The sequence below is a fragment of the Flavitalea sp. genome (genome assembly GCF_035489435.1).
Taxonomy (GTDB): domain Bacteria; phylum Bacteroidota; class Bacteroidia; order Chitinophagales; family Chitinophagaceae; genus DATHKG01.
This window is the reverse complement of the sequence record NZ_DATHKG010000013.1, coordinates 1-43,659: the sequence shown is the minus strand read 5'-3', so window position 1 is coordinate 43,659 and position 43,659 is coordinate 1. Positions and strand designations below refer to the sequence as shown.

At 42.3% G+C, this 43,659-nt stretch carries 29 protein-coding genes; 14 read left to right on the top strand and 15 right to left on the bottom strand.

Annotation, left to right across the window (positions count from 1 at the left end):
- From VK664_RS01305 to VK664_RS01280, 6 genes are all read right to left on the bottom strand, one after another.
- A partial coding sequence (locus VK664_RS01305) for a cation:proton antiporter domain-containing protein (RefSeq protein WP_461396787.1) occupies positions 1-671 on the bottom strand: 671 nt, incomplete at its 3' end.
- Between the two features lie 172 nt (positions 672-843).
- On the bottom strand, positions 844-1,239 hold the full coding sequence (locus VK664_RS01300; RefSeq protein ID WP_461396786.1) for a hypothetical protein: 396 nt from the start codon (positions 1,237-1,239) through the stop codon (positions 844-846).
- Between the two features lie 108 nt (positions 1,240-1,347).
- Positions 1,348-2,553, bottom strand: coding sequence for a carboxypeptidase-like regulatory domain-containing protein (locus VK664_RS01295; protein WP_461396785.1), 1,206 nt, complete (start codon positions 2,551-2,553; stop codon positions 1,348-1,350).
- A gap of 96 nt (positions 2,554-2,649) precedes the next feature.
- Positions 2,650-3,972: an aspartate kinase gene (locus VK664_RS01290; protein WP_461396784.1), complete on the bottom strand. Its 1,323-nt coding sequence runs from the start codon at positions 3,970-3,972 to the stop codon at positions 2,650-2,652.
- A gap of 117 nt (positions 3,973-4,089) precedes the next feature.
- The gene (locus VK664_RS01285) at positions 4,090-5,172 is read right to left on the bottom strand and encodes an Ldh family oxidoreductase (protein WP_461396783.1); all 1,083 of its coding nucleotides are present in this window, start codon (positions 5,170-5,172) and stop codon (positions 4,090-4,092) included.
- 136 nt (positions 5,173-5,308) lie between these two features.
- Entirely contained in the window at positions 5,309-6,232 is a 924-nt protein-coding gene (locus tag VK664_RS01280) for a sugar phosphate isomerase/epimerase family protein (RefSeq protein ID WP_461396782.1), read from the bottom strand.
- Positions 6,233-6,375: 143 nt separating this feature from the next.
- On the opposite strand from VK664_RS01280, the gene VK664_RS01275 reads away from it, so the two are divergent.
- The gene (locus VK664_RS01275) at positions 6,376-7,695 is read left to right on the top strand and encodes a hypothetical protein (RefSeq protein WP_461396781.1); all 1,320 of its coding nucleotides are present in this window, start codon (positions 6,376-6,378) and stop codon (positions 7,693-7,695) included.
- Between the two features lie 87 nt (positions 7,696-7,782).
- Here VK664_RS01275 and VK664_RS01270 read toward each other — a convergent pair whose 3' ends face one another.
- Complete coding sequence (locus VK664_RS01270; protein WP_461396780.1) at positions 7,783-8,214, bottom strand: single-stranded DNA-binding protein; 432 nt, start codon at positions 8,212-8,214, stop codon at positions 7,783-7,785.
- A 553-nt stretch (positions 8,215-8,767) separates the two neighbouring features.
- Between VK664_RS01270 and mnmA the strand changes: the two genes are divergently transcribed.
- The 3 genes from mnmA to VK664_RS01255 all read left to right on the top strand — a co-directional run bounded on the left by mnmA (position 8,768) and on the right by VK664_RS01255 (position 13,286).
- A complete protein-coding gene (gene mnmA / locus VK664_RS01265) occupies positions 8,768-9,865 on the top strand; it encodes a tRNA 2-thiouridine(34) synthase MnmA (protein ID WP_461396779.1) in 1,098 nt (365 codons plus the stop codon).
- Positions 9,866-10,065: 200 nt separating this feature from the next.
- Positions 10,066-10,950: a hypothetical protein gene (locus tag VK664_RS01260; protein WP_461396778.1), complete on the top strand. Its 885-nt coding sequence runs from the start codon at positions 10,066-10,068 to the stop codon at positions 10,948-10,950.
- A gap of 53 nt (positions 10,951-11,003) precedes the next feature.
- A complete protein-coding gene (locus VK664_RS01255) occupies positions 11,004-13,286 on the top strand; it encodes a S8 family peptidase (RefSeq protein ID WP_461396777.1) in 2,283 nt (760 codons plus the stop codon).
- Between the two features lie 120 nt (positions 13,287-13,406).
- Here VK664_RS01255 and VK664_RS01250 read toward each other — a convergent pair whose 3' ends face one another.
- From VK664_RS01250 to VK664_RS01240, 3 genes are all read right to left on the bottom strand, one after another.
- Positions 13,407-14,606: an RsmB/NOP family class I SAM-dependent RNA methyltransferase gene (locus VK664_RS01250; RefSeq protein ID WP_461396776.1), complete on the bottom strand. Its 1,200-nt coding sequence runs from the start codon at positions 14,604-14,606 to the stop codon at positions 13,407-13,409.
- Positions 14,607-14,614: 8 nt separating this feature from the next.
- Positions 14,615-15,880, bottom strand: a complete 1,266-nt coding sequence (gene odhB / locus VK664_RS01245; protein ID WP_461396775.1) for a 2-oxoglutarate dehydrogenase complex dihydrolipoyllysine-residue succinyltransferase — start codon at positions 15,878-15,880, stop codon at positions 14,615-14,617.
- Positions 15,881-15,965: 85 nt separating this feature from the next.
- Positions 15,966-18,794 (bottom strand): 2-oxoglutarate dehydrogenase E1 component, encoded by a 2,829-nt coding sequence (locus VK664_RS01240; RefSeq protein ID WP_461396774.1) that lies wholly within the window; start codon positions 18,792-18,794, stop codon positions 15,966-15,968.
- A 399-nt stretch (positions 18,795-19,193) separates the two neighbouring features.
- Between VK664_RS01240 and rpsT the strand changes: the two genes are divergently transcribed.
- Complete coding sequence (rpsT, locus tag VK664_RS01235; protein ID WP_461396773.1) at positions 19,194-19,469, top strand: 30S ribosomal protein S20; 276 nt, start codon at positions 19,194-19,196, stop codon at positions 19,467-19,469.
- A gap of 313 nt (positions 19,470-19,782) precedes the next feature.
- On the opposite strand, the gene VK664_RS01230 is transcribed toward rpsT, so the two are convergent.
- Positions 19,783-20,220, bottom strand: a complete 438-nt coding sequence (locus tag VK664_RS01230) for a BP74-related protein (RefSeq protein ID WP_461396772.1) — start codon at positions 20,218-20,220, stop codon at positions 19,783-19,785.
- 243 nt (positions 20,221-20,463) lie between these two features.
- Here VK664_RS01230 and VK664_RS01225 point away from each other — a divergent pair, with 243 nt between their 5' ends.
- From VK664_RS01225 to VK664_RS01215, 3 genes are all read left to right on the top strand, one after another.
- On the top strand, positions 20,464-22,176 hold the full coding sequence (locus tag VK664_RS01225) for a M14 family metallopeptidase (protein ID WP_461396771.1): 1,713 nt from the start codon (positions 20,464-20,466) through the stop codon (positions 22,174-22,176).
- 79 nt (positions 22,177-22,255) lie between these two features.
- Positions 22,256-23,317, top strand: a complete 1,062-nt coding sequence (locus VK664_RS01220; RefSeq protein WP_461396770.1) for an energy transducer TonB — start codon at positions 22,256-22,258, stop codon at positions 23,315-23,317.
- Between the two features lie 237 nt (positions 23,318-23,554).
- Positions 23,555-24,535, top strand: a complete 981-nt coding sequence (locus VK664_RS01215; RefSeq protein ID WP_461396769.1) for a toxin-antitoxin system YwqK family antitoxin — start codon at positions 23,555-23,557, stop codon at positions 24,533-24,535.
- Here the strand turns inward: VK664_RS01215 and VK664_RS01210 are convergent.
- Positions 24,524-25,732, bottom strand: a complete 1,209-nt coding sequence (locus tag VK664_RS01210; RefSeq protein WP_461396768.1) for an MFS transporter — start codon at positions 25,730-25,732, stop codon at positions 24,524-24,526. The genes VK664_RS01215 and VK664_RS01210 overlap by 12 nt on opposite strands.
- A 120-nt stretch (positions 25,733-25,852) precedes the next feature.
- Positions 25,853-31,252, bottom strand: a complete 5,400-nt coding sequence (locus VK664_RS01205; RefSeq protein WP_461396767.1) for an alpha-2-macroglobulin family protein — start codon at positions 31,250-31,252, stop codon at positions 25,853-25,855.
- A 240-nt stretch (positions 31,253-31,492) separates the two neighbouring features.
- Between VK664_RS01205 and pbpC the strand changes: the two genes are divergently transcribed.
- Together pbpC and VK664_RS01195 are read left to right on the top strand one after the other, a co-directional pair.
- Complete coding sequence (gene pbpC / locus VK664_RS01200) at positions 31,493-33,808, top strand: penicillin-binding protein 1C (RefSeq protein WP_461396766.1); 2,316 nt, start codon at positions 31,493-31,495, stop codon at positions 33,806-33,808.
- Positions 33,809-34,063: 255 nt separating this feature from the next.
- Positions 34,064-35,362 (top strand): aminotransferase class V-fold PLP-dependent enzyme, encoded by a 1,299-nt coding sequence (locus VK664_RS01195; protein WP_461396765.1) that lies wholly within the window; start codon positions 34,064-34,066, stop codon positions 35,360-35,362.
- A gap of 708 nt (positions 35,363-36,070) precedes the next feature.
- Here VK664_RS01195 and VK664_RS01190 read toward each other — a convergent pair.
- Positions 36,071-36,793 (bottom strand): head GIN domain-containing protein, encoded by a 723-nt coding sequence (locus VK664_RS01190; protein ID WP_461396764.1) that lies wholly within the window; start codon positions 36,791-36,793, stop codon positions 36,071-36,073.
- A 168-nt stretch (positions 36,794-36,961) separates the two neighbouring features.
- Here VK664_RS01190 and guaA point away from each other — a divergent pair, with 168 nt between their 5' ends.
- On the top strand, positions 36,962-38,515 hold the full coding sequence (guaA, locus tag VK664_RS01185; protein WP_461396763.1) for a glutamine-hydrolyzing GMP synthase: 1,554 nt from the start codon (positions 36,962-36,964) through the stop codon (positions 38,513-38,515).
- Between the two features lie 45 nt (positions 38,516-38,560).
- Positions 38,561-39,745 (top strand): type 1 periplasmic-binding domain-containing protein, encoded by a 1,185-nt coding sequence (locus tag VK664_RS01180; RefSeq protein ID WP_461396762.1) that lies wholly within the window; start codon positions 38,561-38,563, stop codon positions 39,743-39,745.
- On the opposite strand, the gene VK664_RS01175 is transcribed toward VK664_RS01180, so the two are convergent.
- On the bottom strand, positions 39,729-40,031 hold the full coding sequence (locus VK664_RS01175; protein WP_461396761.1) for a hypothetical protein: 303 nt from the start codon (positions 40,029-40,031) through the stop codon (positions 39,729-39,731). The genes VK664_RS01180 and VK664_RS01175 overlap by 17 nt on opposite strands.
- A gap of 259 nt (positions 40,032-40,290) precedes the next feature.
- On the opposite strand from VK664_RS01175, the gene VK664_RS01170 reads away from it, so the two are divergent.
- Positions 40,291-41,583, top strand: a complete 1,293-nt coding sequence (locus VK664_RS01170) for a ligase-associated DNA damage response exonuclease (RefSeq protein WP_461396760.1) — start codon at positions 40,291-40,293, stop codon at positions 41,581-41,583.
- Positions 41,584-41,585: 2 nt separating this feature from the next.
- A complete protein-coding gene (locus VK664_RS01165; protein ID WP_461396759.1) occupies positions 41,586-43,181 on the top strand; it encodes an ATP-dependent DNA ligase in 1,596 nt (531 codons plus the stop codon).
- Positions 43,182-43,659 lie beyond the last annotated feature (478 nt).

Sequence of the window (43,659 nt, the reverse complement as noted above, 5' to 3'; positions counted from 1 at the left end):
ACAAGGAGTGTTTCATCATTCAAATACTTTTTCACCATTTTCAGGAATGAAGGCAGGAAAAAGATTCCGGCTACAAACCAAAGAACAAGATAGAAGATGAGTTTCGCTATTGATGTTAGCATTTCCTGCCCTGCAAAATGACGGGTCACGCCAAACGTCGACAATAAAACGAGCAGTACCACAGCTACAATGTCTTCCACAACCAGGATACCGAAAACAAGATTGGAAAACTTCTGCCCCTTCACACCCAATTCCTCAAAAGCACGGATAATAATAGTAGTTGATGAAATGGAAAGAATTCCCCCAAGAAAAATACTATCCATACTACTCCATCCAAGCAGCATCCCTACCAGGTATCCAAGAAGTAGCATAAACAGTACCTTGATGATCGCAGTAACAGATGCAGCAGCGCCAACTTTTAGCAACTTCTTAAAACTGAATTCGAGCCCAAGACTGAACAACAGGAATATTACCCCAATCTCAGCAAGTACTTCAATATCTTTCTGATCGGTGATGGTTGGGAACAGGGAAAAGTTCGGTCCAACCAGTACACCCGCCAGCAGGTATCCCAGGATCACCGGTTGTTTTAATTTTTTAAAAATAAGCGTCATGAGGGCGCCCGCTCCAAGTATAAGTCCGAGGTCAACAATCAGAGGTGACAAATGAGGCATAGAAAACAGTGTCTGGTAAAATAATTCTTGTCAGGAGAAATAATTCTTGTCGGGAAAAAAGTCCAGGATCATGCTGGCATAAGCTGGCCTAAATTGAAATATGCAGGAATTTATAAGCCTCAGCAAATCCTGATTCGGTAGTATGCTGTAACAACTCCTGCCATAATTTTATCTACCAGAAGTGATGATGTGGAAAAACGATATGATAGTGATGCAATGGATGATTAAAAGCAGCCTGCATCCGGCCGTTATGACCTGATGACAGGTCGTTTAACTGGCAAATGATCGGCGCAAATGGCTGTCCGGCGTAAATCCTGGACCCGGTAACCATATACGGACGGGCCGGGATGGTTATTATTTCTGCCAGGCAGGCAAAATTCGTGTGGCATGTTGCATTTTCAATTTGCCTTGGACGGTTGAACGAAGTAGCGGCTGATATAAAAGACGTTGAAATTGAAGGCAGATTGATATCACTTACCCTGCTGCCATCACCTGACTGCCTGGCCATTGCCGGATTAAAGCAATAAAGTAATGTAAAAACGAATATGATCGCGGAGGCACCTTTCACCCTGCAAATATATCCATTTGCACGATAGTGAATACAAATCACACATCAACATGCCTCTGTATTCCCACTCATAACTCATAACTCATAACTCAACTCATAACTCATGACTTACCTGCCCCTGGCATCATCATACTCAATCGGAAGAAGATGTGAAATCTTTTCACTCCATGCCCAGTAGCCTGAAGAAAAAAATTCTGTAGCCGGATAACAGCTGCCATTTTTATCAATGGCAACGGGATTTCCATTCAATAAAGAAACAAGCGATCGTGGATGATAAGCTTTTCGGTTCTGACCTGTTGATAATAGAAACCCTTTTTCCTCAAAGCCAGCCCGGTACATCACTTGTATGTAGTTGTCGAAATACATGATGCGCTGTTTGTCGCCTGTAATTGAAACCAGGCTATCGGCGTTGAGATTATGTTTCGAATAAATATCTTCATAGTCTTCCTGCCTGAGGATCTTATTATAATATTCACTTGAATCAGCATTATCTCCCGGACCAAATTTACCGCGGATAATTGCTCTTACCCTGTCCTTCTCATCGTTGTGAATTCTTTTGACCCGTTTTACTTCAAACTCATTTTCCACCAGGTTATTATTATAGAGTGAGCGGATAAAATGGACAATTGAACCTTTATAAGCAGCATGACGTTCACGCAAAAATCTTTTGGGGATATTTAGTGTGTCTTTGGCCATGTCTTCAAAAAGCGTATAGCCAAGATAAAACAAGGTATTTTGCTTGAAGTCATAATTGAAGTCTTCCAGTTGATAACTAATCCGGTAACCCAGCTCCCGGTTCTCAATAATTAAGGGTTCATCTGCAACTGCGGTAAGTATATTTTTCTTTTTTGAATGGCGGAAGCGCAGTGTTTTATAATTCCTGATTTTACATAGTTTGGCGGCTTCTGTAGTACCGATAAAATTTTCAATAAAGAATTTACCCCATTTCTCCCAGCCATCTTTTTCATATGGTTCCACAATCACGGTTTCAAGTTCTGTTGCCTTTGGCTCAAGATAAATCTTCAGTTGCAAGGGCAGCTTATCAGACGAGAAAGAATAAACCTGGGTACCGTAACCTACTGAAGATATTATAAGATCATATTTGCCGGCAGGAATACCGCCAAGTCGAAAGGTACCGTTCGCTAAAGTGACGGTACCTTTTGAGGTATTTGTGATAAAGACGCTGGCATTGGGGATCGGGGCCTCCGTTTCACCATTGATTACCCTGCCGGCAATGAAATTTTTTTCTTGTGCGGTTGCTCCAAAACAGAAAAACGATAACAGCACCAATCCCGGTACTACGGCCTTTAGCATAATCAGGATTTGTCCCCGGTTTAAAATATTGAATGAAAACTAATTGTTATTAAAATCATTTATCCTATTCAATTACTCTGCCACGGTTTGCACTGATTAATCCAGATTAAATAGCCCTTTATTCAACAGCTGCAGCGTTTGCACTTTATAAGATGAAGGAACAAGGAGGGACACATTGTGCTTACTTCCGCCATAACTCACCATTTGCACCGGGACCGTAGCTAGTGATTCAAACAATTTGCTGAGCACACCAGGAGTCTGTGCTATTTCATTTCCAACTACAGACACTATTGTAAGGTTTTGCTCCACAGTTATCTTACCGAAAGGATCAAGTTCTTTTAATATGTCTTTTAAGTTTGTTATACTGTCGATAGTTACGGAAACCGCAACCTCAGAAGTAGTGATCATGTCAATGGAAGTCCTGTATTTTTCGAACACCTCGAAAATCTTCCTCAGGAATCCATAAGCAAGCAACATACGACTGCTTTTTATATTGATGGAAATGATTCCGTCTTTAGCCGCAACTGCTTTCACGCCAACTGATCCTGCTTCTTCAGTGATCAATGTACCTTTTGCATCCGGTTGCATGGTATTAAGCAATTTCACCGGTACTTTATAATGTTGTGCGGGCCAGATAGAAGCCGGGTGCAGGATCTTTGCTCCGAAATATGCAAGCTCCGCCGCTTCTTCAAAACTCATTTGCTCAATAGGCATCGTTTTCTTAACTACACGCGGATCGTTGTTATGCATACCATCAATATCAGTCCAGATCTCGCAAACACGTGCACTTGCCGCTGCGGCAATCAATGATGCACTGTAATCGCTGCCGCCCCTCTTAAGATTATCAACTTCACCCCTTGCATTCCGGCTGATATAACCCTGCGTGATAAACAATTTTTTATCGGAATGTTGTTTGAGAAGCGCTTCCAGTTTGGTCCTGATGCTACTTACCTGTGGTTCATCGTAGCTATCAATAGACATAAATTCCAGGGCTGGCAACAGAGCGTGCGACTGACCGATCTCTTCCAGGTATACTGAAAATAATTTGGTTGAAAGAAGTTCTCCCTGTGCAAGAATATCTTTGCTAAGCGCCTCACTGAAAGATATTTTCAGAATAATATTGAGGAACTCGAAATGCTCAGTTACGATACCGGCAGCCTTTTCAAGTGCTTTATCGCTCTTGACCAGGTCTTTTATGAAATTATTATAATGGGCCTGGAGATTATCAATATGTTGCTTTGCTGCATCCTTATTACCCGCGGCCATAGCTTCCCCGATAGAAACAAGGGCATTGGTAGTTCCGCTCAGGGCGCTTAATACCACAATGGTTGGTTCGTTCTCTTTGGTAATTAATTCCGCTACCTGGTGCATTCTTTCTGGTTTGCCGACCGAGGTTCCACCAAACTTCATGATTTTCATGTGCAATAAAAATTTTGGAACGCGAAGATAACGATAGCTAAATAAATTTCATTTCAAGTTTCCCCGGATGCAGGTAATTAAATGAATTTCATTTCAAGTTTCACGGCATGTTGATAGCTAAATAAATTGCATTTCAAGTTTCCTGGCGAGAAATTCAAGATCATCCGCTACGGAATGCAATAAGGGAATACCGTTGAGGCGCCGGTCAGATTCCATTTCTCTTTCAGGATCGCCGGGTATCAAAACCTGTTCTTCACCTTCCACGGTTTTGGCCGAACGGAAGCGCCTGATCCAATTGTCCATATTGCTCTTAAAATCAGCAGCAGGACGAAAAGCGTCTATCCGCATAGCTCCGAAAAAATGACCGATTCCTTTGCCGGGCATTTGCTCAGGCATTGGCACATAGGCCGGGAAAGGCGGGACCCAGGGACCGTAATTTGCCCCACTGAGTATGGCAGAAAATATATCAACTACAGCTCCTAATGCATAGCCTTTATGGCTACCATGTTCACGATCGCCTCCGAGTGGCAACAAGGCACCGCCAGATTTCAGTTCATGGGGATTATTACTCGGGTTACCGTATTTGTCCTGGATCCATCCATCAGGCGCCGTTTTATTTTTACGCTGGAGAATTTCAAGTTTCCCGTTTGCGGCAGTAGTAGTGGCTAGATCGGCCACAAACGGTGGTTCTTCCCCACCCGGGATAACCACGCAAATCGGATTTGTACCCAATAACCTCTCAATTGAATAAGTCGGCGCTACCAGCGGACTGGCGTTTGTCATAGCAATCCCAATCATATCATGCTCAAGGGCCATCATCGCATGATATCCGGCAATGCCAAAATGGTTGCTGTTTTGAACGCTGACCCATCCTGTTCCCACGTTTTTGGCTTTATCTATTGCGATCTGCATCGAATATGGAGCAACAACAAGTCCAAGCCCCCCGTCTCCATCCACCACAGCTGTTGAGGGAGTTTCATGAATGATCTTCAATATAGGGCTCGTATTCGCCCGTTTTGCTTCCCATAATCTCACATAACCCGAAAGCCTCGCAACACCATGTGAGTCTACACCACGCAGATCGGCTGATAATAAAACAAGGGCGGAAATAGCAGCATCTGCTTCAGAGCAACCTATCCTGATAAACACAGATTTTGTAAATTCAAATAAATCGTTATACGCAAATAATTTTTCAGGCATCGCCAAAAATAAAAACTTCGTATCCATTTATAGAAAGAAAAAAGAATAGCCGGTCATTTTTAATAACCGGCTATTTAATTTCAAGCAGATAAAAGATGTAAAAAAGCTATTGCATTTTTTACATGACCATCTGAATTTATTTCGAAGCTTTCATCAGTCCGGTCACATATTCCGCGGTTTGTTTCACATCAGGCATATTGTTTTGCCAGTTTCCCTCGCGTTCAACTGACATCAAACCTTTGAAATTCTGACGTTTTAACTCAGCAAGTATTTCAGGATATTTCAGAACACCGGTGCCCACTACCACGTCTTCAGCCTTTGTATTGTTAAACTCTTTAATGTCTTTAAGATGTACACCGATTATGCGTCCATCAAGTTTTTTCAGACATTCGACTACGTCAAGTCCGCTACGGCCCCAATGTCCAAGATCAGCACAGGCATAGATGTTTGGATGACCTTTCATGGCAGCAACAACTGAATCGGGATGCCAGTATGGATTATTTTTTGGATGTTCATGAATGGCAAGCTTAACGCCATAAACACCTGAAAGACTATCTATCAGGCCCCAATGGGATTTGTTAGGCTCTGAATTGATATATTCAATGCCCATTTCCTTCGCGAACGAAAAAAGTTTATTCCATTCAGCAGCATCTTTGGCACCTGTAACACCAAACGCAACAACACGCATACCCTTAGATGACAACAATTCCTGGATGCCTTTTTTACTTTCGGCAGACATGTTAATATTGAAAGAGTCTTTGAAGTTGCCGCCCAGAGCCTGGCCCGGGAAAGCCTCGATGAATTTTATGCCGGCGCTATCTGCTTTTTCTATAGCAGTAACAAATGGAAACTCTCTGAATGTCCAGAACTGAACACCAATCTTCCAATCTTCTGCCGGTGCTTCTGTAACTGTTGCTGTGGCAGAGGTTGAATCAGCGCTTGCTGAGGCTTCGGTAGAATTATCTGTGCATTGAGTAAAGACAGCTAATGATGCAAAAGCCAATAAACTTTTTGATATTACTCTTCCTGAGAACAATCCTTTTGAAAACAATTTTTTCATTTGACAGCTATTTAGTGATTGATTTGTTAAAGCGGCCTGAAGTTAGGGATTAACTTTCGAAAAATCGTTTGCTTTAAGCCGTATCGGGGCTTAAAATATTATCTTTAATTCCAGGAACTTAATTGTTTGATGTATAAAAATTGATGTATAAAAATTCTTTTCGCATTTTCTTTATGCCCGCCCGCTTTTCGGTATTGATGCTTCTTTTTTTTGTATTCAATACGCGCTCGCTTTTTTCACAGGGCACAAGCCAGGACATTTATTCCGACTATGTACTTTACCAAAAACGTGCAAGACTCGATAAAGACCTTCGTGAAAATATTGTTGCCAAAACTTTTAATGAAAAACTTGATAGCAACAACGAGCACAAATTTGAATCGGCTTGTCTTGCCATTTCACAATTTCTTTTTGATGGCTCCGTGATAAAGTCTGGATTCAACCAGTTGTTTACCGGTTATGAATGGTTGCAGCCGGAAACGAGAAGATCATTCCTGGAAGCAGTGTATGCCGTTTATCCCGATGAATATTACAAAAATATCAAATCAATATTTTTGAATGAATCAGAGCCGATCCTGTTTGCAATGGCAGCAGCATATTTATTGCGTAAGGACACGGTTACAGATAACCGGAACGATTTAAAAATTGCGATGGTTGAAAAGTTTCCTGAATACGATTCTATAGATGTACTGGTTGAATTGGAGCGTTATATCAACAGTTATAGTCCCGGCAATCGTAAAAAGTCACCTGATATTACAAGGCTGTTTGAACATCAGCAAATGGTTGGCAGAAAAGTTATTTATTCATTGCAGCGATGGAACCGCGACTATCCGGGCCTCGCAGTTATACAACATGCAAATGGGCGGTTTGCCAGGGATGCAAACGGCCGTTTACTTGTATTTCAACAGTTGGCAAGATCAGCTTCAGATCTTCCTTATTTCATAACGAACGGAAGTACACCGCAGGGTGTTTTTAGTTTACAGGGTACGGCTGTATCAAGAATCAACTGGATAGGACCAACTCCAAATCTGCAGATGACCATGCCTTTTGAAGATTCATGGGATAGATATTTTCACCAGCCATTGGTACCGGGGCAGGATTCCATGCTTCAGTACAGACAACTACTGCCCAATTCCTGGAGAAGCTACGCTCCTATGATGGAGGCCTGGTATGCCGGCAAAACAGGAAGATCCGAGATCATTGCTCATGGCACTACTATAGACCCGGAATATTATGCAGGAAAACCTTTTTACCCATTAACACCAACCATGGGTTGTCTTTGTGCGCGTGAACAGTGGAACGTTACTACAGGCAGACTATTGATGAGTGAGCAATATGGACTTGTTTCAACTTACAGTGCTTCTCCTGGCAAAAATGGATATCTCTATGTTATCAATGTAGATGACCAACAAAAAGCAGTGACCCGTGAAGAAGTCGAGAAATGGGTCAAAGCTTTCGAAAGATAAATATATGTTGTTCGAATAACGGAACGCTGTTCGAAAGTAATTGCAGGGTTCACCAGTTCAGATGAAACCCCGCATGCATAAATCAAATTAAAACGGCAAATCGTCAACAGGTTCTGACATTTCCTGGGCAACATTCTGTTCACGGCTGCCGCTATAGGAATTACCTTGTTGTTGAGCAGGAGAACCAGAACCGGCGTTTTCTGATTTTCCTCCTAACAGCTGAATGTTAAACACCTTCATGGTGAGAGAAGCACCTGTTGTGCCATCATTTTTGGGATATGTTCTCACTTCAGGAATCCCTTCTACATAAACCTGTGTCCCTTTACGGAGATATTGTGATATAGCTGTACGGTCGGTCCAATATGCGCAGTCTACCCAGGTTGTCTTCTCAACAAGATTCCCTTGCGCGTCCTTATATTTCTCCGTGTGAGCCACAGAAAAATTTATTACGTTTTTTCCATTAACGGTATTGGTTATACAATCTTTCCCCAGATGTCCAATAGCTTGTAACTTTATCATATGCCTGAATTTTTGTTTGAATTAATACAGCAAATTACTTCAATTGCCGGGTGCCACCCAAAGTAGAAACACTACAGAATGCCCAATTTTTCCCCAAAAAACCCAGGTTTACCTCTTTATTATTTCAATGCAACAGGTTATATCCCATAAATTCTTTCATATCCTCGACAAACCATAGCCCAAATGCCCGACACGCTGAAGCTACACCGCCTAACGCAAAGCGTCCGCATATTAAAGGACATCTACAGTTGATCCTATGCGAAAGATAAGAAAGTCAGCCCTTGGCAGGTTGGTTTACACATTCCGATTTTCTTCACCTATCATTTAATGCACAACCTCGACCCACGACTTAAAGCAAGCCGCAGTATTAATCTTTTTGTTAATTGAGCTCAGGTGGTTGAATCTGAATGAACGGCAACAAAGAAATGAGTCAGTATCAATGGGAAAAATAGCTGAACATTCAGGCCCCGGCAGGTGTTAGAGAGATCTGCAAAAGCCAAATACTGGCATGCAGAAAGATTTTTTGTAATTTTGCAACCTAATTAGCAGGAAAATGAGCCGGAAAGGAAAAGTATTGGTAGCTATGAGCGGAGGTATTGACAGTACCATAACCGCCCTGATGCTCCATGATGAGGGTTACGAAGTGGTGGGTATCACCATGAAAACATGGGATTATGCTGCCAGCGGCGGAAGCAAAAAAGAAACCGGCTGCTGCAATATCGACTCATTTAACGATGCGAGGATGGCCGCAGTTCAACACGGGTTTCCCCATTTTATACTTGATATAAGAGACGAATTCGGAGGTTTTGTAATTGAAAACTTTGTTGAAGAATATCTTGCCGGTCATACTCCCAACCCCTGCGTAATGTGCAACACTCACATAAAATGGCGGGCGTTGCTAAAACGGGCCGATGCCCTCGACTGCGAATTCATCGCTACCGGGCACTATGGAAAGATCAGCCAGCATACCAATGGCAGATTTATGGTGAGCAAAGGGGTAGACGAACTCAAAGATCAGAGTTATGTGCTCTGGGGACTCCAACAGGACCTGCTTAAGCGTACTTTATTACCGCTTGGGCCATACCGTAAGCCAGAAATCAGGCAAATGGCCCTGGATTATGGTTACCCCGAACTTGCTAAAAAAAGCGAAAGCTACGAAATCTGTTTTGTGCCGGATAACGACTACCGTGGTTTCCTGAAAAGGCGGGTGGAGGGACTTGAAGAGCGTGTTGCCGGAGGAAACTTCGTCGATCAGAACGGCCATATCCTGGGCAAACACAAAGGATATCCTTTTTATACCATCGGCCAAAGGAAAGGGCTGGATATTGCGTTCGGTAAGCCAGTATATGTCACCAACATTATCCCGGAATCCAATACGGTAGTGCTCGGTGATGAGGTAGACCTCAACCGCCCGGAAGCTATTGTTGGAAAAATCAACTGGCTCAAATACGACGGGATCACAGATGGTATGGAAGCGAGTACCAAAATCCGTTATAAAGACAAGGGCAGCCTCTCAAATCTGTATAATCATGAAAAAGGAATCAATGTGAGGTTTTATGAGGATGCAAAGGGAATCGCACCCGGACAAAGCGCAGTGTTCTATGAGGGTGATGATGTAATTGGTGGCGGTATCATACAAAGGGACCGATAATCTCTCATCCTGTCCTCACCTGATTCTGCCCTCAAAGGTCAGTTTTTAATAATTGATATCCCGGCCAGGACCCTGATTCGCGGCCAAAAGGACAATAATAAGCACGATATGCCGTTCAACAAATGCTGAAATCAGCACGGGTAATCTGCAAACATTGCCCTGTAAATGTTGAATTACGAACCATAACCAACTGGCATTTCATGAAAAGGCTGGCATACTGCATCACTGTCCTGACTCTCGTTATCATTGTATTTATTTCCTGCGAAAAAAAATCAGAGACTTATGCCTCCGACGAAATTGATGAATACTATTCTGTGCAAGTCGGAAAATTTATCCGCTACCGGCTTGACTCCATGAAATTTACTGCTTTCGGGGCCAGTGACACGACCATTTATTACGAAGCTAAAGATGTAGTGGAAGCTGCGATTACAGACAACTCAGGCCGGCCCGGATGGAGAGTGGTGCGTTACCTGCGCGACACCCTGGGCACGAAACCCTGGACCACAAATATCACCTATCTCGTTACCCCAACACGGGAAGTCCTGGAGGTAGTAGAAGAAAATTTCCGGTATGAAAAAATGAGGTTGCCTATTAAGGATGGTTTCACCTGGAAAGGAAACAGATACATTAATCTTAATTCACCTGACCCGAACTGGAACTACGACTTCCTGTTCGATTGGGATTATACTTATGAAAATACCGGAATGCCTTTCCCGGTGTTCAATGGTCAGATGATTCAAAATACTGTAACTGTTAACCAGATAGATGAAACACTTGGCAACCCTGACGATGATAAATCCTACAGCGAGCGAACCTTCGGAAAAGAAGTTTACGCAAAAGAAGTGGGCCTGATCTACCGCGAATTTATGCATTATACCTACCAGGTTTTTTATACTACTGCAAACTGTTACTACACAAGGTGCGTAAATAATGTTTGTGACACCATCAATTGCAATACGGCTCCGGCAAAATGCGATTCAGTCAGTACTTTGTCGGGATGGAACAAAAAGTGCAAAGATTCTGTCATCACTAATTCTTATTATGAAGGTGGTGGTATAAAACTAAGGATGATGGATCATAACTGATTCGTTGATTACTGACTCGTTGATCCAATAAATCTGACCCAGAACCTGATCTTATGAAGCACCTATTTTTGTTAGCCTGTTTTTGCCTGTGCATAATAACCTCCTATGGGCAATATTCAAAACACATAATACAGCTGACTGATAAAAAGGGAACTCCACATAGCTTTTCGAACCCTTCCACTTATCTTTCTGCAAAATCTATCGCGCGAAGAACAACGCAAAATCTTACTATCGATAGCACAGATCTGCCATTGGCTCCTGCTTACCTGGATAGTATTGCTGCAGTTCCGAATGTGGTGATATTTAATAAATCAAAATGGTTAAACCAGGTATTAATTCGAACCAATGATCCCGCTGCATTGGCTAAGATCAACAGTTTTCCTTTTGTAAAATCAATAAAAAAAGTCGCCAACAATTCAGTTCCACCGGTGCCGGTAAATAAATTTAATGAACCTGTAATAAGCCTGGATAAGCCGGAAATGCTTGGTGTAAAATCTATCCAGGATAAGCTTGGTATTTTACAATCATTGAACTATGGAAACTCGTTTGGGCAAATTCATCTTCATGAAGGTGAATTTCTTCATAACCGGGGATATACAGGCAAAGGCGTTGAAATGGCAGTAATGGATGCCGGATTCTGGTCTTATAAAAGCAACCCGGCTTTTGACAGTGTACGTTTGCAGAGGCGAATATTAGGCACCTGGGATTTTGTAGCCAACGAAGAAAGCGTGAATGAAGATCATGATCATGGTGCCGCGTGTTTTTCTATCATTGCATCTAACCGCCCCGGTTTTATAGTTGGTTCAGCACCGCATGCAGGGTTCTGGTTGTTCAGAACAGAAGATGCGTATTCTGAAATGCCGGTTGAAGAACAGAACTGGATTGCAGCTGCGGAATTTGCAGACAGTGCCGGTGTAAAAATTTTCAGTACATCGCTTGGATATTATAATTATGATGATCCTTCCCTGAGCTATAGCCATGCTCAACGTGATGGTAATACAGCTATGATTACCCGTGGGGCAGACCTCGCAGCAAAAAAGGGTATACTGGTCATGAATAGTGCGGGCAATTCGGGACTGGAAGCGGGTGAAAACAAATATGTTGTGGTACCAGCTGACGGTGATAGTGTCGTGGCAGTCGGTGCAGTTGATGTAAACGGCAACCTTGGTAGTTTCAGCAGCCAGGGGCCAAATGGTGCAGGAAAGATAAAACCGAATATAGTTTCTGTTGGGGTCGGGACGGTATTTGCACCAGCAAGTGGTAACCCATCCGCCGGAAGCGGAACATCCTTTTCCAATCCAAACATGGCCGGTTTGATAGCTTGTCTATGGCAGGCATTCCCCGAAAGAAGTAATATGGACATCATTGATGTGGTCCAGAAAAGTTCACATAAATACCATTCGCCTGATAATTTTTTCGGCTATGGTATCCCAAATTTCAGAAAAGCATATGAGCTTTTAATGGCTCAATCTTTTAAACCATCATTTTCATTTTCCAATGCTGCATTAGCATTAAACTGGACTATGAATGCTGATAGTTCTGTTGCATATATCATTGAAAGAAAAATACCAGGCAGCAGTCAGTTTTCAATAATAGACAGTATAAAAACTACTCATCCGGCACTAGCCCTTGATTCTTATGGAAGGCATGACACATTGAGAACCACTATTGCAGGGCAGTTCATTTACCGGGTTAGGGTTGTTATTGGTAAGGACACCAGTTTCCTGAGTCCTGAATATGCTTTTACCAATAACTGGTCTTCTGTTGTGGCAGATTCATTGAAATTAGGTACGAGCTTTACAAATTGTATCACTGACCTAAGTTGGTCCATGAGAGATGATTCATCCGTTGTGTATCATCTTGAAAGAATGCTCCCGGGTACTAACGCATATGCACCGATGAAAACGTTTAAAGGAACAGGAAACTATAATGCCGGCGGTCCTAAAACTTATACTTATAAAGATCCGATATCTTCGCAACTCACGGGAACGTTCAGCTACCGGCTGCAGGTAAGTCTTGGCCAGGATACTCTTTTCTATAGCAAGCCATCTTCTTTCACAACACTGACCCCCTGTTATGACCGGGATGGTTATTTCTTTACTCCGAGTCCTTTTGAAAATTATGTGCTGGCCATGATGAATACTACAGCTGCGGCATCTAAACTAAACGTGGTTATTCACGATGTTAATGGTCGCGTCATGTATCGTTATAATGGATCCAAACCAGGTGGGTATTATCATGTGCGCATTCCTACATACAACCTCGCCCGCGGAGTATATATCGCCAGTATTCAAATCGACAATAAATCAGTTTATCAGCAGAAAATCGTTAAATGAGTGGTGAGTGATAATGCATTTTGTATTCCAAAACTTTCACTCAAACACAGAATTCATAACTCATCACTATAACTCATCACTATAACTCACCACTATAACTCACCACTCACCACTCACCCCTTACCACTTTCTTCTTAACAATGCTGCAAACATCGTATCTGCTTTTAACCTAAATCCTGAAATGAGTTTTTGTTCCAGCAACTCCATATTTAAGGTTGATGTTAGGAATTCAACGTTGTCTTCATTTTCCTTTTGGAAAACTGAACAGGTTATATATAGAAGAAAGCCCCCTGGCTTTATCATAGGGACTATACGCTGAACTATCTTTCGCTGGAGATCCTGGTAGTAGTCAATAGCTGAAGGATCAAAATAAGTGAGTTGCTCCGGTGTACGGCTCCAGGTACCAGAGCCGCTGCAGGGAACATCCGCAATAACCAGGTCCTGTTGCTGATCAAATGGCAATGGTGAATCACCGGCTAAGTCAACAATATAAGCGTGATAATTTTTTATTCCTGCCTGATGGAATCGTTTTTCGAGATTGAATATAATTGAACTGCGTATATCCGAAACGGTAAGACGGATATTTTTAAACAAGTCACAAACCATTAAAGATTTTCCACCACTGGCCGCACACGCATCCCATACGAATTTTATTTCTGTGGGCAGGTTGCTAAGCAATGACCCGGTCAGTTGTGAACTATAATCTTGAATCACTATCTCTTTATCTGTTTCCAGCAATTCGTCGAGCCTGGTGCTGATAGGTAAACGGATTGCGGAAGGAGGCAATGATTCAAAGGGAAGGTTGTTCAATGTAAGTTTTTCCAAAACAGTTTTTTCATTACCCGGCCTGATTCTCAAAAACAAATCCGGCTGTTGAAAAAAAGAATAATGGAATTCATCAGCATCCATGTTTTTGCTGAATTCAGGTGCGGTGACCGGGAATATGGAAGCAATGTTCCTGGCCTGGTTACGTTCAATTTCGAATTCACTTTGATATGATCCTGAAATTATCCGCCATTTTTCAATTTTATCCGCTGCAATTATTTCATTATAGTCACCGATTAATTGTTCCGTAACCTGGTCCGGGACGTCTGTACATAAAAACAAACCTGCTCTTATCTTATTTTCAGTTGACCATTTTGGAAAGGCCTTGCCGGTTCTCAGTGCTGCATAACAAAGTCTTGAAATATTCCTGCGATCCTTAGATCCATATTTCTTGTCGAGTTTGAGAAACTCTTTAATAAAATAATGGAAAGGAATTTTCCCATCATATAAACTCAGGATCTCGACAGCAGTATTAAGATGGGAAAAATATTTCATTGTTTAGGTCACAGTTCCAGTAAGGTCTTTACAGGATCCTTACCAAAGAGCAGCAGTTCCGGATTTTCGAGCAGTTCTTTTACTTTCACCAGGAAACTAACCGATTCGCGCCCATCGATTATCCGGTGATCGTAGCTCACAGCCAGGTACATCATTGGTCTGACCACCACCTGACCATTGACAACTACAGGCCTTTCCTGGATCTTATGCATGCCCAGGATTGCGCTCTGAGGGATATTTATTATCGGAGTACTCATCAGCGAGCCAAATACTCCACCATTGGTAATGGTAAATGTACCTCCCTGCATTTCCTCCATTGATAGTTTATTATCTTTTGCTTTGCCCGCCAGTTCAACTACCTTTTTTTCAATCTCTGCCATGCTCAGGCTTTCAGCACTGCGAATAACCGGCACTACCAGTCCTTTAGGTGCAGATACTGCTATTGAGATATCACAAAAGTCATGATAGACGATTGAGTCTCCGTCTATATAAGCATTAACGGCAGGCCATTCCTGCAAAGCAAAACAAACAGCCTTTGTGAAGAAGCTCATAAATCCAAGTCCCACACCATGCTTTTCCTTAAACTTGTCTTTGTATTGGGTGCGCAGAGCCATGATCTTTGTCATATCCACCTCGTTAAAGGTAGTAAGCATTGCGGTGGTATTTTTCGCCTCCACCAGCCTGCGTGAAATAGTCTTACGCAGGTTACTCATTTTTTCACGACGCTCTTCGCGGGCAAACATTGTTTTCCCGGGAGTTCTGCCAGGATTATTCAAAGCAAAAAGCACATCATTCTTAAGAATTCTGCCATTGCTTCCGGTGGCAGCAATGGAGGATGGGTCAATTTTTTTATCTGCTATTATCGCAGAAGCTACTGGTGATGCTTTCACATCGTTTGATACCGCTGTTACAGGTGCGTCTTTGGTTGATGGTTTTGCCTCGCCGCCAGAAGGCGGTTGTACTGCGGCATTTTGGGAAGGTGCAGCTTCCGCTTTTTTCTCTGCGGGTTTTTCTTCTTTAGCAGCGCCTTCTGGTTTAGCAGCTGTTTCATCGATGGAAGCCAGCGTATCTCCTATTTTTAATGTATCACCTTCATTGGCGGTGAACTTCAATATTCCTGCCTTTTCAGCATTTACTTCAAATGTTGCTTTTTCACTTTCCAGTTCTGCAATAACTTCATCACGTTCCACATAATCACCGTCCTTTTTGGTCCATTTCAATAAAGTGACTTCGCTTATTGACTCTCCTACTGTTGGAACTTTTATTTCGATCATAACAATTTTTTCTATTCTTTATTTTTGATTCCGGGCCCTTTCCCGGTTCACTATTGATTCGTTGGTTATCTTTTCATGTTTATTGTCAGAATGAAAATGCAGTGTCAATAATTTCGGCCTGTTCCTGAGCATGCACTTTCGCATAACCGGTAGCTGTAGCTGCTGAAGGCTGGCGACTGATCACACCGTAATTGATACTTTTCAGATTCATCTGCAGAAATGAAGCTGCCCCCATGTTTAATGGTTCTTCCTGCACCCAGAACCAGGTGGACTTACTATACTTGTTATAAAGTGCCTCCAGCTGTTCAACTGGCAATGGATATAGCTGTTCGAGCCTGATGATCGCGATATCCTTACGGTTGTCTTTCAACTGGCGTTCTGCCAGGTCATAATAAATTTTACCGCTGCAGAAAAGTACGGTTTTAACTTCTTCTGCATTGGTCACAAAAATATCATCGATCACTTCGCGGAAACCACCCGAAGTAAATGCTTCTTTTTTTGAATAAGTTCCGGGGTGCCTGAGGTTTGCTTTCGGTGAAAAGATGACCAGCGGCTTACGGAATGGCCAGTTTATCTGCCTCCTCAATCCGTGGAACAGGTTAGCTGCCGTTGTGATGTTAACGCAAACAATATTCAATTCTGCACACATCTGGAGAAATCGCTCCATCCTTGCACTCGAATGTTCGGGTCCCTGTCCCTCATATCCATGTGGAAGCAGCATCGTTACACCGTTCATCCGGTTCCATTTCTGTTCGCCGGCGGTAATAAACTGATCTATGGTTATTTGCGCACTGTTTGCGAAATCACCGAACTGTGCTTCCCAGATAACCAATGCTTCCGGGTTTGCCATAGCATAACCATATTCAAATCCAAGCACGCCATATTCACTCAGGAAAGAATTAAATATTCTTAATTGTCCTTTCCCGCCGGGAATATTACTTAAACGATTATAATCTTTATCGGTTTCCTCATCTCTCAAAACAGCATGACGGTGTGAGAAGGTACCCCTGCGGATATCCTGTCCACTCATCCGAACATCCTTTCCTTCAAGTATCAGGCTTCCATATGCCATCAGTTCACCGGTTGCCCAGTCTAACTTGCCTTCTTCATTAAATAATTTTATTTTATCCTGGAGAATTTTTTCGATTTTTTTCAGGGGTTTGAAATCATTTGGCCAAACCATCAAAGCATCAAAGATCTTCTTAAAATCTACTTCGCTGATTGCAGTCGTTGGAGACGATTTGAAATCCGCGTCAGTGGCTTTACGCAGGTTGCGCCAGGCTATCTCCGGTTGCTGGTACCTGTAGGGAAGTGGATTTTGTTTTATTTCATCAAGCCGCTCCTGCAGATCTGCCCAGAATTTCTTCTCCATATCCCTCGCCATTTCCTTTGCATCCTTTTCTCCGTTTTCCAAAAGGTAGTTGGTGTAAACTTCCCGTGGATTCGGATGTTTGTCTATCAGGGCATATAATTTTGGCTGGGTGAATTTTGGATCATCGCCCTCGTTATGACCATGACGGCGATAACAAACCATATCAATGAATATATCTGAATTGAATTCCTGCCTGTATCTCGTTGCAATTTCGACACATTTTACTACTGCCTCAGCGTCATCACCGTTAACATGCATAACAGGCGCCTGCACCATAGATGCGATAGATGTACAATAATCACTGGTACGTGCATCATCAAAGTCAGTGGTAAATCCAATCTGGTTATTGATTACAAAATGGATGGTTCCGCCCGTATAATATCCTTCAAGACCCGACATCTGCAACACTTCATAAACTATCCCCTGGCCGGCAACAGAGGCATCTCCATGTATAAGGATAGGCAGGATCTTATCGTAATCACTGTTATAAAGCACATCGGCCTTTGCCCGGGCAAACCCCACGACAACGGGATCCACTGCTTCCAGGTGCGAAGGGTTGGGACATAATTTCAGATAGATGCTTTTGCCGGTAGGCATGGTGATCTCGCTGCTGAAACCTTTGTGATATTTTACATCGCCACTGCCCATGGTTTGATCGGGCAGGCTTTTTCCTTCAAATTCAGAGAATATCTCTTCATAGGTTTTACCCATGATGTTCGCCAGCACGTTTAAACGACCACGGTGTGCCATACCGAGAACCACTTCCTGAACGCCGTATTCCGTAGCGGTGTTTATAATTGAATCCAGGGCCGCAATCGTTGTTTCACCCCCCTCCAGCGAAAATCTTTTTTGCCCTATGTATTTTGTATGTAAAAACTTTTCGAACATAACACCCTGGTTGAGTTTTTCCAGGATGCGTTTCTTTTTTTCCAGCGGTAGCGGTTGAGTGAAATTTTTCTCCATCTCATTGGTCAGAAAGTCAACTTTTTTCTGATCGCTGATATATTTAAACTCGATTCCCACATGTGAAGCATAAACTTTCTGCAGATGGGAAACGATATTTTTCAGGCTGGTTACACCAAGACCAATCAGGTTCCCTGCGTTGTAAGTTTTATCAAGATCAGCTTCAGTGAAGCCATAAAATCCCAGGTCTATATTCGCGCCCCTATCCTTCCTTGTGCGAATTGGATTGGTTTTGGCAACCAGGTGCCCTTTATTGCGATAACCGAGGATCAGCCTGTAGGCTGCAACTTCTTTTCGCCAGTCTATACTGCCATTGCTGCTTTCAGTGATCGTCCCGGCCTGTGCAGTTTCCGTGGAACTACCATTGGAGTTTCCATTGGTATTACCATTTGAACCCGTGCTTTTGGCACCCGAATTAACCGGAATAGTGCTGCCACCGCCCTGGCTCATTGCAAAATCGAACCCTTCAAAAAACTTCTTCAGCTCAGGATCAACACTTTCCGGGTTATTGAGATAATCCTGATACAGCCCCTCGATAAAAGATGGGTGAGAATTGGTGATGTACGAAAAATCTTTCATCCGTTTATTATAAATTTTTATTTGCCGGACGGAGCCTCGGTGTAACATTCTTTTGCTACAAAAGGAAATCTCATGCCCGGTTTCATAGACATTGCCTGATTGTTAATATGCTGTAAAGCCGTAGCTTACTGCACAATTGGGTCACAAATATCGTGTAATTTCTTCTAGGAATTAAACTGATTTTGAGGATTTTAGTCATTAAAATTAGGCGCAACCAGGGGAGCCTGCACACAGCTCAACCAGGCTAAAGCCGGGGCGAACGATAGGGTTCCGGGTTCTCAAACCATCCATAATTGCTCCAAATAGCGCCCGTAGCGTAAATATTGAAAGATTTTTGAGATGCAGCTTCGGTTTTACGTTTTATTCCCTTACCTTTGCCCTCCAAAATTTTCGATTTAAATGGCAAATCACAAAGCTACAAAAAAGGATATGCGCCAGGCTAGCAAGCGCAGAGATCGTAACCGTTACCACGGTAAAACTACCCGTAACGCTATCCGCGATCTGAAGGAATTGAAGGATCATCAGGCTGCCTCAGGTCAGCTGGTTGATGTAGCTTCTATGATTGACAAGCTTGCTAAACGCGGCATCATTCATAAGAATAAAGCTTCTAACCTAAAGAGCAAGCTCACCCGCAGAGTTAACGCACTGGCTACGCCGGCTACTCCGGCTGCTTAGTTTTCATTGAGGTGTGTGGGTGTTCTACGCCTGCGCTGAACTATGAACTAAGGCAGGTACAGGTACAAAGGCGGGCTGCAATCCAGCCTTGCTATCCCGGAATTAATTCGGAACATGTATCTGGCAACCAGTTTCTAATATATTAAAAGAGGCTGTCTCAGTAATGGGACAGCCTTTTTGTTTTCCACGGGTTTCACCCCCGGCCATGCGAAGTCAACCCTTTCAGGGTTGGGCAGATATCAGGATTAGACTTCGGCTTAAGTCGGGATAGTGAAATTAATCACAACAATAGGGCTATGACTTTTGACCCGGCTCACTTGTTTATCTCCCGCTTGATATAGGATGACCAGGGGCTAAAACGCTTCACCGTATCCATCCAATAATCGAGATGCAGGTCGATGTCATTATAGGGCCGGCCATCATAAATTTCAATACTGAAATCCGTAAGCGTCCAATCATCTTCTTTGAGCCGCCACTTAAAGGCATGGGTAGCATTTTTGTTATACCCACCATTACCTCGCACCAGGCTCCCGATAATGATTTTTCTCTGTGCTACAGGCAAATTGAGCTGGGCATTGATTTTGTCAATCAGTTGCGGATCTTCGGTTGCTGCCACGAAGCTTGTATCCCGCCAATCTTCGCCTCCATTTTCAAGGCCAATTTCATAATAATGCATCTTGTCATCACTTTCTTTCTTACACGCAAACAGTAATACGCATAAGGAAATCATCATAATTGCTACATTTTTCATAAATAGGTTTTTACTGATTTTAAATGCTGACATGCTGTCGATTATCATCGTTGCACAAAAAAATACATTGTGAGGATTTCACAACTCTTTAAGTTTTTCTCCGGGTCAGCTTCACCAGCGCTTATTTTTATGCCTGTTTTTTATCAGTAAAACATCGTTTGCAGCCAAAGGCGGCTTACATTTATAGTTCATCTTCAGGTGTTGATACTTATGAGTAAACTGTTTTTAAAAGCTTTTCTATGCTTGTCCGTACTACTTTTTTTTCTGCCTGGTATCAAGGCGCAACAAATCGCAACACGTTACGAAACAAGCCATGCAACCGAAACACCAGCATACCAGGAGATTGTTTCCTGGTGGAAAATGCTTGATGCCAGGTATCCACAAATCAGTATGCGAACAATGGGTCCCAGTGATGCCGGCTTTCCTCTACACCTGGTCATTGTAAGCCCCGATAAAGATTTTGATTTTAACAGTCTCAGGAAGAAAAACAAAAGGATCATACTTATCAATAATGGCATTCATCCTGGCGAACCTGATGGTATTGATGCCAGCATGTTGCTTGTAAGGGATATCGTTACCGGAAAAAATAAATTACCGCCAAATGTTGTACTGGCCATAATACCCGTTTATAATATTGGCGGATGTTTGAATCGCAGTGCAAATTTCAGGGTAGATCAGAATGGGCCGGCAGAATTTGGGTTCCGTGGAAATTCACAAAATCTCGATCTCAACAGGGATTTTATAAAAAGCGATTCCAGGGAAGCCAGATCTTTTGCGGAAATATTCCATCTTACTGACCCCGATATTTTTGTTGACAATCATGTTAGTAACGGTGCCGACTACCAGCATATAATGACCCTGCTAAGTTCTCAACATAGCAAACTTGGCGGCGTAATGGGCGAATACATGAATAAAATTTTTGAACCAGGCATCTACAAACTTATGAAGGATAAAGGCTACGACCTGGTGCCTTATGTCAGTTTTGGAGGAGGCACTCCTGATGCAGGAATGGTAGCATATTTCGATGGGCCAAGATACAGCAGCGGTTATGCATCACTGTGGCACACCTTTGCATTTGTTCCGGAAACACATATGTTGAAAAGTTACAAACAACGGGTAGAATCCACGTTTGCTTTGATGGAATCATTCATTGCCTTCGCCAGCGAAAACAGTGCGGAAATAAAAAGATTGAGAGATCAGACAAAAACAGCTGTAAAAGACCAAAAGAATTTTCCACTTGGGTGGTCGCTTGACCGGACGAAATCAGGGACTGTTAATTTCAAAGGCTTTGAAGCTATAAGAAAACCAAGTGATATTTCCGGCCAGCCAAGGTTATACTATGACCGGAATAAACCTTATGAAAAAACAGTAAAATATTTTAATGACTTCGGCACTAAAGCAGAAGCAACCAAACCATTTGCATATATAATTCCACAAGGCTGGTGGAAGATAACAGATCTTCTTAAGATCAATAAAATACAAATGAGACAGCTTGCAAATGACAGCAGTATTGAAGTGGAAGTTTACCGGATAGAAGATTATAAATCTGCTGCCAGGCCATACGAAATGCACCATTTGAATAGTGATGTAAAACTCACCATTTCAAAAGCGCTGTTGAAGTTTAGAAAAGGTGATTATATAATCCCAATGAATCAGATCGGAAACCGTTTCCTGATGGAAGTGCTGGAACCTCAGGCCGATGACTCGTATTTTGCCTGGAATTTTTTTGATGGGATACTCGGTCAGAAAGAAGGCTTTAGTGCTTATGCTTTTGAAGACATAGCTTTCGACTATCTTCAGAAAAATCCGGACCTTAAAAAGAAACTTGAAGATCGCCGGACAACTGATACTGCTTTTTCAAAAAACGGTTCAGCCCAGCTTGATTTTATCTATAAAAATTCGCCATATTATGAGCCGGCGCATTTACAATATCCTGTTTACAGAATCATAAAGTAGAATTTGAATAATGTTGCCTGAATTGCTAAATAAATGCTCCATAAAGTCATTGATATTAGGCTGTTTAATATTAACAGCCTTGTCTCTATCTGCACAGAAAAATGACACTATCAGGAAATACCTTGATGATAAGCTGCAGTTTACATCCAAAGCAAAATCATCTTACCTGGCCATGGGAATCAAACAAACCGATAGCTGGTTACTGTTTGCGGTATATCCCGATGCTTCAATGCTGTTGAAGGCATATTATAAGGATAAAAACTTCAGCATAAAAAACGGATCTTATCTTTTATTTCATGGTAAAAACGTAAAAGCCATGGAAGGATCATATGTGTCAAATGTACCGCAGGGATTATGGCGCTACTGGCACTCTAACGGACAGCTGAAAGACTCCGGCCTGCTTATCGATAATGTTATGTGTGGTCTATGGCAATCCTGGAGCCCGACAGGCAAACTGTTGATCAGCCTGAATTATGCAAAAGAACCAAGCGGGAAAACTGCTAACCCTGCTCCAAAAAAATCCACGACCATCCTGCCAGAAATCTCCCCTTATCCAGGGGAAAGAGAAGGGCTGGGTATAACATATCATTTGAACGGACAAATGCAGGACTCCGGGATGTACAAAGCTGATTCTAAAACCGGTTTATGGAAGACCTGGTACGCTAACGGTACCTTGTCCTCTGAAGGCAATTATCAACTCGATAGTATAACCGGTAACTGGACTTTTTACCGCGAAAATGGGAATAAGAGTACAGAAGAAACTTACAGGAATGGAAAACTGCAGTCAATGACCTGTTATGACTCTTCAGGCAATAAGGAAGGTAATTACTGTTCAATACTGAAGCCGCCGTTTCCACTGGGACCATTTGACAATTTTTCTGATTATGTGCTTGACAACGTCTTCTGGCCAAAAGGGCTTTTGAACTCCAATATTCAGGGCAAGGTTAAGGTAGAGTACGTGATTACAAAAAATGGGGATTTAACAAACTTCAAAATTGTTGAATCACCTCATCAATTATTCAGCGACGAAGTAACACGTTTCTTCAGCACGATCGAAAAATGGTCTCCTGCAATTTCTCATAATAGGGTGATAGATTTTCCTATGCAATTCGAGGTGCCATTTTATCGTCAATCCCAATGACCTTTCATTCAAATTACCATTAATCTTCTCTAAAACTGGAAAATTTTTACCATTTTTCTGTTATTGGCAAACTATCTCCCAAAATTTTTTATATAGTTTTTTCTGACAGATGTTGATGACAAATTTCCTTTGGTATTTGTTATTTTTTAACATGTAAATTGGACTAACAATTGATTGCGTTTAACAGCTACAAGTATCTTTGCACAGCGATTCGTCACGTTGAAATTGTGTATTGCTATGAAAAATTCCTTCTATCTAACGGTCATCACCACCCTAAGTTTTTTGTCTGTATTTGCCCAACAGGACCAGGCTGCAATTGACCTGAGAGAAACACCCAGGGAACTTGTAAAAGAAAATCTTTTTGCCGGATCAAATGCTCATCCCGAATACAGATCACCGGTAAACAGCCAGGCTACGAACAATATATTTCAAAGGATCAAAAAGCCTATCCCCATCCACAAAAGCAGCGCTTCGGCAAGTGTAGCTATCAGCCCGGGTACTTTGGTGGGTTTATCGGCCACAGGGGATACACAATTTATTGCCCATTATAAAAGGAATAAATTAAAGGGAAACTGGATCAGTAAATTTGACCAGTATCAGTTATGCGATTCAGGGAACATCAAAAACAACATTCCGGATGGCTTATGGAAGAGCTGGTATCCCAATGGCCAGCTGCGATTTATCAGGACTTATGACGCTTTCAAACTGGAAAAAGCCAAACAGGATATTCCTCGCCGGAATTCAAAATCAGTAAATTCTTCTATTGCAGAAATCGCCAAAAGGGATATGGCAATTGCTTACTCGTTTTTGCATCCCGACTATTCATTTCATACACTGGCAGCGCATCCTGTCAACTTTTCATCTTTTAACGGTTGGCTGACGCTCAATGAACGTGTTGCCAATAACATTAACCAGGAATCATTTTACTTTCCACCTTTTGCAGAATGTTTACATCACGGTCTTTATATGAACTTCTTTGAAAATGGGGCTGTAAAAGATAGTGGTTATTATAAAAACGGTCTTAGGGAAGGTATCTGGGAAGAATGGCTGGATGATGGAGCTACCCGCTCCCACGGATTTTATTCAAGTGGACACAAAGTGGATACCTGGAAGTTTTACAATAAACAGGGTCAGCTGCTTTATGTCAGATCTTTTGATCGTTTTGGACGTGAGACCCATCGTAAATCATTCAAGGCAGTTCTGCCTCTAGCTGATTGATTGTTTTCTTGCGAGACGAATACCAAGATAAAGGCTTCCGCCAACGATCAGGATACTGAGATATCCCACCAGGTCGTAATTGCTGATCTTACCATTAGCTCCTTCTGTGACAATCAGCCCTGATATAAGAGAAGCAATCCCGGTGAACAATTGTTGAAATGAAGAGTTGAAACTCATAAATTGTCCCCGCTGGGCAGACTCAACAACAGTACTTATCATAGCCTGGGCCGGTATGTTACGACCTGTTGAAAACACAAACCAGCAGGCAAAAACGGCGAGTACATAAACAAAAGGAATTGCCGGCATATTGGTGATAAGGAAGATAGGTACAAGAGATGCAATCAATGAAATCATAAAGATCCGCAGTTTGCCAAACCGGTCCGCCATCCTTCCAAGCAAGGGTGACGTAACCAATGTACAGGCTCCTCCAATCATATACACCATCGGTGTCTGTGATTTTGAGAATCCTAGATTGAATTCGAGATAAGGATTGATAAATGGTATGATCAGGAAATGACCAAGCATTAAAAACGCTGATAAACTAAGCGCCATCAACTGGCTCTTGTTATTAAACATATCGCGCAATACTTTCCTGACATCCGGTTTATAACGCAACTCTCCAAGCGGCACCATATGCGATGTCATGGATGGAAGAAATTTACTGATCAATGGAATAACTAACAGTCCCACAAGCCCGATAAAAATAAAAGGCGCATGCCAGCTGATCAGGTTCGCGAGATATAAGCTAAACGGCACGCCAAAAACTGAAGCGATGGAAAAGGCAGTAAAAATAGTACCCATAGCCCTTCCTCTTTTTTCATAAGGAAAAACATCAGCAATGATAGATAACACCTGCGCGCCGATTAAACCACCGAATAAGCCTGTAACTATTCTGGCAGCGATCAGGAAATAAGGATCGGGAGCGATACCACAACAAATAGTACCGGCTATAAAGCCAATATAAGCCCAGAGCAGGATTTTTTTACGATCAAATTTGTCAACATAAAATGCCGCTACTATCCCGCTCACAAAAGCTGTAATAGGGTATGCGGCAACAATCAGGCTGAAGAACCGGGTACTTATTCCAAAATGCGGCATCAGGTAGTTACCCAATGGCATCATGATCATAAAGTCCAGTATATGTGTAAAGTTGAGGCAGGCCAGGATCAGCAGCATCATTCGTTCTTTCCAGGTCATAATATTATATTAGTTCCGGAAGCAATCGGGTCGCAAAGATCGGCATTGCATTTTTACCGATCCTAATTAATATAGGTGATGCTATCTAACCAGATTTGTGACGGATCTATATTATATCTATTACTGTCTTATCTCGATGGTTCCTGCTCCGTTATATGAATGATATTCGCCGTTGTACATTGCATCCGCGCTAACCGGTCCCATCCTGTATACACCCGGGGTAACAGCACGAACGGCATAATAATATACCTGCTTGTTACTATGCAGGTCAACAAACATATTTATCCGGTCGTCTCTCACATCCAGGGAAGTAGGAGTAGCAGCATTTTTTATCCATTCCATGCCAGGTATTTCACGGGTTCTTGGATTTTCAATTTCGAAACCGGCAGGAAGCATATCGGTAATCACGATATTCTGGATCAATCCGCCAAAAGTTTTTTCCAGGGCCAGTTCAACAATCACAAGATCATTCTGCTGGAAAAGCCTGCCTGATATTGGCTTACCATTTCGGTCAAAAAATCTTTTACGAACTTTTAAAAAATTATCTTCTTCAACAAAGTCCCCACTGGCACTGACCCCTTCAGATTGCCAGAAATAGTACAATCGTCCTTCGCCTTTTGTTGCAATTTCAATATTAGTACCTTTCAGTTGTGCTGCATTTAACTTTAAAACCTGACCATTTGATTTACCAACTGATTTGCCATTTACTTTTATATCAGCCGTAATGGTTGCTTTAGCTGCAGCCTTTGCCATCTTTCCTATTGCCAACAGGCCAAAGGAACTTTCCTGTGTATTAAACCAGGTTCGTTGTTTTAATTTATCCGCAACATGTTTAGCCATTACCGGAACCTGGGGATTGCCCGGATCCACATCCAAAAGTGAATTGAGTGAGATCGCTTCATCCCGGATGTCAGATGAAAAGCTACCACCTGTTTCCGGCACAGCAACCTCACCACTGAACGAACCTGGCAACAACTCCCTGAACTTTACCTTATCGCCACCAACGGCATAGGCCACACTAAGCAGGTACTTGCTGTCGAGGCTCAACAAAGCCGGATTTGCCTTATAATAATTCATAACGCTCACATTAGGCTGACCTGCAATTGCAAGTACATATAGCGCATATGCAACTTCTTTCGGGGCTATCTTTTTCTTTTCTTTCTGATTATAATAGTAAGTGATCGTTTGTTTATTTTTAAGTTTTGCATTGATGTATAGCAGCAATCCATCAATCAATTTTTTATCGGTTTCGAACCCGGCTTTCTTCGCCTCAAGCAGAAAATGTGCTGCATAAATGCTGGTCCACCAGTTGTCTGATCCCTCTCCATCCCATAGTGTAACACCCCCATTATATAACTGACGCAACTTGATTTTACGGATCGCTTCACCGACATTATAGTTGGCATTAGCCTTTGCATTGGTTGAAGCCGACGACTTTCCTAAAAGCTGTTCAGCAATATCGCCATAGTACAACTGCGGGAAAGCAGCTGAAATGGTCTGTTCAGTACATCCGTATGGATATTGAACAAGGTATCGGAATTGTTTTCCAAGTTCCAGTGCGGGATTACGGCTTACGACAAGCTGGTAATCGGTAGTGCCCGGCAGAAAATCCCTTGTTGCTATTGTAACAGTTTGTGTGGAAGCACCATTGATGGACCCGCTGCCGGTACTAATCTGCAGGGGAGCAGCCGGGCGCACTCCGATCTCTGTTTCTTCGCTGAATTTTTCACCCATTCCCTGCACTTCAACACGAATTTTTCCCGTAGCGATAGCCGGTGAAGCAACTACCCTGAACACTACACGGGTTTCACTATTAGCTGTAAGATTCAACGTTTGAGTATTGCTGCCTACTACCTTTAACGGACCGCTAACCTGCAGGGAAGCACTGGCAGTTGCTGTTTTGGCTGTGGTATTTGTAACCGTTACCGGCATGGTTACGGTATCATTAGGAGATAAAAACCTTGGTAGTGAAGAGCTGAGTACCAACGGATCTGCAATGGTCATAGCCGAAGCCTTAGATCCAAACTGATCGTCCTTATAGGCTACGGCCATCAGCCTGATTTCACCACTGAACTGTGGCACATCAAATTCAAAACCTGATTCGCCATTACTGTTTGATTTTTTAATCCCACTCCAGTATGAAACCACTTTAACACGTTTGGCCGGCATTGGGTTGGTTCGCTTATCCATGGAGAGCTCCCCATCTCCGCCGGTACTACTGAGATTAGCCTTAAGTTCAGGGAATAAAAGCGGGTACATATCAAATGCATTCACTTCAAGCGCTTTTTTTGCATAAAAATGGCCGTAAGGATCAGGTGTCTGGAAGCCGGTGACCTGCAATACGCCATTATCTACAGCAGCTAAAGTGATAAAGCTACCCGGACTTGCCCTGACCGTAACTTTCTGATGGGTTCTTGATCTCGAAGATTTGGCCGCGATAATTTCTACCGGAATTATCCGGCTTTTAGCATCTACTTTAATACTTTGAAAACCATGGGCAACAGTTAACGGAATATCTGATACAGTATGGGGTTTAATCAGGCTTGCAGTGATATAAACATTGGGCATATGCGCTTCAGTCATCTTCAAATCCAATGAAGCCGTTCTGTTCGAAACCTCAACGTACTGGTATGAAAGTATTTTATCCGTTTCTAATGTTACCAGCATCCTGCCATTAAAAGGTGCCTTAAACAGGGCTTTTACAGATTCACCAGGCTGGTAGCCGGATTTGTCAAGGCTTATATCAATATTGCCTTCTGTATTAACTTCAAACGAGCTGTTATTATTTCCCCATGAACCATAACTGTAAAATGATTTGCTCACATAACTATTTGCGCCTGGCAAATATAATCTTAACTCGTAATTGCCGGGAGAACGGGGTGTGAAAGTGTAATTTGTTTTATCACCGCTAATCGAAACTTCCTGGTCCGTCAATAACTTGTCATCTGGTTGGGATTCATAACGGAAATAGCTACCCGCTTTTGAAAGCACGGTCCGGTATTCATGTTTGATAATTTTTACCTGGGCCCTTACGCCGTTTAATACGCGTTGGTCTTTATCAACCGCGAGTACCGGGAAACGGATAGGTTGATTAAGCGGGTAGTAAGAATATCCATCATCAGAGATTCCAAAAAATTGTTGTTGTGTAAATATGTCTGCACTAACCATCCTGCTTACCGGCCGGCCGGTTTCATCAAAAACCGTTGCATAAAAATCAGCTTCCAGTAAACCCATATTTTTAAAGATGCCGGGCACGAGATAAGATTCAGTGGCATTACCCCTTTCATCCGTTTTACCTTCACGCAGTACTTTTTCGTTTGAAACGGCCTGGTTTTGAATAGCGAAGTTGAAACCACTATAGTTTTTTACCTGGAAGTATTTAGACTTAACCTGGATTTCTGCTTCGTAATTCCTGTTTGAAGCCGCGGGTCCGAAAAAATTGACAGCATTGATTGAAAGCAAAACCGGTTCGGCAGGCACAAGAGTTGTTTTATCGAGCCGTGCAGTTACTTTAATCCTGTCTGGTACAAACTCCTCCACACTGAAACTTTTGCTTGCCAGCAACACTTCGTTTGAACTATAAACCTCGAGAGAATAGGAACCTGTAATAGCAGAAACAGCCAGATCGACGTCCCCGGCAATGGAACCCTGTTCATTCAAAGTCTTCCGGAAAGTTTTAAGTTCCTTTCCATTTGGCAATAAAAATTTCAGCACCACGGGCAACTCCCCCGGACTTTTCCAGTTCCCATCACGCATAATCACCGAAAAGTTGACCTTTTCTCCCGGCCGGTAAATATCTCTTTCCGCATAGATAAAAGCATCGAGTCCTGTTTGATTCATGGTTTTACCACCGGTTTCAAATCTGGATGTATTTACCCTGGTATTCGAGAAAGGCAGGTAATTAAAATCTGATTCAGTTTTGGCAATCACCATGGCGGGTCTGAAACCTGCGAATTCTTTCCTGGTATAAGCAATTTCCGCAACACCATCTTCTTTGGTAGCACCAACACCCAATACCTGGTTATTGTTTCCGTAGATCACTACATTAACACCTGGCATTGCCATAGCGGTTTGCAGGCTGTTTGCAAAAACGTATAATTTATCTTTTCCTTCTTTTGCTATCAATCCTATATCCGATTTTGAAATAAACCGGCTGTCGCTCAGCCAATAGTCTTTGTCTGATCTCACTTTTATATGATATATACCCTTAAACTCGGCAAGCCGGTCTTCCACATTAAACTTCAGTAATCTCGAATTGCCATATTTTGGTAATGAGCGGGTATCAATTTCTTTTTCATAAACGATATCACCAAGGTTCGGATTATTGCTTTCGTATTCATCTCCATAGTAATCGCCGTCACAGTTATTATCTTTTGGATAATAGCCATACCGTTGTGCCAAAAGAAGGTTCGATTCATAAATCTTCGAAATAACTATTTTTATTTTAGGCACGTTCACAATGCGCATTTCTATTTGCTGGTTGCCCGTTCCGGAGAGATAAACTGCTTTGCTGTTTACAAAACTGATAGATGGCTCCAGCTCTCCAAAAGAAATATTATTTGTATAAGGCTCACGAAGAACTCCGCCAATACGTCCGCGCAAACCTTCTTCAACATCAAGAACATAGGTCTTTTCAACATCAAATTGTTCACTTCGTATAACAAAACCGTCATCCGTCAACTCAGTGTTGAACTTGACGGCCGGTGTGATTTTCAGTAAGGACGAAAGCTTATCTAAAACAATCTGCTGGCTGGTCCGCACATAAATCTCTCCACCCGTGCCATTGTGTTCAGTGGTGATTTCATTTACCGTGAGATTAAACGGTGAAGGAATCAGCAGCTCAGATTTCAGGTCGGTAGTAGTTGCATTGTTTCCGCCCTGGGGTATGATTCCCTTCTGCACGACCAGAGAGGCTGAAAGATCATCATCCTTTAATTTCAAACCACTGAGACGGATCGAAATTTTACTATCGGGAGATAAGGTATTGACTGAGTAAGTGATAGGCTTATTATCAATGTTAACAGATAACTTGTCTTTCAGGCTGGCGGGATCAACGGGATAATTAAAATAGAGATCAACCTGTGGCAATGCGGAATTCGAACTTTCATCCGTGAGTACCCAGGTGATATTTGTATTCTCAAGCTTCAGAGCCGGAGTAGTAAAAATAATTTTATCGGATTTGCCAATCTTGTCAAAAGCTGAATACTGTAGTATATCGCTTTTCAATGTAGCCTTGAAGCTTGTAGCTGGTGGCAATGGTTTTGAAGGCGAAAAGACAAGCTGGTCCGGGCTTTCCCAGCGAAACTTACCAGGTATACCAGGTGTAAATGATACATATTCTGTAGAATCCCATTTATTGACCAGGGAATCTTTTACCAGTGCCTTATCAAATCTGAAGATGAGGTTACCAAGTGTTGGAACTTCGTCCTTAGCATTTGTATAATCGAGGTTAACGATGTTTCTGTTGCAGGACAAAAAAGCGAAAATAAGAATCAAAGAAAACAATGATCTTGAGCGCATAGGTAAGGGTTAATTGTTGGAGTATTGCAATGATTGGTTTTATATTATATTAGTAAGACAGATATTTATCAAGACTGGCTTAAGCTGTTAAAGCGTTGTATGCATTTAATAATTATGTTCGTTAATTCTTTTAAAAGTAGAAAATGGTTCTTAAATCGCATAATAGAAAAACTCAAACCGGCACTTTAGTTAGCTAATGGCAATATTTACCATGCAATTGAAATTTACCTTGCAACTGAAATGAAGAAAAAATTTCCCCGGTTAAAAAAATTGTTTTTCGGCGGATTGATTACCGTTGTAGGCCTGGTATTGGCATTTTTTATTTTCAGCCTGATATTTCCTTTGCCTGATAAGTTAGATTACTCAACCGCAGTTTATGATGACAAGGGGGAGCTTATTCATGCCTACCTGACACCAGATCAGAAATGGCGGTTAAAAACGTCATTGGAAGAAATTTCACCTTTGCTGAAAAAGACCATCCTTTATAAAGAAGACCGGTATTTTTATAGTCACCCCGGTGTTAACCCGGTTGCCATCTTCCGGGCGTTTACAAAAAATATTTTCCGTGGTAAAAGAACCTCCGGCGCTTCCACTATTACTATGCAGGTGGCCCGTGCATTGGAACCTAAGCCGCGCACTTATCTCAATAAGTTTGTCGAAATTTTCAGGGCCTTTCAACTTGAACTAAAGTATTCTAAAACGGAGATTTTTCAGCTTTATCTTAACCTGGTTCCATATGGTGGAAACATCGAAGGGGTGAAATCTGCGGCCATCTTATATTTCAAAAAGAATCCTGACCATCTTTCACTTGCGGAAATTACGGCTTTGTCCATCATACCAAACCGGCCCTCTTCGCTGGTGATTGGCAAAAACAATGATCGCATCATTATTGAAAGAAATAAATGGTTGAACTGGTTCCGTGAAGAAAAAGTCTTTACTGCAAAGGAGATTTCTGACGCTTTAGAGGAACCGCTGACTGCTTCAAGAAACCAGGTTCCAAAATTATTGCCACATCTTTCCCAAAAGCTCAGATCTTCAGGCGCCATTGATATCCACACAAACATATCCCTGAACACCCAATCCAATATTGAAAAGATAGTGGCCGACTATTCCAGGACCTATCGATTGCAACAAATCATGAATGCCGCCGTAGTCGTGATAGATAACAGGACACATAAAATTATCTCTTATCTCGGATCTGCGGATTTTGCTGACAGCACGGATGGTGGACAGGTAAACGGTGCTGCAGCTGTAAGGCAGCCGGGAAGCACACTGAAACCGCTGGTTTATGCGATGAGTATAGACGAAGGTTTTCTCACCCCCAAAACAATTATCAACGATGTAGCGATCAACTATGCCGGTTATGCGCCGGAAAACTACGACAGACAATTTAATGGACAGGTTGCGATGGACTTCGCGCTTGAACATTCACTGAATATACCGGCGGTTAAAACATTGGGAAGACTTGGCAAAGATAAACTGATAGATAAGCTGGCAATCTGCGGATTTGAACAGGTTAAAAAAGATCAGCGGAAGCTTGGATTATCCATGATCCTCGGAGGTTGTGGAACAACATTGGAGGAATTAACGGGCCTCTATAGTGCCTTTGCAAATGATGGCAACTTTATAAAGCCTGTAATAACAGCAGACGCGAAGCAGTCCGGTTCGCGCAGGGTTTGTAGTCCTGCCGCTACTTTTATGATCAACGAGATTCTATCAAAGGTCAACCGGCCGGATTTTCCACTCAACTGGCAGAGCACTGAGCATATGCCAAAAATCGCCTGGAAAACGGGAACGAGTTATGGCCGCCGCGATGCCTGGAGCATAGGTTATAATAAGAACTTTACCGTAGGTGTATGGCTTGGTAATTTTTCGGGAGCGGGAGTTGCTTCTCTAAGCGGAGCAAACACAGCCACTCCCTTACTTTTCCGCATCTTTAATACCATAGATTATGACAGTGACCAGGAATGGTTCAGGCAACCGGAAGATTGTTTAAACAGGCTGGTATGTTCCGAAACAGGCCTGCCACCCGAAGAATTCTGTACAAATATTATCGACGACTATTATCTCCCGCTCGTATCATCCACAAAAACATGTGACCATATGCGTGAGATTTTTGTTTCAGCAGATGAAAAATTATCTTATTGCCATAACTGCCTTCCACAAAGCGGGTATAAAAAGAAATTGTACAGAAATTACTCACCGGATATGCTAGCTTATTTTGGTGAAAGGGAGATCACATACAACCGGATCCCTGTACACAATCCATTATGTGAAAAAGTTTTCCAGGAAAATGGGCCGGCTATCGTTTCTCCGAAAAATGGTGCAGAATATCTTATCAGTAAAAAAAATCCGGAGCCGATACAGCTTAGTTGCAGTGCAGGTGCCGATGTGGCGAGAGTCTACTGGTATATCAACAATAAATTCTTCAAAACTGCTGAAGTGGGCAGCAAACAATTTTTTATGCCGGAAGAAGGCCCGGTTAAAATTTCCTGTACAGATGATAAAGGGAGGAACCGCGATGTAAGAATCGTCATTAGATATGTTGACCTGTAAAAAAAGTGGTGAGTTGTGAGTGGTAAGTGGTGAGTTTAGTTATGAGTGATGAGTTATGAGTTATGAGCGAAGTTACTGAGTGGGTGAATGTTTAAGTGTTTGATTACATTTAATCACTGAGTTGGATTTTGATTACTTGGTTTTAAAACCAACCCTAAAAGGTGAAAGAGGGAAGCTATTGTATCTGGAAACCGATAGCTGCATTTTCGGCGGCGCATGACGTCAATATTCATCAAAATGTAATAACTTCCTTTCATGACTAACTCGCGGAGAAATTTCTTTTATAAGGCCGGTTTGATGGCAGGAGCTTTTTCGACTAATAGCCTGTTCAACCAGCTTCATGCGGCAGAGATTGAAAAAGCAGCAAGCCGGATATCTGATCTCGATCCATTTCAGGCTGCAAGTGATGAAGATTACTGGAGCGTTATCCAACAAGCTTTTACTGTTAATCCAAATATTATCAACTTCAATAACGGCGGTGTAAGTCCTTCACCAAAAGTCGTGCAGGATGCAGTGGAACGATATAACAAATTCTCCAATGAAGCTCCCTCCTATTTTATGTGGCGGATCCTGGACCAGGGCCGGGAACCACTCAGGGAAAAACTCGCTGAACTTGCCGGCTGCGATCCGGAAGAGATTGCCATAAACCGCAATGCCACTGAAGCTTTAAATACGGTGATCTATGGAATGGATCTTGAAAAAGGAGATGAAGTGATCGGAACCAAACAGGACTACCCGAATATGATTCAAGCCTGGAGGCAAAGAGCTTTACGCGAAGGAATACAATACACCCAGCTTAATTTTGATTTTCCTATTGAAGACGATGACACTATTGTAAAAGCTTTCGAAAACGCAATCAACTCCAAAACAAAACTTGTTCATATCACCCATGTAGTTAACTGGGTCGGTCAGATCATGCCGGTCAAGAAGATTGCCCGCATGGCACATAGTAAAGGTGTTGAAGTTTTGGTTGATGGTGCACATAGTTTTGGATTGATCGATTTCAAAATTCCGGATCTTGAATGCGATTATTTTGGTACCAGTCTTCACAAATTCCTGAGTGCCCCAATCGGATCAGGCATGTTATGGATAAAAAAAGATAAGATCGAAAAAATCTGGCCGCTCTTATGTAACGATAAACCCAAAAGCAAGGATATCAGGAAATTTGAAACGCTCGGCACCCGTAGCTTTCCGATTGAACAGGGCATTGGTGAGGCTATCAATTTTCACAATGGTATCGGCTCAAAAAGAAAGGAAGAAAGAATAAGATACCTGAAGAATTACTGGGCCACGAGAGCGAAGGAAATTCCCCGGGTAAAGATCCATACCTCATTGAAACCGCAGTACTCCTGTGCCATTTGTGGTGTATCCGTCGATGGAATGACAACAACCGAACTTGACAATGCCCTTTTCGGTAAATATAAAATTCACTGCACAAATATTGTCTGGGAAAACATCAAAGCGGTGAGGATCACACCGCATGTTTATACATCGATCCAGGATGTTCAAAAGCTGGTAAGAGCCCTGGAAGAGATTGCTTCAAAAAAGGCTTAAAACTTGTAAGCAGATAAAAGAAACACGGATAAAGGAGTTCCTTAGAGAACCAGCTTTTCATTTGCACTATTGATAGGAGAAGATTTTTGAATGTCGATGGCAGGTAGCGCTCTCAACTAATAAAATTTAACTCCTTAATTGCATTAAGAACTTATATATCTGAATTCGTTAAGTCGCAAAAGTTTTTTGCTCAGCTAGAAAATCTTAAAGAAAGATACAGGTAGATACTCAGGTAAGTCACCAAAAACAACGCCATTTCGAAAAAGAATATTTTTTTCAGCTTTGTTGAATTTAGGTTTAATTTTTTCCTAAACAGGAATCCAATAAGCAAGATAATACCCGAAAACACTAAACTTATAATAAATACATATAGGCTTAAGCTTAAGAACATCTGAGTTTCTGTCTCTAAAGGACTACCTTCTCCATTTGCATTTGAAGCAAACAAGAAGCTCATCCCGATGAAAAAAAACGCTGCGACGTTCGCGCTTATCAGCAGGAGATAAAAGAAAGCTTTTTGCATCTTATTTATTCAGGTTACCTCAAAAAGCCGGTTATCCCAATCAGGAAAACCGGCTTTTGCCTAATACATATTTAACTAAGGATTCTTGTAATAAAGTATTCTTGCCAATCAGCCATACTTTCAATCAGGTCAGCTCTAACATTTTGAAGAAGCCAGCTTCATAGAAGCAAATTCGACAGTATTGAAATCTAATCCACCTTTCTTACACTCCCTGCCCCACTTACTTTTTGATTTACAGTTGCGGCTTCGCCCTTATATTTCACTGAACCTGCGCCGCTAACCTGTGCATCCACTTTCATGCTTGCATAAACCTCAGCGTCGCCTGCGCCGGAAATCTCGATTGTCGTGTTTTCAGTCAGGAGATCAAAGCAACGCGCGTGGCCCGCACCCGAAAGCTCACACGAAAAATCACGGGTTTTCCCTTTTAGATTCACCGACCCACTACCCGAAATATCAGTAGTAACCACCGGTACATCTACCTCCATTTTTATATCGCCAGCACCACTGACGTGTAGACTAAGTTTATCATTATTACTGATCTTTGTTTCGCCAATGATATCACAGGCACCGGAAACCCCAATTTCAGAAAAATTCGGTGATGTAACATAGATTTTCAAATCTGAAGTAGGTCTGAGGTTGTATCCACGCCGGCTTCTCACCTCAATTTTATTACCATTTTGCTTGATTTCTATGTACTCGAGCAGGTTTTCATCACCTTCTATCCGGACGGGTTTCAGGTCACCCTGGCTAACGTGGACGTCAATGGCACCATGAACTTCTACTACGGAAAACGAACCAACTGAACGTTCTTCAGACTTGATATTTCCGTTACCCTCCACGCGTTTGCCACCACCGAAACGGCAGGAACTTAAAACGACTACGGATAACAGGAAGAGCAGGAACTTTCTCATATAATGTGTTTTAGCGATACAAATATTATCAAATATTTTAGACTAACACACATTTGACGCAGATAAGTACTAAACGTTACGCTATTTGCCGTTTAACTAACATAATTAATTTAACTAAAAAAATTAATAAGTAATACACAAACAGATAGCTGTATCGCAAATCTAAAATTGATTTTTTACCTTCGCGCTACCATGACGGAAAAGATCATCATTCTCGACTTCGGTTCACAATACACTCAATTGATAGCCAGGGCCGTACGGGAAGCGAACATTTACTGCGAAATCACGCCTTTTCATAAAGAAATTAATTTCGATCCCGGTATCAAGGGGGTCATTTTATCTGGCTCGCCATTTTCAGTAAATGATCCGAACGCACCATATGTAGATATAACTGCAATGACTGACCGCGTACCGGTACTTGGTGTTTGCTATGGCGCACAGCTGGCGGCCAAACAATTTGGAGGTAAAGTAGAAAAAAGCAACAAAAGGGAATACGGCAGGGCATTTTTGCATGCTACAAAGCAGGATATTCTGTTTAAAGATATCAGCGCAACCAGCCAGGTCTGGATGAGCCATGCCGATACTATCCTGGAATTGCCCGCGGGTTTTGAATTACTGGCTACAACAGAGAGCATTCCTGTTGCTGCTTTCCGTAAAACCGAAGGAGCTGTGTTATATGGTGTACAATTTCACCCGGAGGTTTATCATTCAATAGAAGGCAAAAAAATCATTAAGAATTTCCTGGTCGACATCTGTGGATGCAAACAAGACTGGACACCCGAACATTTTATCACAGATACCGTTGCTTCTCTCAAAAAACAAATCGGTAATCGTAAAGTGATCATGGCCCTGAGCGGTGGTGTTGACTCTACCGTGGCAGCAACGCTTATTCATCGCGCTATTGGCGATAATCTTTCCGGCATATTTGTGGATAATGGAGTATTAAGAAAAGGTGAGTTTGAACAAGTGCTCAGGACTTACAATGAGATTGGGCTGAACGTTAAGGGGGTTGATGTGAAACAACTATTTTATGATGCACTGGCCGGCAAAAGCGATCCGGAATCCAAACGGAAAACGATTGGCCGGCTGTTTATAGATGTGTTCCAGGAAGAAGCAAAACATATAGAAGGTATTGAGCTCCTTGGCCAGGGCACAATTTATCCGGACGTAATTGAGAGCATTTCCGTTCACGGACCTTCGGTTACTATCAAATCACATCATAATGTGGGTGGTTTACCTGATATCATGCATCTTGAGCTCGTAGAGCCACTCCGGTATTTATTTAAGGACGAAGTAAGAAAAGTGGGAAAAGAACTTGGTATCCCCGCTGATCTTCTCAACAGGCACCCTTTCCCCGGACCGGGACTTGCCATCAGGATCCTTGGTGATATCACACCTGAAAAAGTGGCTTTGTTACAGGAAGCTGATTATCGGTTTACACTTGCTTTAAAAGAACATAAACTTTACGATACAGTCTGGCAGGCCGGAGCCATATTATTACCTGTAAAAAGTGTTGGCGTAATGGGCGATGAACGTACCTACGAATTTACCATTGCTTTGAGAGCAGTGACTTCGGTTGATGGTATGACGGCAGACTGGGCACATCTGCCATATGACTTCCTGGCTTTTATTTCCGGCGATATCATCAATAATGTTAAAGGAATTAACAGGGTGGTTTATGATATAAGTAGCAAACCACCTGCAACCATTGAATGGGAGTAACCGTTTTGTAGCAGGAAGAATAAGCTCATTAAACAACGATTTTCTATGCTAGGATCTTATCGGGGTATTTTGTCCTGCCTGTTTTGCTTAGTTGTTCTGCAGTTATCAGCCCAGACTGATTCAATTACAGAACGCCGCAAGATTTCGGTGTTTGCTCCCCTATATCTTGATTCAGCATTTGATGCATCAGGTAACTATAGATTTGGCAAGGTGCTTCCAAAGTTTATTTCACCCGGGTTGGAATTTTACCAGGGTGTTCAGCTGGCAATAGATTCAATCCAGAAGCAAGGCCTGGAACTTGATATAAACATCTTCGATACCAGGTCTGGGAAAACTGCGCTTCAGAATATCATAGATAAACCTGAATTTCAGGGAACCGATATTATACTCGCGCATGTAAACATGGCTGATGCACAGTGGCTCGCTCATACAGCAAAAGCGCAAAACATTCCCTTTATCAATGTCAATTTTCCGAATGAGGCTGGTGTTACCGACAATCCCCAGTATGTAATTCTTAACTCAACATTGTTTACTCATTGCGAAGGCTTATACCGCTTCATGCAAAAGAATTATGCTTTGTCCCCCATCGTTGTATTTCGCAAAAAAGGTGCACAGGAAGACAGGCTCAATGCATATCTGAAAGCGATAGAAAAAAGTACTGCTTCTGTTCCACTCAAGTTGAAATATGTTACGCTGAATGATGGATTCACCACTGAAGATGTTTCTGCCCAGCTCAATCCCAACAAAACAACCATCATAATGTCGGCAAGTCTTGATGTAAACTTCGGTATGAGGCTGGCTGCCCAGTTAAGTGAACTTAATGCCGGGACGCATGCAAATATCCTGTTGGGCATGCCCAACTGGGATGCCGTAAACTTTTCAGGTTCATTATACAAGGGACTTGAGATAATATATTCCACCCCGTTTTATATTGCACCTTCTGATAGTACCGCTGCCAGGTTGAACCGAAAGTACAGCAGTGAGAATTATGTGCGGCCCGGTGAAATGGTTTTCCGTGGCTTTGAAACAACTTACCAGTTTGCACACCTGCTATTGGACAAAAGTGATACAACAATTCAACAAAAGCTGGGCAATGATAAATACAAGATTTTTTACGATTTTAATATACAGCCCGTCTTAAATAAGCAAACCGGCAAAACAGATTATTACGAAAACAAAAAATTGTTTTTTGTGAAGAAGACTGACGGCCTGTTTAAAGCAGTTTACTAAATTTCCGTGGCTTGCCTGGATTATTTCCTTGCATGACTTGGTTATTTCCATGGCTGACTTGATTACCTCCGTGGCTGCATTGATTATTCCCGTAGCTGACTTGATTACCTCGGTGGCTGGCTTGACTATTTCCGTAGCTGACCTGATTACCTCCGTGGCTGGCTTGATTATTTCCATAGCTGACTTGAATACCTCCGTAGTTGCCGTGATTACCGCTATTGACATAATCCATTATAGTACGCTGTTGACTTAACTCATCATAATAATTATTTGCATTTCCTTTCAACGGGTAATTTTGTTAATCCAGCATGCGACAAAAGATTTTCCGCCTGGGAAAAGATATTCCACCAGGGAAAAAGGTATTCCGCTAAGAAAAAAGATATTCCACTAAAGAAAGATATTCCGCTAAAGAAAGATATTCGGCTAAGTAAAAGATATTCCGCTAAGGAATAATTATTGCTGTCCCTAAGCATAGGCTTTACAATCAAGGATAAGTTTTACAATTAAGCGTATGTTTTACTAATAAGCCTAAGTTTTTCTATCAAATGGCACTCATCGAATTTACAAATAAGGGCCTTTATTGCTCCCCCGGCGATTTCTATATAGATCCCTGGGCTCCCGTCGACCGGGCGGTCATTACCCATGCGCATAGTGACCATGCGAGATGGGGATCGGCTTCCTATCTCTGCCATACTGATTGCAAACCGTTATTGTACCTGCGTTTGGGAGATGTAAATGTACAAAGCATGGAATGGGAGGATAGCACCTATCTGAACGGAGTAAAAATATCTCTTCATCCGGCTGGCCATATGATCGGGTCTTCCCAGGTGAGAGTAGAATACAAAGGCGAAGTCTGGGTAGTAAGCGGAGATTACAAAACAGAAGATGATGGTTTAAGTGGCAAATTTGAGCCAGTAAGATGTAATACATTTATCACCGAATCAACTTTTGGTTTACCTATTTATCATTGGAAACCCCAACACGAAATATTCCAGAATATACAGGATTGGATCACTGCGAACAGGGAAGCTGGTAAAATTTCTGTTTTGCTGGCTTATAGCCTTGGTAAGGCCCAGCGTTTATTGCAATGTATACCTGCGGTATGTAACGATATCTATGTACATGGTGCAATATGGAACGCTCATTTAACGCTTCAGCAAGCTGGCTGGGCGCTTCCTGACGTGAAACGGGTAACGCCTGATCTTCCCAAAGAAGCATATACAGGAAAAGTAATCATTGCACCGCCCAGTGCCGATGGAACACCCTGGATAAAAAGATTCAGGCCACATGCCGTTGGGATCTGCAGCGGCTGGATGCAGGTAAGAGGGAATGTCAGACGCCGCAATGCCGATGCCGGGTTTGCACTCAGCGATCACGCTGACTGGAAAGGATTGCTTGAATCAATAAAAGCCACCGGTGCGGAAAAAGTATTTGTGACCCATGGATTCCAGTCTGTGCTTAGCCGTTACCTCAATGAATATGGTATTGAAGCAGCCGAAGTAAAAACAGAGTTTGGAAAGGAAGATGATGAAATTATTCCTTCAAATGATGAAGCCACTGAAGGCAACCAAACCACATCTGCTGAATTAGCCCCGGCCAGAACAGCTTATGCCGGTGAAACAATGAAGGATACCGACGAAACAAATAACAAAACAGAAATTACCGATGCGAGTGAAGATATCGACATGAATTCAGAAAATATTGATCATAATTCAGGTGATGAAACAAAACTTCGCAATGAGGGCAAAATAAATTCCCTTAATAATGGTGGTGACGTAGATCCCCTTAAGAATGATAGTGACGTAGATTCTGATAAGTACAAAACAAAAGATCAATAACTATGCGATTATTTTCTGATCTGGTGGTTACACTTGGTTCGTCTACAAAAACGAATGAAAAGCTGGAAGCACTGGCAGATTATTTTGCAAAAGCAAATCCTAAGGACAAGGTTTGGGTGATTGCCATTTTCAGTGGCAGAAGACCAAAACGCGCAGTAAACTCCACTCAACTTTTCAACTGGTGCGCAGAAATCGTGGGCTTACCAATCTGGCTGATGGAAGAAAGTTATCATACCGTCGGCGACCTGGGTGAAACAATTGCTCTGCTTCTCCCGGAAGCTACGATCACTGAAGCCTCTTATCCCCTTCATCATTATTTGGAACAACTTACCGTGATTGACAAAGAACCCGAACAGGTTCGTAAGGAATTTATTTTATCATCCTGGAACAGCATGACCCAGGCTGAGCGTTTTGTTTTTAACAAATTGATTACTGGTAGCTTCAGAATTGGGGTTTCACAAAAGATGATGGTAAATGCATTATCAAAAACAGTAAGTCTTCCTTCTTCGGTTATAGCTCACCGTATCAGCGGTAACTGGAACCCAATGAGCACAACCATCGAGGATTTACTTAGTGAAAACGCATTAGCAGCAGATCATTCCAAACCCTACCCATTTTACCTGGCTTATGCTCTTGAAGAAGATCCAACAGCGCTGGGAGAGCCTGCAGACTGGCAGGCCGAATGGAAATGGGATGGAATCCGCGGTCAGATTATTAAACGCAATAACGAATTGTTTGTCTGGAGCCGGGGTGAAGAATTGATGACCGATAAATTTCCGGAGTATGACACGCTTCGCACACTGTTACCTGAAGGTGTTGTTCTGGATGGAGAGATTATACCCAGCCAGGATGGAAAACCTTTACCTTTCGCTTTATTGCAAACAAGGATCGGCCGAAAAAACCTAACAAAAAAACAATTGCTTGAAACGCCGATCACATTTTTTGTTTATGACCTGCTCGAATATGAAGGAAGAGACTTCCGTGAATCGACATTAATCGAAAGAAGAACCATTCTTGAAAAAATTGTAAAGGAAGCGAATCATCCGGCATTGATACTTTCAGAAATAATCGATTACAAATCCTGGGAGGAGCTAACGGAAATGCGCACCCGCTCCCGCGACATGGGCAGTGAAGGTATCATGCTAAAACGTAAGATGTCTACTTACCAGGTTGGCCGAAAACGCGGTGATTGGTGGAAATGGAAAATTGATCCATTGGTTATTGATTGCGTAATGATCTATGCACAGAAAGGTTCCGGTCGGCGGAGTAATTTATACACTGATTACACCTTCGCGGTACGTGATGGTGATAAGCTGGTTTCATTTACAAAAGCTTATTCGGGACTGACAGATAAGGAATTTAACCAGGTGGATGCCTTTGTCAAGGCACATTCCATTGAAAAGTTTGGCCCGGTCCGAACTGTAAAACCGGAACTGGTTTTTGAAATTGCATTTGAAGGTATAGCCGCTAGTAATCGTCATAAATCTGGTGTGGCACTGCGTTTTCCAAGGATATCGAGGTGGAGGAAAGACAAAAAGCCTGATGAGATCAATACGATTGAGGATCTTAAACAAATGCTTGAAATTTACGGGAAATAATGCTGCTTTGATAATGTCGCTTCGATAATGTCGCTTCGATAATGTCGCTTCTATAATGTCGCTTCGTTGATTTTGCGCGTGCGTGGCGTTCACTCGGTTCTTCCCTTCGCCGGATGGGCCTTTCGGTTGGTTTGATTTGCCACTGTGATTCCTGGTTAATACCTTTCGTTATGCCGCTCTCTGCCGTTGTCTCCGATCGGCTTTTTGTTCCCTGATCGGCTTTTTTAGGTATTCATGTAGCGATAGCTGGCATTGGGCCCTGATCGGCTTCGGTAACTCCGAACAGGAATCGAAGGTGGCAATCAAACCAACCTCAGGCCCATCCTGCACGTTCTAATCTCGTTCACTTAAGGGATTTGCGACTTGTACAACATAATTCAACTTTCACTTATTGCAATAACCGGCATTGACATTATCGGCATTGCAGAGATTGAAATGAAATTGCTGTGTTACCGTTCTCTGAATTACTGTTGCCAGC

Bases quoted from the DNA above. Each gene is read 5' to 3' on its own strand.
- mnmA (WP_461396779.1), top strand. From the start codon at position 8,768: ATGAGCCGGAAAGGAAAAGTATTGGTAGCTATGAGCGGAGGTATTGAC.
- VK664_RS01280 (WP_461396782.1), bottom strand. From the start codon at position 6,232: ATGAAAAAATTGTTTTCAAAAGGATTGTTCTCAGGAAGAGTAATATCA.
- VK664_RS01240 (WP_461396774.1), bottom strand. From the start codon at position 18,794: ATGAAAGATTTTTCGTACATCACCAATTCTCACCCATCTTTTATCGAG.
- VK664_RS01285 (WP_461396783.1), bottom strand. From the start codon at position 5,172: ATGCCTGAAAAATTATTTGCGTATAACGATTTATTTGAATTTACAAAA.
- VK664_RS01210 (WP_461396768.1), bottom strand. From the start codon at position 25,732: ATGACCTGGAAAGAACGAATGATGCTGCTGATCCTGGCCTGCCTCAAC.
- VK664_RS01230 (WP_461396772.1), bottom strand. From the start codon at position 20,220: ATGAAAAATGTAGCAATTATGATGATTTCCTTATGCGTATTACTGTTT.
- VK664_RS01170 (WP_461396760.1), top strand. From the start codon at position 40,291: ATGGCACTCATCGAATTTACAAATAAGGGCCTTTATTGCTCCCCCGGC.
- VK664_RS01290 (WP_461396784.1), bottom strand. From the start codon at position 3,972: ATGAAAATCATGAAGTTTGGTGGAACCTCGGTCGGCAAACCAGAAAGA.
- VK664_RS01180 (WP_461396762.1), top strand. From the start codon at position 38,561: ATGCTAGGATCTTATCGGGGTATTTTGTCCTGCCTGTTTTGCTTAGTT.
- VK664_RS01195 (WP_461396765.1), top strand. From the start codon at position 34,064: ATGACTAACTCGCGGAGAAATTTCTTTTATAAGGCCGGTTTGATGGCA.
- VK664_RS01165 (WP_461396759.1), top strand. From the start codon at position 41,586: ATGCGATTATTTTCTGATCTGGTGGTTACACTTGGTTCGTCTACAAAA.
- VK664_RS01190 (WP_461396764.1), bottom strand. From the start codon at position 36,793: ATGAGAAAGTTCCTGCTCTTCCTGTTATCCGTAGTCGTTTTAAGTTCC.
- odhB (WP_461396775.1), bottom strand. From the start codon at position 15,880: ATGATCGAAATAAAAGTTCCAACAGTAGGAGAGTCAATAAGCGAAGTC.
- rpsT (WP_461396773.1), top strand. From the start codon at position 19,194: ATGGCAAATCACAAAGCTACAAAAAAGGATATGCGCCAGGCTAGCAAG.
- VK664_RS01215 (WP_461396769.1), top strand. From the start codon at position 23,555: ATGAAAAATTCCTTCTATCTAACGGTCATCACCACCCTAAGTTTTTTG.
- VK664_RS01260 (WP_461396778.1), top strand. From the start codon at position 10,066: ATGAAAAGGCTGGCATACTGCATCACTGTCCTGACTCTCGTTATCATT.
- VK664_RS01250 (WP_461396776.1), bottom strand. From the start codon at position 14,606: ATGAAATATTTTTCCCATCTTAATACTGCTGTCGAGATCCTGAGTTTA.
- VK664_RS01255 (WP_461396777.1), top strand. From the start codon at position 11,004: ATGAAGCACCTATTTTTGTTAGCCTGTTTTTGCCTGTGCATAATAACC.
- pbpC (WP_461396766.1), top strand. From the start codon at position 31,493: ATGAAGAAAAAATTTCCCCGGTTAAAAAAATTGTTTTTCGGCGGATTG.
- VK664_RS01270 (WP_461396780.1), bottom strand. From the start codon at position 8,214: ATGATAAAGTTACAAGCTATTGGACATCTGGGGAAAGATTGTATAACC.
- VK664_RS01275 (WP_461396781.1), top strand. From the start codon at position 6,376: ATGTATAAAAATTCTTTTCGCATTTTCTTTATGCCCGCCCGCTTTTCG.
- VK664_RS01205 (WP_461396767.1), bottom strand. From the start codon at position 31,252: ATGCGCTCAAGATCATTGTTTTCTTTGATTCTTATTTTCGCTTTTTTG.
- VK664_RS01295 (WP_461396785.1), bottom strand. From the start codon at position 2,553: ATGCTAAAGGCCGTAGTACCGGGATTGGTGCTGTTATCGTTTTTCTGT.